This is a genomic window from Proteus cibi (assembly GCF_003144405.1).
Taxonomy (GTDB): Bacteria; Pseudomonadota; Gammaproteobacteria; order Enterobacterales; family Enterobacteriaceae; genus Proteus; species Proteus cibi.
In genome coordinates this window covers 173015-230685 of sequence record NZ_PENW01000015.1, presented here as the reverse complement: position 1 = coordinate 230685, position 57671 = coordinate 173015, and the positions used below count along the sequence as shown (strand labels likewise).

Genomic DNA, 57671 nt, shown 5'->3' with positions numbered 1-57671 from the left:
TTGCTTATGATTTAGTCAGTGGATTTGAACCTATTCCTGAATTAGACACTGTATTTTCATGCCCAGACTACTGCTTTTACTTAGCAGAACAATTAATCGTGATCGACCATCAGAATAAAGATAGTCAGTTAATTTCTATTGCTTTTACAGAGGATAAAGCAGAATCTCAGCGCCTCATTTCACGACAATCTGAGTTAATCTCACAGGCTAAACAACCGTTAAAACATCCTACTCGTCGCGCTCTAACAGCAACAGAGTCAACAATACAAGGCAATATGGATGATAAAGGTTATGGCGATATCGTTGAGGCAATGAAAACCTATATTCGTCGTGGTGATATTTTCCAAGTTGTTCCATCACGTCGCTTTCAAGTTGCTTGCCCTTCACCCCTTGCCGCTTATCAAGTATTGAAAGAGAAAAATCCAAGCCCTTATTTGTTCTATATGCAAGATGCTTTGTTCACGGTATTTGGTGCATCACCAGAAAGTGCATTGAAATATCAAACAAGCAACCGCCAAATTGAAATCTATCCAATCGCAGGAACTCGCCCAAGGGGACGTAACGCAGATGGTTCGATCAATGCCGATTTAGACAGTCGAATTGAACTTGAAATGCGCACTGATACGAAAGAACTTTCTGAACATTTAATGTTAGTTGATTTGGCACGTAATGATTTAGCACGTATTTGCCAAGCGGGTAGCCGTTATGTCGCGGAATTAACAAAAGTTGATCGGTATGCTTTTGTCATGCACTTAGTCTCAAGAGTTGTGGGTAAATTACGTGATGACTTAGATATTTTTCATGCTTATCAAGCGTGTATGAATATGGGAACGTTATCGGGAGCACCTAAAGTCAGTGCAATGCAATTGATAGCGCGTTATGAAAAAACAAAACGTGGCAGCTACGGGGGGGCTATCGGCTATTTTACTGGTGCAGGAGACTTTGATACTTGCATAGTTATTCGTTCTGCTTATGTTGAAAATAATATTGCCACTATTCAAGTTGGTGCCGGAATTGTACTTGATTCAGATCCTCAAATGGAAGCTGAAGAGACACGCAATAAATCACAAGCTGTAATCAACGCTATTTTACAAGCTCATACTGATACACAACTGCAGGAGGCTTGCTAATGGCGACTATCTTACTACTCGATAACATCGACTCATTTACTTATAACCTTGTCGATCAATTACGTAGCCTTGGTAATAACGTTGTAATTTATCGCAATCGCGTCACAGCCGATTTTATTGAGCAAAAATTACGTGAACTCGATAACCCAATTTTACTGTTATCTCCGGGACCTGGAGCCCCCTCACAAGCAGGTTGTATGCCTGAACTGTTAAAACGTGTATTAGGCACGTTGCCTGTGATTGGTATTTGTTTAGGTCATCAAGCCATTATTGAGGCTTACGGTGGCAAAGTTTCTTCATGTGGGGAGATTTTACACGGCAAAGCAACATTAGCTGAACACGATAACAGCGAAATGTTTATGAATTTACCTAACCCTTTACCTGTTGCTCGTTATCATTCGCTTTCAGGAGAACAAGTTCCAGAACAACTCATTATTAATGCTTGGTGCGATAACACTGTTATGGCGGTGCGTCACCGTCAACATAAAACCTGTGGTTTTCAGTTTCACCCAGAATCAATTTTAACCACAAAAGGCGCACAACTTTTAGAACAAACAATCGCATGGGCATTAACTCCTAAAGGAGACGCATAAAATGGAAACTATCTTCAACAAATTATTTAGCGCACAACAGTTAACATTAGAAGAAAGTCAAACACTGTTTAGCGCCATTATTCGCGGTGAGTTGACAGAATCACAATTAGCAGCTGTGTTGATCAGCATGAAAATGCGCGGTGAACATCCTCAAGAAATTGCGGGTGCGGTACGCGCACTCCTTGAAAATGCACAGCCCTTTCCTCGCCCTGATTACACTTTTTGTGACATTGTCGGTACAGGCGGAGATGGTGCCAACAGTATCAATATTTCAACAGCAAGCGCCTTTGTTGCGGCTGAAGTTGGTATCAAAGTTGCGAAACATGGTAATCGTAGCGTATCCAGCCGCTCTGGATCTTCCGACTTATTAGCCGCATTTGGTATCCCTCTAGACAGAAGTGCTGATGATGCGCGCCAATTACTGGATGAAGTGGGTTTATGCTTTTTATTTGCACCTCAGTATCACAGTGGTTTTCGTTTTGCAGCCCCCGTTCGCCAACAATTGAAAACACGCACGTTATTTAATGTATTAGGGCCATTGATCAACCCTGCGCGTCCGCCATTAGCACTAATTGGTGTGTATAGCCCAGAATTATTGATGCCTATCGCAGATACATTAAAAGTTTTAGGTTATGAGCGTGCTGCTGTTGTTCATAGTGGTGGAATGGATGAAGTTTCACTACATGCACCGACTCAAGTCGCTGAATTACGTAATGGTGAAATTACACGTTATCAACTGACACCAAGTGATTTTGGTCTTCGCCCTTGCGCCATGACTGATTTAGAAGGTGGTACGCCTGAAGTAAACCGTCAATTATTGGCAGATTTATTACAAGGCGAAGGAAAAAGAGCACATACCGAATCTGTTGCAGCTAATGTCGCTTTATTAATGCGTTTACATGGGCAAGAAGATTTAAAAATAAATACTGAAATTGCGATGCACGCCATTTATAGCGGTAAAGCAATAAATCGTGTAACTGCATTAGCCGCAAGAGGATAAAAGCATGACTGTATTAAACGCCATTGTAAAAGATAAAGCTGAATACCTGATTGCACGTAAAGCAAGTCAACCATTATCAGAATTTGTGCACCAAATAGCGCCATCAACACGCTCGTTTTATCAGGCATTAACGCAATCTAATACGGTTTTTATTTTAGAGTGTAAAAAAGCATCGCCTTCAAAAGGGTTGATCCGTGCTGGTTTTGATCCCGCAACAATTGCAAAAATTTATCAGCCTTATGCTGCTGCAATTTCGGTATTAACTGATGAAAAATATTTTCAAGGAAGCTTTGATTATTTACGCCTCGTTAGCCAAGCCGTGCATCAACCCGTTTTGTGCAAAGATTTTATTATTGATGAATACCAAATCTATTTAGCTCGCTTTTATCAAGCAGATGCCATTTTATTAATGCTTTCTGTCTTAGATGATGAGCAATATCGTGCACTATCAGCCGTTGCTCATCAATTAAATATGGGGGTATTAACTGAAGTCAGTACCGAAGAAGAGCGTCAACGTGCTATTAATCTCAATGCCAAAGTTATTGGTATTAACAATCGTGATTTACGTGATCTCTCTATCGATTTAGCGCGTACCCAGCAGTTAAGCCAAGGATTGCCTAAAGAGGCAATCGTGATCAGTGAATCGGGTATTCATACCCACCAGCAAGTTCAAGCGTTAAGCCAATATGCAAATGGTTTTCTGGTAGGTAGCGCCTTAATGTCACAAGAGAATATTGACCAAGCGGTGAGAGCGCTAGTTTTGGGAAAGCATAAAGTGTGCGGGTTAACCCGTACACAAGATATAAAAGCGGTTTATCAAGCCGGCGCTTACTATGCAGGGTTGATTTTCGCAGAGAAATCCCCGCGTAAAGTGACATTGTCACAAGCACAAGAATTGATAACACAAGCGCCCTTAGCGTTTGTGGGTGTTTTTCAAAACCAACCTATTGAACTTATTTGTGACTATGCAAAAAAACTGAATTTATCTGCCATTCAATTACACGGACAAGAAGATGCTCAGTTTATTGCGCAGCTTAGACAAAAAATTGAGCCTAGCTGTGAGATTTGGCAAGCAATAAATATGGCAATCCACACGGATATTCTTCCCGTTTCACATGTTAATAAATATGTACTTGATAACGGCACGGGTGGCACAGGAACACCATTTAATTGGCAAAAAATTCCTAACACATTACGTGAGAAAGCGTTACTTGCAGGTGGTCTTAACAGTGAAAACTGTTTAGATGCGGTTAAAACAGGCTGTATCGGGCTTGATTTTAACTCCGGAGTAGAATCGGCTCCGGGCATAAAAGATACACAACGCCTGAACCAAGTATTTGCACAATTACAGCTAAATTAAATTTCGCAAAGATAAAATTTTAAACAGGATGACATCACAATGAGAAAACTTAACCCCTACTTTGGCGAATTTGGTGGCCAATATGTACCTGAAATCTTAATTCCTGCATTGGATCAACTCGAACAAGCGTTTATTGATGCACAAAACGATCCCTCTTTTCAGCAAGAATTCCAAGATTTATTAAAAAATTATGCTGGCAGACCAACGGCACTAACTCTTTGTCGCAATTTAACAGAAGGCACGCGAACGCGTTTATATCTAAAACGTGAGGATTTACTGCATGGTGGCGCGCATAAAACTAACCAAGTATTAGGGCAAGCTTTATTAGCAAAACGTATGGGTAAAACTGAAATTATTGCAGAAACCGGCGCGGGTCAGCATGGTGTTGCAACTGCGTTAGCCTGTGCACTGCTTAATATGAAATGTCGTATCTATATGGGGGCTAAAGATGTCGAACGCCAATCGCCTAATGTATTTCGTATGCGCTTAATGGGGGCTGAAGTTATTCCCGTTCACAGTGGTTCATCTACCTTAAAAGATGCCTGTAATGAGGCATTACGCGACTGGTCTGGCTGTTATGATCGCGCGCATTACTTATTAGGTACAGCAGCCGGTCCTCATCCCTATCCAACCATTGTCCGTGAATTTCAGCGTATGATTGGTGATGAGGCAAAAGCACAAATCCTAGAGCGTGAAGGTCGTCTACCTGATGCCGTTATCGCTTGTATTGGTGGTGGTTCTAATGCTATCGGTTTATTCGCTTCCTTTATTCCAGAAACGTCTGTGCAACTCATTGGTGTTGAACCTGCGGGTAAAGGAATTGAAACGGGTGAACATGGCGCACCACTGAAACATGGAAAATTAGGGATCTATTTTGGTATGAAATCCCCAATTATGCAGACTGATGAAGGGCAAATTGAAGAGTCATATTCAATTTCAGCGGGGCTTGATTTCCCATCAGTTGGACCACAACACGCACATTTAAATAGCATTGGTCGTGCTGATTATGTTTCTGTTACCGATGACGAAGCCATAGAAGCATTTAAAGCACTTTCTCGTCGAGAAGGAATTATTCCAGCCTTAGAATCTTCTCATGCTTTGGCTTATGCACTGAAATTAATTGCACAAAATCCTGACAAAGAACAGCTATTAATTGTGAACTTATCAGGCCGTGGTGATAAAGATATTTTTACTGTAAACGATATTTTAGCTGCAAGAGGAGAAATCTAATGAGCCGTTATCAAGTATGCTTTGAAGCATTAGCACAAAAACAGCAAGGCGCATTCGTTCCTTTTGTCACACTCGGTGATCCTTCTCCTGAGCTGTCATTACAAATTATTGATGCCTTAATTGAAGGTGGCGCAGATGCATTAGAAATTGGTATTCCATTTTCCGATCCTCTTGCTGATGGCCCTACTATTCAAGGCGCTAATTTACGAGCATTGAATGTAGGGGTAACTCCCACTGATTGCTTTGCGCTTTTAGCCAGTGTACGCAAAAAACATCCTAATATTCCTATTGGTCTATTAGTTTATGCCAACCTAGTTTTTAGTAATGGCATCGATAATTTTTATAGTAAATGCGAGCAAGCAGGTGTGGATTCTGTCTTAATTGGTGATGTTCCTTTACGCGAATCAAAAGCGTTCCGTGAAGCGGCAGAACGTGCAAATATCAATCCTATATTTATTTGCCCGCCTAATGCCGACGAAGCACTTTTACAAGAGTTAGCAACATCAGGCAAAGGTTATACCTATTTATTATCAAGAGCAGGTGTAACGGGCACAGATAAACGTTCAGAACAATCACTAACACATCTTACTGATAAACTAAAAACCTATAATGCCCCTCCTGCATTACAAGGTTTTGGGATTTCAGAACCTAAACAAGTGAAAGAAGCGATTGCAAATGGCGCGGCGGGCGCAATTTCAGGCTCAGCGGTTGTTCAAATTATTGAGAAAAACCTGCATCAACCAGATGTAATGCTAAAGGCACTGACTCAATTTGTTAAAGAAATGAAAGCGGCGACTATTGCTTAATTTCCCTTTTTGATCCGCTTTAGAAGAATCGTTGCTATTTTTCTAAGCGGATTACTCTGAAATCCACACTGATTAACTCACGCTTTTTATTACTTATTTTGCTGCTTAACCCGCATCAAATGGCGCAATACTCCCTCTTTTCTTACTTCAAGAGACTTGAGTCGCACTGATAAAAATTTGGCAAAAATTTTTTTTTTGCACATACTTTATAAAGCGCTTTATATTTCCTTTTCATAAATACTCAATCAATAATGTGATTAAAAGGAGTTTGATGATGAAACTATGGGCAAAAATCTCCGCTGTTATGGCGGCATTACTTATGGCGTTTACCTTATCGGCATGTTCACCCACTGCAACATCAGAAGGTACTGGGGGATATTTTGATGACTCAGTGATCACCACCAAAGTAAAAACGGCATTAATAGGTGAAAAAAATCTTAACTCAACACAAATTAGCGTCGAGACATTTAAAGGTAAAGTTCAACTCAGTGGTTTTGTCTCTTCTCAAGCGGATGCTAATCGTGCCATTGAAACGACCCGTAAAGTGACTGGCGTAAAAGGTGTTATCAACTCAATGGTTATTCGCTGATCCTTTCTTTATTCTAGTCTTCCTTTAGCCTTACTTTTTAGACCACCCGTTCGGTGGTCTTTTTTTGCTAAGCACTTTATTCGCCACACTAGCTTTTATCATAATGCAGATCAATTTTTATAAAAAACGTCAATAGAGTAAAAAAAGGGTGTTTTTGCCCAGCTTTAAAATGCGTTGATAAAAAGAACAATTGAGAAGAATAATTAATCATTTAATGATTAAAACACAACCTTCTTATTTTTATGAAATTTCCTTATCTTAAACCTCTTTTATTCTTTTTTATTTTTTTCTATCTCCTGATGCACAAAGCACTTTGGCTAACATTAAACAAAAGATGCATTTTAAATACACCTATTTAATATCTTCTTTTGTTTATTAAAAAAATCATTTATTTTTAATAAATAAAATACTCTTTTTTATCTAATTAAGAAGATAAAGATAAAAGATATATATTAAATACATCTTTTTCTATTTATCTCTATATTTAATTACTCATAAATGATGTATTCAACAATAAAGTAGAGACGTTATACAATCAAAAAATGAAAAGTTTTGTTCAACTTTTAGAGATAAAAAAAGCGAAGATAAACTTCGCTTTTTATTATGAGATATTCTTTTAAAGAAAGAATAATTAGAAACGGTAGCCCACACCAAACATAAAGACAAATGGGTCTAAACGTGTTTTAACGTCAAAGTCTTTATCAGCAACTGTACTATTAAATCTTGCTTTTGTTTCAATATTCATCCACCAAACAGAAGCATTCAACATCCAGTTTTTATCCAGGTTATAATCTAAACCTGCTTGTGCTGCAAAGCCCCATGAATCCTTAAGATCAAGACCATTTAAGCCTAAACCACCCGCTCCAGTGCCTACTGCAGGGTTGTTATTAAATTTCTCATCAAAGAACGTGGTAAAGTTCAAACCTGCACCTAAATAAGGACGCAGTTTATCTTCACTATTACCGAAGTAATATTGAGCCATTAATGTTGGTGGTAAATGTTTAACTTTTGCAATTTCACCAACACCCGTTAATGATACTTTGTGTTCGAAAGGAGTAGCTGCTAATAACTCAACACCAATATTATCAGTAATCATATACCCAAAAGTTAAACCTAATTGAGTATTATTATTTACTTCAAAATGGTCGCCACCTAATATTGCATCAGAACCCGCATTAGGACGAACTGTTGCAGTACCTGCACGGAATAAGAAATCACCTGCTTGGTGAGCAAAAGAAATAGAAGGCGCAAGAGTTGCAGCCGCTAAAATAAGCGCAGAAAGTTTTTTCATTATTTAACCCATTCCTGTAATAAGTAAAATCTCCGCTAAAAATATAACCATTTATTGATAATTATGATCTAATACCGATCACAACTTTGGAATTATTTTTGCAGAAAGTGTTATTTCTCTTTTTATTATTTATCAATACGATTATTTATAATTGATCCATATCAAATTACCCATTAATACAATTTTTTCTTATAATTAAATTTATAGTTATTGCTATTTTTTGAATAAAAAACATCCTTAAAAGACACACTTAAAAATAAAGTTATCTTTATGTTAATCCAATGTTTAATTAAATTTAAATTACGCGGATATTTTGATTATTAACATCAAGAAAAAAACCAAATAAGAGAAGTAAGAGAAAATATCCCTTTTTGTTGTTGTTGAAGGTACAATAGCGCGCATTGACACAGTCTATTTTTATAGGAGCAGTTTCATGCCTACCACGGCACGCACAATCTACCGAGACAGTCTGAATTTTTATAAGAATGAACGAGGTAGCATTGTTACCCTTTCCGCTATCCTTGCTGTTATTTTAGCGATAGTGCATGTCTTCATTGGTCCTAATCCTCAAGAATACCAATTAATGATTGAGTTTGTGGCTAATTTTAAAAATACACAGCTTTCTTCTGCTTCGCCTGCTGAGTTAGAGGCAATGTCAAACAGTGTCGTGGGTATAGCCAAAAAAGTGTTATCACTGTATGCATTTGAAACATTACAGCAAAGCATCTTGGTACTAACCTTATTGATGTTCGCCATGGCAATCTCGGCGGGTCACAATGTGACTCTAGGACAAACATTTACCGCGTGTTTACCTCGCTTACCAAAAATGTTTTTATTAATTGTTCTGTGCTCTATTTTAATTAGCGCAGGTTTTATGGTGATGATTATTCCTGGCATCATTTTGCTCATTGGTTTTGCATTAGCGCCGGTTGTTTTAGTTCGCCAACAAAATATGGGAAGTGCAATTCGTTTAGGTTGGAAAATTGGGTTTAGTGAATCTGGCTCACTGATCCCTGCTTTAGGTATTTGGATCTTATTGCAGTTTGGTATTGGCTTTGTGAGTAATCTTACCATTCAACTACCTGATCTTATCCATAATTTCTTATTCTATTTTCTGAAAAATATGGCTTCGGCTTGGATAATTATTTATCTGTTCCGTTTGTTTATGTTGGTTGAGAACAAATACACAACACAACAAACGCGCTAATTTATTAAAAGCACATAGCGACTTACAAAATTTACCAATAAAAAATCCCGTGTATAAGCTAACCACTTATCACGGGATTTTACTTTTTATGTATCACACCATTCATAAAACTTAGCGGGAATGCTTAAGATGTCGATCTGTGGCTCTCTATCGGCACGTCTTGTATCGGGACTTCATTACGCCCTACTTTTTGGCTTTCAGCTTCTTGTTTTAATGCCTCTTTTCTTGCCTCTTTTTGCTTCTCTTTAATTTGCTGTCGACTTTGATACAGTCGGATCACAAAATAAAGATCTGGCGCAATAATCAAGTCATCTTCATTGAGCGAGATTCTGTTACGTTCAATCCAACGATTTAACTCTGTTCTGCGCCCCGCTAAAACCAATTTAACGCCCTTTATTCGTAACTCGCGTATTAGTTCATCAATCGCAGCAAATACGCTAACATCGTCATAGGTAAAGCTTACAGCCGCATCCACAGCTAACCATGCTGGACGTTGAGGTGCACTATCAACAAGTTGAAGTACCCGTTTTTTAAAGTAACCCACATTAAAATAAGTCAATGGTGAATTAAAACGGTACATCATTAAGCCTTCAATCGGCTCAATACCATTATCCTTATTCATTGAGTGAACCATACCTTGTTCATCAACACCCAATAATTGGTCGCTTGGACGAAAAACAATACGTAAAAACTGTAGCAAACCTAATAAAACCGCAAAGCCGATACCGTTAATTAGCCCAGCCAATAACACGGCTAATAATGTAAAAGATGCCAATGTAAATGCTTGTTTATTACGTTTACGATAAGACCAAATATGACGAATACTCAGCAATGACCATGAAGAAACAATCAATACTATGCCTAATGAAGATAATGGAATATAGGCGAGAAAATCGGTCATAAATAACAACACAAGCAAAATCACCAATGCCGCAATAATAGAAACTAACTGCGTTTTACCACCGACAGAATCATTGACTGCAGTACGACTGCTTGCTGCACTTACCGCAAATCCTTGTGAAAGTGCTGCTGCAATATTGGCAATACCTAATGCTTTTAATTCTTGGTCTGCATCGACATCATAACCATTTTTGCTGGCAAAACTGCGTGCCGTCATCATAAAACTCACAAAGCTAATGACAGCCAAGTTTATAGATGGAACCAATAATTCTCGTAATACGCCGGGATGAAATCCGCTCATCGAGACTACGGGTAGAAATAGGTCAACATTTCCTGCCTCTTTATTCACAATAGCAATGCCATAACTTGCTAAATCAAATTGCCAACTAAGATAAGTCATCACAACCATGGCAATTAAGGGTGCTGGCCATCGACTACGAAAATAGCGGATCCCCAATAACAAGGCGAGTGTTACTGCGGACATCAATACCGTAGGTAAATGTGCATCCATTAATCGAAACGGAACTTCAATAAGTTTTTCAATTAAGTGATCGGGCGAGGTATCAAAACCAAATATTTTGCTAATTTGCCCAACCATAATGGTGATCGCGACACCATTTAAAAGCCCTTGTAAAATAGGACGAGACAGAAAATCAGTAAAAGCCCCTAACCGAAAATGGCTGGCTAAAATACACCAAAATCCCGTCATTGCCGTCATGATAATGGCAAGTTGCCATCGTGTATTTTCATCACCGGCAGATAATGGAATAACAACAGCGGCAATAACAGCACACGTTGCGGCATCAGGTCCTGTAATTAACTGACGCGATGTGCCAAATAACGCATAAATAATCATCGGAAAAATACAGGCATATAACCCAACAATCGCGTTAATTCCTAATAATTCGGTATAAGCAATTGCGACTGGCAATGCAACGGCAGCAACAGAAAGCCCTGCTTTTAAGTCATAGCCAAAGTAATCACGCTTATAATTAAACAATAAGCCCAATCCTGGCATCCATTTTATTATTCTTTTTCCGTTCATTGATTTCCTCTTATCAGAAATACTTTTTTATTTATGCATTCATCAAAAAGTGGCAATAATGTTGATGAGTTACTGAATCATATACTAGAGTAATATTTAAATCCTCTTTCATAACTCATGCTTTAATTTTAATTCCGCCTAAATGCAATTATGTTGATTTTTCATTGCGTTATTTCAGATAAAATTCGCGTTTTTTGTATAAATTAACACTCTGTCATTAAAGATATGCAATTGTTTACCCATTTTCTGTCGCTTTGCATTAGAATAGCCAAGTTTATGAATTTAATTACCATAGGTTCCTATCTGTTATGAAAAATGGCTGGCTTAAGCAATTAATTGATTTTGCTCCACTATTAGTGTTTTTTATCTTCTATAAATGGCAAGATATCTTCTATGCTTCAGGTGCATTAATTATCGCGACGTGGATCTCTGTTGGCTTGACATGGCTTATTTTCCATAAAGTTGAGAAAGCGCCACTCATTACCGCTATCGTGGTCACTATTTTTGGCTCGTTAACCATCTTCTTCCGTTCTGCTGATTTTATTAAATGGAAAGTAACCGCTATTTATGCCATTTTTGCCATCGTTTTAATTGGTATGCAGTTATTTACGCCAAAAACCTTAATGGAAAGAATGTTAGGCAAAGAGCTTGCAATGCCACCCGCTAACTGGAAGAAACTCAATATTGCATGGGTGATTTTCTTTTTTGCTTGTGCTCTTGGTAATATTTATGTGGCATTTTCTTTAGCGGAAGAGACTTGGGTTAATTTTAAAGTCTTTGGCTTAACTATTTTAACCTTTATCTTTACTATCGCTAGTGTGGTTTATATCTGGAATAACCGTTTACCCGAAGAACAATCTGAAGATAAAACGACAGAAAATAGTGAACACGAATTATCAGATGCTATGACAAAACAAGCATCTAAACCAGCATCACACGATGCTCATTCAAAATCTGAATAATCATTTTTATTTTATTGGGAGATATGTGCTCTAAATAATTCAAGATGTAACCAATCACGCTACGGCTTGAAGTATGACGAGTAAATATCTCCTTGGTTTCAACATTCTATACAGATACATTATTCCTCATGACTGAACAACAATCTTTGCCTAATGGTGAGCTCGTTTTACGCACCCTTGCCATGCCTGCTGATACTAACGCCAATGGTGATATTTTCGGTGGCTGGTTAATGTCTCAAATGGACATCGGTGGTGCAATTTTAGCAAAAGAAATTGCGTTAGGTCGTGTCGTTACTGTAAGCGTAACAGGCATTACCTTTCTTAAACCTGTTGCTGTTGGCGATGTCGTTTGTTGCTATGCACGATGCTTAAAAACAGGTAACTCATCAATTACTGTTAATATTGAAGTTTGGGTTAAGAAAGTCGCCACAGAACCTGTCGGACAACGCTATCGTGCAACAGAAGCGGTGTTTACCTACGTTGCCGTTGATGAGAACAACTCAGCTCGTCGTTTACCTGAAGGTAAAGCTCACTTCACGCTAACAAGTACCATGGAATAAAACACCATTACGACAATGCGATTACGACGAATAACGTGAAAACATTAAAATTGAAAGACTAAAAAGGCACTAATTAAAGTGCCTTTTATTTATCTGGTATCAAATAGTGATATTGCTTTATTTAGCCATTGAACTTTATCGATGTTAGCTTGTTGATATTCCTGTCATTTTGAACTCAATAACAACCACTTTTCCTTTATAAGGAATTTTTTCATAACGCCACTGGCGCATGGCTCTTTTTACTTCACGTTCAAACACATTTTTGGGATCAGCAGAAATCACTTCTACATTGTCGACTCGCCCATCAGCATCAACATCAAAACGTACTTTTATAGACCCTTCAATTCCCACTGCTTTTGCTCGCGAAGGGTATTCAGGTAAACCTTGGCGCACTACATTAGGAACTTTGCCTTCACCACTGCTTGCCACCGCAACCGGTTTTTCATCGCCTTTATCACTGGGCTTTGCCGTTGGGTTAAGATTTTTGAGATCATGACCTTTATTAACCACTAAAGGTTGTGGTCGTTCAACAGGCGGTTTCGGTTTGTCCACAGGTTTTGGCTTCGGTTTCGGTTTTGGTTCTGGTTTTTTCTCTATTGGTTTTTCGATAATAGGTTTTACATCAGGAATAGGTTCTGGCTCAGGTTCAGGCTCAACCACAGGCTCGGGTTCTGGAGGCGTGACTTCTTCAACCACAGGCTCTGGTTCGCCTGCAGGCTCATCTGCTGCAAATGCCAACATCTGTATAGAGATAGGCTCAGGTGTAACTGGCTTATCTTCTACAACATATAACATCGCCGCCGCAACAAGTGAGGCATGTAGACAAAGTGATATGAGTACCCAAAGCTTCCAACGCATAACTGATCTTATTTCACCTAAAGAAAAAATATGCCCCTAGTTTAAATGCAAATAGCAATCATATTCAATAAGGTTTAGCAAAATGATTGATATTAACTGTTTAAAAGTGAAATTATGAGTTCCATTCTATGTGTTGTACAAATAAAAGTGCTCTATGTTTTCTAGAAGTATCAAGTTTACGCAATTTATAAATTCGGAAATTACGACGAGATTGCCCTTCTAACCATCGACGTCGTTTACGTATAGCTTGTCTCATCATCCGCCAACGAGCTACTTCAGTCCTACTGTGTCTCATGCTATCAGCACCTATTTTTTCGAATAAGTAGACTATTATAGGACGTTCATTTTGTGATCCAAGGGGTGATTTATGATTTGCTCGAATTTCATCCGTTATTTGAGCATTTCTCACAAAGAAAAAATAAATAAAGAGTTGTATCTTATTGCTTATTTGATGCTTATCTTTTAAGAAAGAGATTTGACAGAGATAATAATCCTGATTTAATAACACCATTCGGCAAATAACAAAAATAATGAACTATTTTTAGTAAATTGCCTTTAGCGAATCCATGCAATTCATTTTCAACGGAAAATAGCGCTACTATGACAACATTTTATACTGTATTAAGTTGGCTAACCTTTTTCTTCTATTGGCTATTAATTGCAGGGGTCACATTTCGTGTCCTAATGCATCGACGACCTGTTACATCAACAATGACATGGTTATTAATCATCTATATTCTGCCATTAGTCGGTGTTATTGCGTATTTTGCTTTTGGCGAATTACACCTAGGAAAACGACGCGTTGAACATGCTAAGCAGATGTGGCCTTCTGTTGTTGCGTGGCTTGAAGACTTGAGAAAATGTAAGCATATCTTTGCGACAAGTACGAGCGATATTGCAACACCACTTTTCCAACTAACCTCTAAACGCCAAGGTATTAAAGGTGTTAAAGGTAACAAAATTGAACTTTTAACCACCTGCGAAGATTCGCTAAATTCAATTACTCGCGATATTAATAACGCTCGTGATAACATTGAAATGGTCTTCTATATTTGGCAGTCAGGTGGATTAGTCGATGAAGTCACCGACGCTTTAATCAGAGCCGCTAAACGTGGTGTAAAATGCCGAGTTATGGTTGACTCCGCTGGTAGTTGGAATTTCTTCCGTACTCATGGTCCTGATGTAATGAGAGCCGCGGGTATTGAATTTGTTGAATCACTGCATGTTAATTTATTCCGTTTCTTCTTACGCCGCATGGATTTGCGTCAACATCGAAAAATCGTATTAATCGACAATTATATTTCCTACACAGGCAGTATGAATATGGTTGATCCCCGTTATTTCAAACAAGATTCCGGTGTAGGTCAATGGATTGATATTATGGTAAGAATGGAAGGTCCCGTTTCTACTACATTAGGTATGATTTATGCCTTTGACTGGGAGATGGAAACAGGTGAGCGTCATTTACCCCCTCCTCCTGATGATAATATTATGCCTTGTGAGCAAGAAAGCGGTCATACAACACAAGTCATCGCCTCTGGTCCCGGATTTCCTGATGAGCTAATTCAGCAATCACTTATTACAGCCATTTACTCTGCAAGAAAAGAATTGGTACTGACAACACCTTATTTTGTACCTAGCGATGATCTTGCTCATGCAATATCAACAGCTGCAATGCGAGGTGTTAATGTGAGTATTATTGTTCCTCGCAGTAATGACTCTTTCCTTGTACGTTGGGCAAGCCGTTCATTCTTCACAGAAATGCTCGAATCAGGTGTAAAAATATTCCAATTTGAAGATGGTTTATTGCATACCAAAAGCGTGATGGTTGATGGACAACTCAGTATGGTAGGTTCAGTTAACCTTGATATGCGTAGCTTATGGTTAAACTTTGAAATTACAGTTGTCATTGATGATGAAGGTTTTGGAAGTGATTTAAGTATTGTTCAATATGATTATATTGCCCGCTCGACAGAATTAACCATAGATGAATGGGAAAAACGACCATTCTTAAATCGTGTATTAGAACGTATCTGCTATTTCTTTAGCCCTCTGTTATAACAGAAATGTTATAATCAATAGGCTGCTAAGAACTAGCAACAGATAACTGTGCTACATTAGTCAAAATACGATAAAAATAGCGCGATAATTATTGGAACAATAGACAGGCATTACCATGAATGAACCAACCTTAATCAGTGAAGACGACGCTTTAGAACAAGCTTATGATCTATTTTTAGCCCAAGCAGCGGATAATTTAGATGTTGCAGACCAATTATTATTTAACCTGCAATTTGAAGAACGAGGCGCAGCTGAAGTGGTTCCATTAGGTAACGATTGGCAATTTATTGTTGGTATGCCTGTCACATCAGCCCGTTTTAGCGAAGTCATTATTGGTCTTGCTCCAGACGATGATTCCGATATTGATGATATTTTTGGTCGAGTCCTAATTAGTCGAGATCCATTACAGCCCATGTTCCATATTATTTGGAAATCATAATTACGTTTATCTTCACCTGCTTATATTTTAGCAGGTGATTTTTTACTCCAGAGAGCAATAAAATGGGTAAAAGCCACTTTATTATTGATACTATTTTTACCTTAGCTTTCTTTGGTGCATTTTATTGGTATATTTGCGTAGCGATTATTATCGTCATGCTCTATGCCACAATAAAAACACAAAAAACATTATTTCGTATCTTATTTATACTCATTGCCTTAATTTTTGCTTATTTACCCTTCATGCAATATCTCTGGTAAAAAATTACACAAACGAAATCAAAGCGCTTAATCAGCGCTTTTTTCTTAAGCATTATTTGGATCATATAATTTGCGTTAATAATATTCATTACTGACGCAAACTCACCGCAATACGATTAAAAGCATTCATTAATCCAATTGCCAATGTCAGGTCACTCATTTCTGTGTCTGTAAAATATGCTTTAACCTGCTGATAAATATTATCATCTGTGCTTTTCGCTGAAATGTTACTGACTGACTCCGCCCATAGTAATGCAGCTCGTTCTTTATCAGTAAAACGCTCACTCACTTGCCAACCATTTAGTGCATCTAACTTATTTTGAGCAATATCATGATTACGCAAGGAATTATTGTGCATTTCTAAACAAAAAGCACAGCCATTAATTTGAGAAACTCTTAAATAAACAAGCTCAATCAACGTGATATCCAGTGAACTCTCTTCTAGTGCAGTTTTACATTGAATTAAACCGGCATAAGCTTTAGAGCTGAGTTTTGGGTAAGATAAGCGAAGCTTTGACATAATTTCCTCTCCATTCACAATAAAGACAAACCCACAAAAACTGTATATAAAAACAGTATTAATATATTCAATTTATAGCGATGGGTTTATCAATTTTGTGGTATTTGGTTTTAGAGGTAATGAACTTCGGTATAATTCACTTAATTTACGACTTATTCGTTATTCGTTATTCGTTATTACGCATAACATTTGTTACTCAAAACATTTAGATGAATGAGCAATAGTTAAAAACATTGTGCCCTCTCTTGTGAGTGTACTGTCTTGTTTTATTGGTGGTGATTGGACCATTCTATCCATTTCAGTTGAAGAAAATTTATCACTTGCTTCATTATAAAAACACAAACATTGATCTTTGCTCACATGGCTATAGACATTTAATGTATCCATACAATATTCAATAACTTTATTTTCTTGTGATTCAGAGCAAGCAGGTAGTAAAAATAAAGATAAAACAACAAGTAATTTTTTTTTCATAACCATTCCATATTGTGTTAGATTTATTTAATTATGAAAAAATTATTTCATTAAAGCAGGGTAATTATCACGATATAAATCAAATTTGAGTGGATAATTATTATTTACATAAGAAAAATTGAGGTGATTTTTATTTTTCATCCTATTTTGTCTCTTTAGTTTTTCTTTATCGAGTATTTATACTTATTTTTATTTAATTTTAGATGTAACAATGGAAAAGGATTACCTTGTCCATCTAATTCTGAACGCCCTATTTGCTCAAATCCAATATAAAGATAAAAGCCAATTGCTTGAGGATTTTGCTCATTGACATCTAGCTCATCAATATGCAGTGTATTTATCGCAAAAATTGTAAGCAATTTACCGCAACCATGCCCTCTAGAATTCGCATCGACAAAAAGCATTTCTAACTTATTTTCTGCTGTACCTAAGATCCCGTGAATAACATTATTATTGTCTATCGCAATATAGGTATTAAGCATAGGAAAATAGTGTTCTACAATATCTTTTTTAAGCGATAAAATGATATCTTCAGATAAAAATGTATGTGTAGCTCTGACTGACGATTCCCAAACCGCAATCATTTCATCATAATGCGAAGGTTCTGCTTTCATTACAGTTAACATAATTTCTTCTCCATAAGATATGGCATCTTAAAGATCCTTTATTGACAGTCAAGTGACCCGAATAAAAAACACACATTAGTGTCTATTAAATGTATTTTGATAAGTTATATCTCAAATATAGCGATAAGTCTTTACATTTGTATTAACAAAAAGGCCACATTACGTGACCTTTTAAAAATATAATTTATTCGTTTAAATTTAGAAACGATAACCAACACCTAATACCCAAGTACCCAATTTTACATCATCTAATTTAGAATATTCATAAGATGCATCTATTGCTATATTTGGGATTGGATTAATTTGTAAGCCTAACCCATAACTTATAGATACTTTATTTTCATGTTGTTCTTCATTTGGCGTTTTACAACTCGCATTAAGCACACTTGTACCGATTAAACCATACGCATTAATATATTCATTAAAACGATAACTTGGTCCAGCTGAAAATAAATAATAATTTACATCACTATGTCCTACCTCTTTGCCATTCATATCACGAAAATTATATTTTTTATTATTATAAATAAACGAACCAATAATACCAAAACCATTATCTATCTTACGGTCATACTTAATATTAAATCCTTTAGGATCGCCATCTATCTTTTCACCATCGACTTTTATCTGACTTTGTGCATAGCCCATGGATAATGTATTTTTAAACGTAGCAGATACATTAAATGTCGTTATTGATAATATGATAGCTGTGATTGGAATGAATAATTTATTTTTCATTAAATGTCTCGATGTCATTTTCAATTAAAAATGTGAAATTAAGCAAAAAAATATAGTTCTAATTGCAATTAATTCAATATTATTGAACCTAAACTTCGTTTGAAATAATAAAACAAATTAAAAAACAGATGAACAATTTATTTTTAATGTAAAAACAATAAGGACATTATTTTAAATAAATGTTGATAACAAAAGAATTTGTACATATAAAGGAAAATAAAAAGCATCAAATTTCAGATAAAGTGATTAATTTTAATATTATTTATATTTCTATTTTATAAAAACTAAAAAGGCCACATTACGTGACCTTTTAAAAATATAATTTATTCGGTTATATTTAGAAACGATAACCAATGCCTAATACCCAAGTACCCAATTTTGCATCATCAAATTTTGAATACTCATAAGATGCATCAATTGCTACGTTTGGGATTGGGTTAATTTGTAAACCTAATCCATAAGCCATAGAGGTTTTACTGTATTCATAATTAGAATAGTAGTATTTATCATCTTGACTAACATGACCAAGACCAATTAAACCATATGCACTAAAATAGTCATTAAAACGATAGCTAGGTCCAGCCGTTAATGAGACATAATCAATTTCAGTTGAACCAATTTTCCCCCAACGACTATAATAATTATACGTTAATTTTGTGTACGTCAGTGATCCAATAAAACCCCAATCATTATCAAACTCATGGTTATATTTAAAGTTAATTCCTTTCGGATTTTCATCGATGTCATTATCATCCACTTTAATGGAGCTCTGAGCATAACCTACTGATAAAGTATTATCTAATGCTGCTTGTGCGTTAAAAGAAAGTGTAGAAATAGCTAACAGTGAAGTAGAAAGAAATAAATTACGGCTCATCTTTATTCTCTATATAAAAAGGATAGACAAATGGAACTAAATTAAAATTTAGCTCTCTTATTAAATTGAGTGTAACACTCAATAAATTTTATTTATTAATAATACGCCATTAATAATATTTAATAAAGAAAACCTTATGATTTAAATTATAATTAAAACACCATTCGCCCAAACAATAAACTCACCTTATTTTTCACTATTATTAAGGAAATATTAAGTTCATAACGTTATGAAAAACAAGTGATTTAATTTATCATTAGTTTTAGCCACCGTTTAAATATGATTGAAACTTCGATTGAAATTCTATTTTTACTCATCAGTAAAATAAAAAGCGCTCACTAAGTGAAATTAATTTTCCTTATCCCATATAATATTGATTTATATTTAAGTGAAATTTTTAATCTAGTCTTTAATATCAACCATCTTATTAATTTTAATAAGTATAAAAAAGCCACTGATTAAAGTGGCTTTTATTTTATGTATTATTAGCAAGTTGCATTTTTAACCAAAAATTTTGCTGGCATAAATTAAAAAATTCTTTTCTACAAGGAGAAACTGGCTTGTTATTTGACTCTACAATTTCCCACGTGATCCAACGTTCAGGACATTGAGCGTCATTATCATAGTGCTCTGTTTCTATCTCTTCTGTGCATTTCAAAATAACACCATCAGAAAATAACCAAGTATGAGTTACTCTGGTTATTTCTGTTAAGTTATCCAAAAAATTCTGGGTACTTAGCATTTGATAGTTATTTTCTTGGTTAACAATTTGAGATATATACTTCGCTAACATCATCTTCTCTCTTGTTTTACTTCTTATTATTTATATGCGCCTATTATAAATGAACCTCGTTTTATTACTCTTATTTTTCATCAAAAGCATCAGCCATAAGTAAAAATTTAGGTTCTGCTTTTTTATATGAATTAATCATCGGGACTAATCGCTGAAAATGTTCACTGCACAATGCACATCAAGGGCAGCATAATCAGACCATTGTTCAATAAAGACAAAATGCCTCGGATCTTTTTCAAGTACACTTTTTTAAACGCTATCAATAGAGTGTAATCCTTTGAAGTGCTAACAGAGTGCGGTTTCAAATAGAAAGCAGTAACCATCAAACATTTATCTTCTGTATAAGTGAAAATATGCGTTTAAATAATGCGGATTCTCTTTATATAATAGCAATTCATTAAGTAATACAGAGAAAGTAGGATTGGGGGTTAACGTGTGGCTTGAACAATTTGGTGTACTCAATATCTGGACATACCTTGCAGGCATGTTTTTTATTATCCTCGTTCCTGGCCCTAATACACTCTATGTGCTAAAAACAAGCGCATCAGGTGGTGTTCGCGACGGATATCGTGCCGCATTTGGTGTGTTTTTAGGTGACGCTATTTTGATTTTTCTCGCCTTTATCGGTGTCGCATCGGTTATAAAAGCTTCACCTGTACTCTTTACTATTGTTCGTTTTTTAGGTGCTTTTTATCTCCTTTATTTAGGAATAAAAATTATCCATGCCACTTTTTTCGCCAAAAAAGTACATTCAGAACAAACAACAACGGTACAGAAACACGTTTTTAGAAAAGCGCTTACATTAAGTATGACCAATCCTAAAGCGATTCTATTTTATATTTCATTTTTTGTTCAATTTATCGATTTTAATTATGCACATACTGGATTATCTTATTTAATCCTCGCCTCCATGCTTGAAGCGTTTAGTTTTATCTATCTTTCTTTTCTAATATTTGGTGGTGTAGCCCTTGCCCGTTTCTTTGGCTCACGTAAAAATATCGCTAAACTGGGTAATGGTGTTATCGGGCTTTTCTTTATGGGGTTCGCGACGAAATTAGCAACATTATCATCATGATTTTATAGTTTAATAGCCTTACTCAAGGTATAAGGCTATTACTTCTTACTTTTTACCGCCTTGAAATCGTTTAACTGTAGTTCTCTATATCGAAACTACCCTACCATCTGGTATCATTGGCGACTTATCCATTTTCTTGCCATAAATAACTTTGTTTTTCACACAATTTATTATTTGAGCCTATAAAATATTGTATTGATTTATCATATTGTTAAGGTATCAAAACAATGAAAAACAAAGCCTTGGTTAGCAAGTTACAGAATAATCAGCAACGATATAGAACCGTAAAAAATGAGCATCCCAAAAGAGCAGTATAATTTCAACAAACTACAAAAACGCTTACGCCGTGATGTTGGGCAAGCTATCGCTGACTTTAATATGATTGAAGACGGCGACAAAATCATGGTCTGCCTTTCTGGTGGTAAAGATAGCTACACGCTACTTTCTATCTTAATGAATCTGCAAAAAAGTGCGCCAATCAATTTCTCTCTTATTGCAGTCAATTTAGACCAAAAACAACCCGGATTCCCTGAGCATATTTTACCTGAGTATTTAAATGAACTTGGTGTGGAATATAAAATTGTTGAAGAGAATACCTATGGGATCGTTAAAGATATTATTCCTGAAGGTAAAACAACCTGCTCTTTATGCTCACGTTTACGCCGTGGTATTTTATATCGCACAGCAACAGAGCTTGGGGCAACTAAAATTGCTTTAGGTCACCATCGTGATGATATCTTAGAAACATTATTTTTAAATATGTTCTATGGTGGAAAGCTTAAAGGTATGCCACCTAAATTGATGAGTGACGATGGCAAACAAATCGTTATTCGCCCTCTTGCTTATGCGCGTGAAAAAGATATTGAGCGTTTTGCACAAGCGAAACAATTCCCAATTATTCCATGTAATCTTTGTGGCTCACAACCCAACCTTCAGCGTCAAGTTATTAAAGAGATGCTAAGAGATTGGGATAAACGTTATCCTGGTCGTATTGAAACCATGTTTAGAGCAACACAAAATATTGTCCCATCACACTTATGTGATACTCAATTATTTGATTTTGCGAATATCAAACATGGTGATGAAGTCATTAATGGTGGTGACTTAGCTTTTGATAAAGACGATATTCCAACCGTTCCAGTGATGTTCCAAGAAGAAGATGATGAACGTCCTGACTTTAGCCAAAACAAGCTCGATATTGTTGAAGTGAAATAATGCACTCTCTCCTAAGCCTTGCATTCAAGGCTTAGGATTTTTATGACTCAATAATCACAGATAATAAATTTAAGCAAAAAAAAACCGATGTTAATAAACATCGGTGTAATAATGGTCAATTATTCTGTATTAAGAACTCAATATGAGAAAAACTACAATTATGGAGCACAACGTTCATCGCTCAACGTTGTATTCACCTGCGAGAGTTATAATGCCAGATGTTCTATTTTAAAAAATTGATATATCTCAAACAGGGTTAGAGAATTCTTTTTTAAATCCATTTAGTTACGATTAATTTTCTGAAAATTTACAACCACCTACTACGTTTTAACCACCAGGTAACAATCACAATCAAAACAAAAAGAGATAAACAAAAAATGGTAAAACCATAAGGAAATTCATTTCCGGGTATTCCGCCTAGATTGACACCAAATAGCCCAGTTAGAAATGTTGTTGGTAAAAATAACATCGCCATTAGTGACATAGTATAAGTACGTCTATTCATTGCATCAGCCATCATTGATGTTATTTCATCTGCAATCACCGCGGTACGAGAAATACTACTGTCTAAATCCTCTAAACGTCGAGAAAGTCTTTCTGAGATTTCTAACATCGTAACTCTATCGCTATCACTCATCCATGGTAATTTCTCAATAGAAAGTCTTGAGAATACATCTCGCTGAGGCGCCATATAACGCCGTAAAACAATTAACTGCTTTCTTAATAATGCAAGTTCACCTCTTGCTGGTATTTGCTGATCGAGGATCATATCTTCCAATTCAATTAATTGGTCATGTAGCGTCTCAACAAATTCACCTATTTCATCAGTAACTGCATCAGCCATTGTAATTAACCAATCGCCACTATTTTCAGGTCCATCACCTAGTTCTAAAGTGTGAATAACAGAATCTACAGAATTGACTCGACGGTGACGACTTGAAACAATTGTTTGACTGTTAATATAAATCCTAAAAGCAACAAGCTCATCAGGTCGATCATTAGGATTATTATTAATTGTTTGCAGATTGATGACGATACCTTCACCAATGCGTTGTGCTTTTGGTCTAACGTTCTCTGCAAGTAATATATCTTTAGCAATAGGAGGAAGTAATTCTGTCTCTTGTATCCATTGAGCACTTCGTGGTTTGCGGTAATCTAGGTGCACCCAATATGGATTTTCGTTTGTTGCTACAGTCTCTGCTGTAATGTCTATTGCTCCTCCATGTCCATTAAGCTGTGCTGTATAAATAGCATCTGAATCTTGTATAACAGAGTCATTAATTGTTTTCACTTCGCTTTCTCCATAACTTTGCCTTAAAAGTAATACTTGAATTCAATGCTCAATTATCAAATAGGATCAATCGAACTTCATTTTATAACGCCATGTTTTGAAACGCCATTCTCTAATTGTTGGTTTGCTAACTAGCTATATATCAATACTATTTTTGTCTAATTTATCCAAAGCTTCTATTTATCTTCATTACTTTAGGATTATTACACTAAATTGAATACTAATAGTTACGCTAAGATAATAATACTTAAAAAAAACAACAGATAACTTATTTTATTTGTAGGAAAATAATTATTTTTAGTAATTTATAATAATTATCTGTCTAGTGTAGACTCAATATTCTTTAATACTTTTATTGCACTCGAAAAATAAGGTCATCAATATGAAAAAATTTATCGCTATTCCTTTATTTTTGCTTTTGGCTGGATGCAATGACGCAACCTCAACTGAAAGTGCAAATACCGCACCATCAACGGGGACAACAAAAACACTTCTCGTCGATTCACAACTGCATGACTGTGTCGGTGTCGCACCAATGAAATGTATGAAAGTGAAAGAGTTACCTTCTGGTGAATGGTCGCTGTTCTATCAAAACATTGATGGGTTTGAATATAAAGCAGGTACTGAATACACATTAAAGGTTAATGTTACAGATATTCCTAACCCTCCAGCAGATGCACCAAGTGTAAAATATACACTAATTGAAGTTGTGGATAAAAAATAGAACACCATAGAGACTCACAATAGGTATTAAAGCTTATTGTGAGTATTTTCACTTATTATGCTCAATATCTATTCCCTTCTCTTTAAATAATTGCTCATTATTACACCATTATTAAAATAATTAATAAATCGTATACTATTTAATAATTAGCTATTTATGATGATTTGATTTTTTATTGAATTTAAAAATAAGCATTCAAACTTTTTTTAAGAGTAATTTCAATCAATTAATATTGAAATCACCCTTTATTTTACTAAAAATGGTGTTCTACACATCAACATAGAAACTCTATAATGAATAAATTAGCCCTTGTTTTAATTAGCTTAGCTTTATCTTACTCCTCTACATTACATGCCGAAGATAAGACACATACTCTCTCTGGTGGCTATATTTATGGCAAAATAAAAGGTGACACAGCAAAAGGAGAAATAATCAGTTATCGTTATGAAGCGGAAAATGCTTGGGGAATATTAATTTCTCTGCTGCATTTAAATAGCGACCATAAAGAATATTTTATTGACCCTCGTTTTACCACACCTTCAGCAGTAAATTATCGAACTAAAACTATAGGTCTATTAATCGGTCCAACTTATAGAATAACACCTAAAATTTCTGTTTATGCTCAAATGGGGCCTAACAAGTTAAAACACCAAGAAGATAAATATCACCTTGAAATAAATACAACAGATTCCCACATTGTTAATACAACAAGTGTAATTGGTCAAATTGGCATCGATTATAATCCTATTAAGAATATCTCATTTAGCTTGGGGTATCTTTATTCTGATACCACAGCAAATAAGCGACATATAGAATTAAGTGCTTTACAATTATCTCTAGGATTTCATTTTTAACTGATTCTCTAATAATTATTGATAATCTGTAATTCCATTTAATAATAAAGAAAAACAAATAGATAATTCTGATTGTGGTTCCTTCAAACACCATAATCAATATATTAATTTTCATTATGACTACGTAGTTATATCTATAAATAAAATAAGATATAATATTTAACATCAAGCACATTGCACAATTGGTCAAAACAATACTATAAAAATGTATTAACATGTTACTTGCAATGTTTATTCCTTTTGAGTCTCCTTCTGTTTTTATGACAGAGGGATTTTTTTTGGTATAAATATTTTATTATTCATTGTAACAGTTAGATACAATAAAAATCGTGCAAATAAGGCATAAAAAATATAATTTATATCGAGACAATATGTCATCCTGCTTTATTTTGCTACGCCCCTTTTTTAAAGGGGTTCTTTTTTATTTATACTCTCTTTTATTTTCTTAGCTTACCTACTAACAATATAGATCAACTTATAAATTAAAAGATTTTCACTTTCACTATTAATAATAGAATAAAAAAATACCTCAAATTAGATTTTAACTTTGAGGTATAATTTATATACAATTATCTTTTTTATTAAATTAAGACGTTTATATTAGCTTAACGTTAATCTTCTAATTGAGTCTTTACATTAATGTTTAAGAATATAAAACGTATGGCTATAAGCAACATCTTCTGGGTTCTCAATGGGATACCCTTTTAACCATGGTTTTATCAAACGTCCATTTGTGTATTGATAAATAGGCGCAATTGGCGCATCTTCAGCTATTATTTGCTCCGCTCGGTTATACAGACTATTTCTTTCATTTGCATCAATAGTCATACCAGCCAATGTTAACACTTCATCATATTGCTTATTCTGATATTTAGGGATATTACCCGCGTGTTTCGAACCGAGTAAGCTTAAAAAAGTAGAAGGTTCGTTATAATCACCAACCCATGATGCTCTTATCACATCAAAATCACCCGAGTTTCGACTATCAATATAGGTTTTCCATTCTTGGTTACGTAATTGGACTTTTACCCCTAACTTTTTCTTCCACATAGAAGCAACTGCAATAGCAATTTTCTGATGATTCTCTGAATTATTGTATAGCAATGACAGTGTTAATGGATTATGAGGGCCGTATCCAGCAGCCGCTAACAAGATCTTAGCTTGACTATCTAGTTCATCTTGATTGTATTCATCATAAATTGTCGGTTCTGGGGTAAAGCCCGCCGTTACATCAGGTGTAAAACGGTTTGCTGATTTCTCCCCTGTGCCTAATACTTTATCAGTGATAATTTTTCTATCTATTGCCATCGCTAACGCTTTACGTACACGAATATCTTTTGTTGGCCCTGACTGAGTATTAAAAGCATAGTAATAAGTACCTAACTGATCGGGAATATAAACCTCATTAGGAATATCTTTCATTAATTTATGATATAAATTTTTGGGGAACGACTCAGTAATATCAATATCACCCGCTAAATAACGCTTAGTCGCATGGGATTCATGATTAATAGGCACAAAAGTGACTTTAGTTAATACTGTATTTTTATGATCCCAATAATAAGGATTTGGTGTTAATACGATCTTCTCATTAACGACTCTATCTTTTAAAACAAAAGCACCATTTCCGACTAAATTGCCAACCTTAATCCATTCACTACCATATTTTTCAATACTATGACGAGGTACAGGATATAACGAAAAGTTAGTCGTCAAACTTGGGAAGTAAGAAACGGGTCGTTCTAAAGTCACTTTTAGTGTCTTTTCATCAATTGCTTCTACACCTAATGATGTTGGTTTTAATTTTCCATCAATAATCTTTTGTGCATTTTCAATAGATGCAAGCGATGCATACCATGCGAAAGGTGAAAGATTCTTAGGGTCAACTAACCTTTGCCAGCTATAAACAAAATCGGTTGCTGTGACTTTTTCACCATTAGACCATTTTGCATTATCGCGTAAGGTGAAGATCCACACACGATTATCTTCTGTACGCCAACTTTGAGCGACACCAGGAATGGGACGTCCATGCTCATCTTCTATCGTCAATCCTTCAAATAAATCACGTTGCACTTGAGCTTCTGTTAATCCAACAGCATTAATAGGATCAAGTGATGCAGGCTCATCTTTTAAATGTCGAACTACTTCTTGCTTTTTATCGAGTATCGTTCCTGTGGGGACTACTGCCGCATTTACTTGCGACATGATTGATCCTTGAACGACAAGTGCACATGAGATGACGAATATTTTGCGCATGTCTGTTTCGTCCTGTAATCTGTATGAGAATGAACTGCACAATTATAAGAGCCTGATAAAAAGGCACAATCACTGATTACAAATATTTTATAAATTTTTGTGTTTTTAGTGGTGACTATGCCAATAATGGCAAATTTTTATAATGGTTAAGCATTAACGATAATTATCGTTAATAATGAGTATTAATAACAATTAGTCTGACAACTAATAAAGGAGAACAACAATGGCACATCAAGTTACTTTACAAGGAAATGCAGTGGCACTAGCGGGTAATTTCCCAGCAGTAGGTCAAAAAGCCGCAGATTTCTCTCTCGTTGGTAAAGATCTTAATGATGTTTCTTTAGCGAATTTTGCGGGTAAACGTAAAGTTTTAAACATTTTCCCAAGTGTAGATACCGGCGTTTGTGCGGCAAGTGTTCGCCAATTTAATAAAGTTGCAAATGAACTAAATAACACGGTGGTTTTATGTATTTCAGCTGATTTACCTTTTGCTCAAGCGCGTTTTTGTGGTGCGGAAGGCTTAGATAACGTTGTCACGTTATCTACAATGCGGGGTGCTGAATTCAAAGAAAACTACGGTGTTGCAATTGTATCAGGTCCATTAGCTGGCTTAACAAGCCGAGCCGTCGTTGTTTTAGATGAAAATAACACTGTTATCTACACCCAGTTGGTTGATGAAATTACCACTGAACCAAATTATGATGATGCGTTAAAAGCACTGAAATAATACGGATGAAAAAAACAGGCGAGCATTATGCTCGCCTGTTTTTTATCCTAATGATCTCGCGATAAAATTAGCTTTCAGGATTGTCGTTCTTTTTATTTGTTAGGTTATATTCTCTCAGCTTATTAGCAATCGCTGTATGAGAAATGCCTAAACGTTTTGCGAGTTTTCGGGTACTTGGATAGTCACGATATAAACGGGCTAAAATTGAAGCTTCAAAACGTTTTGTCATTTCATCTAATGAGCCCTCTAATAAGTCCTCATCAAATAAAACATCAGCAGTATGCTCCGGTAATGTAATATCTTGCTTACGTAAAGTATTACCCGTTAATTGAGCCATCGCTTGATAAATAGTATTTCTTAATTGACGAACATTACCAGGCCAACCATATTGGGTTAAATAAGCCGATAATTCAGGTGATATTATCGGTTTTGCTGCCTGTTGCTCTGTACAATATTGATTAATAAAATGCATTGCTAACGGCATAATATCCGATTTTCTTTCTCTCAATGGCGGTAATGTCAGTGTTAATACATTAAGTCGATAATAAAGATCTTCTCTAAATAATCCTTTTTGAACTAGCTCCCATAAATTCTTTTGTGTAGCACAAATAATACGGACATCAACATTAACTTCATGCTCTTCGCCCACTCGACGAAATGTACCATCATTTAAAAATCGTAGAAGTTTGATTTGCATTTGTGAAGACATTTCACCAATTTCATCAAGTAAAACAGTCCCCCTATTGGCTTGCTCAAAAAATCCTTTTTTTCCTTCAATAGCATTAGGATAAGCACCCGCAGCATAACCAAAGAGTTCACTTTCAACGACATCATCAGGCATTGAAGCACAATTAAGCCCTAAGAAAGGCGACCTTGCGCGAGAACTTAGCCAATGACAGGCTTTAGCGAATAAATCTTTTCCTGTTCCTGTATCACCTACCAATAATAATGGTGCATCCATTTTTGCCATTTTTTTTGCACGTTCAACCAACTGTTTCATTTGAGAACTAACAGCAATAATTTTCTCAAACTCATGGCTATCACTGACAATTAATTGGGAGTGATCATGAACAACACCGCTATACTTCAATAAAATAAGTGCGCCAACACAATGATTAAATTGATTATCATCTGCCAATTTTATTGGCACTATTTCCATATCAAAATTTCGTTTTTTTAAATTAATTGGAATTATTTCGGCATGAGGATCTTTTTGTTCTAACCAACGATGAATATTGAAATTAGGAATAAGCTGATTAAACGATTTTTCACTATTATCATCAGCGTCTATATCAAATAGTTGACGCGTTGCTGGATTTTGTAGCTTTATTTGACCTTTAGTATTAATAGAAAAAACAGGTACAGGTACAGATTCTAACAATGTCCACATCGCGCGATGTTCTTGCTCTGATGGCATAAATGCCACAGTGCGAACATCAATAACTCCGTCAATTCTTCTTATTTCAGCCATAAGGGGCTGAAATATATTAAAATCTATTTGTGAAAAATTCAGGTAAATAAGACCTATTGGGAATATTTCAATTCCACGTAAATCAATATTTTTTAATACTAGCAGATCTAATAATTCACGGGTTAACCCGATGCGATCTTCACAAGTGACCTCTAAACGCATTATAAACCTTCTTAATACTGAGTGACCCTGAACTTATTCTAGATATTATACATAAATATCAACTAAATAAAGAGGCTTGTCAGCAAAGGTTGACACCAATAGCATTTATTTTTACACAACTAAATTCATTTTCTGATCTCTAACTAAGATTATTTATGCTTTAAAAAAGCTAAATAACGAAAATGAAGAGGTTTTTATTATTTTTTTTAGTTCAAAATCGATAAGATATTCGACATCCTTTACCAAAGGACTTAATTCTTGACTGATCATTTTTTTGATGGTTTTACATCCATGATCAAAACAAAAAAGCAAAAATTCTAATGCATTTATTGCTCTTTCTTTCTTATCCGATTCAGTCAAATATTCAAAAAATTGAGATGCCTCCTGAATCTGAAATGAGTCCAAAGGTTTCTGATATTGTCTTTTTTTAATCTCACTAATCGTTTCGCTAAGAATGGGAATTAAAATACTTAATTGATTATCAATAATTTCACCATTTAATGTGGAGCCTAAATAGAGTTTACGTCTTTGTTTAGAGAGTTTCTTTATTACTGATATTTGTATTTCTTTCATTTTTTAACCTTGTTAAAAATATTATTTTTTCATTTTTGTAATTTTTTAAATAAAGATCATTATTGTTTTTGAATGGTAAATTATCCAAAAAGTAGATATATCAAAATATATTACTAAAATAATTATTTTAGGGTGATATTTAACGCTATTTATTACACTAAAATCAACACTATTTCCCATCAAAAAAGAAACATTATGGTTAATATTAAACATATTCCACTAAATAAACACACATTAACCTTGATATACAAATAGTTACAACCACCCTCAACGCTTGTGAAATTTACGCTTTTTTAAAGTTTACTATTACAATAGTTTCTTTTAAAAATAGTAACTAAACTAACGATAAAATATTAAAAGTGCTTTATAGCATTCAGCTTCTTTTAAAAAAGATTTTGTTATCTTCGCCATAAGGACTATTTTATATAAACAACACTTTGCCAATCCTTATATAAAAAAAGCCATAGAATGACGTCTATGGCTTTTATTTAAAATCATTAAAAGATGAAAACAAGAGTTTATTCTTTCTTCTTGCTACCAATAGTGTTTTTTAATTTTCCGATTAACTCTGTTCTAAAATCGCCTAGCTTAGGTTTATTATCATCAATCCATGGTAAAGGACGGCATAATTCCATTGCTTTTATTCCTAAGCGTGCCGTTAGTAAACCTGCACCTATACCTTGAGCGGCTCTTGTTGATAATCGTGCGGCAAGATCTTGTGAAAGCCAGTCCATTCCAACTTCTCTAACCAGTTCCGTCGCACCGGCAAATGCAATATTGACCAAAACAAGACGAAAGAGTTTTAAACGACTATAGTAGCCTAATTCAATACCGTAAATTTCTGCAATACGATTAATCAAACGAATATTACGCCAACCAATAAAAGCCATATCGACCATTGCCAGTGGGCTGACAGCAATCATCAAAGTTGATTCTGCAGCAGAACGACTGATTTCAGCTCTCGCTTGTTTATCCAAAATAGGTTGAACAAGTTGGCTATAAAGTTCTAATACTTCTTTGTCATTATGTGTATCGTGTAATGCACTTTGCCAACGAATGAATGCGGGATGTTGTGGACCAATACCCGCTTGTGTAGCGAGTTTTTCACAAAAGGGGCGACCATTCCCCATCGCATGACTATAAAGTAACTCTTTGGCTTTATCTCTTTCATCTGCGCGTTGGCGTAAACGATAAATACGGCGCCACTCTGTTATCACAGATCCAATACCAGCAACAACAATTAACCCACCCGCACTGGCTGCCCCCAACGCAATCCAGTCAGAATTTACCCATGAGCTATAAATCCATTGTCCAGTCTGGGCAATAACACTAACCCCTAAAATGGTACTCGCAATCGTTAATAACCGTTTCCAGACACTTTTTTTCGGTTTTAAAATTGACTGAACATCGCCTTCTAATTGCCCTTCATTCTCTTCATCCAATAGTGGATCAATCGGCAAAAATGGCTCATTTTCATTAAAGCCAACACCTTTTTTTAAGGTGACTTCTTCTTGAAGTATGGGCTCTTTAAAATCAATTCGCGATTTTAATGGCTCATTCATTTTAATTTATCCCCTAACAAGAACTCCATTGCACTATCCATACGAATATGAGGAACCGCACTATCTCTTGATATTTGTTGCGGTCTAAAAGATTCGAAACTAAATCCTTGTTTTTCCCAAAATGCTTTTTCAGGCAATCGTTTAGGAACCTCACCGGGAAAATACACCAATGGTGTATTATCGCTTAAACGAAAACCTTTCAAGGCTGGTATTTTTTCGCCATGATGATCAACAATTCCACTTTCAGTTGCCGCAATAGAAGCAAGTCCCATGCAATCAATACTGATCCCTTCAAAAATAGCATTTTGTTTAGCATCTTGAATAAGTTGTTGAAGCAACGACACTAAATTTTCATGTTGGTCAACCGTGATATGGTCGGCTTTTGTGGCTGCAAATAGAAGCTTATCGATACAAGGTGAAAATAAGCGTCTAAGTAAGGTTCTTTTTCCATAATGAAAACTGCGCATTAATTGTGTTAATGCTTGGCGCATATCATTAAAAACATCTGCACCTTGATTTAAAGGTTGTAGGCAATCAACCAAAACAATTTGTCTATCAAACCCTTGAAAATGATCGCGATAAAAACCTTTTACAACATGCTGTCCATAATATTCATAGCGTTGTTTTAGCATGCCAATATTAGTACGTTTATCTGCGCTCTTTAATTTAGCAATATCGTATTTTTGTAAATCACCCCATGGGAAAAATTGCAAAACGGGTGCTCCAGCTAATTCACCTGGTAATACAAAACGCCCCGGTTGGATAAAATGAAGTCCTTCATCTTTACATGCTAATAAATAGTCAGTGTAAGCGGAGGCAATATCAGCTAATAACGTTTCATCAGCCGGCGCAAAAGGATCACATTTTTTAAGGAGTAATTGCCAATGTTGTTCTGGTGACGTTCTTTGACGATTGACCTTATCCATTTGCTCTGACCATTCAAAATAGTCTTGCTCAAGCATAGGTAAATCTAATAGCCATTCACCGGGGTAATCAACAATTTCTAAATAAAGAGAAGATGTTTCTTTTATAAAACGGGTTAAAGATTCATTCGATCGATAACGTAGTTGTAAACGTATTTCACTGACCCCTTTTGTAGGAACCGGCCAACTTGGGGGAGTATGGTAAAGCGCGTCCATCCCTTCATCATAGGTAAAACGAGGAATATTTAAATTGTGTTGAGGAATACGTTTTACACCTAGTAATTGCTTATTTCGTGCAGCCGAAAATAGCGGTAAACGCGCGCCGGTATGCACATTAATAAGTTGATTAACTAAAGAGGTAATAAATGCGGTTTTACCACTTCGGCTTAATCCAGTTACGGCCAAACGAAGATGTCTATCAACACCACGATTAATAAAAGCGGTCAGTTCATTTTGTAGGCGTTTCATGTTTCTCCCAAGACACTTGACGCGATAGCTTATTAAAGCCTGCTTTGATAATAGGTTCAGCTATCAATAGAACCAGCCAACGCAACGGTTTGCTACTTACTCGTTTTAATATACCGCCTGTAATTGCTGCTGGCCCAAATAAAGTGAATAACATTAACCCAAATGTTACCCCTTTTTTGGCTAATTGGGCGAGTTTATTTGTTTTTAAAGAAACGAATACTTGATTGGAATTCATAACACGCTCCTCAATCAGAAAATTTGCGCTCTTACACTATAAGTGTTGAAAAAGATCAGCGGCAGAAAGAAAGACGCTCCTAAAATGGAGCGTCTTATCCGATTAAATAGCAAGAATATTACAAATCTCGAAAGCGTTTATTTAACTGATAACTGGAAGAGGTAATATAACGTTCCATTTGTTGTAAACGTTTTTCACCTTGCATCAATTGATTATCTACTCCACTTAAGATTTCTTTTAAGCTTTCTTGCTGATCTTCACCTTGCTGGTAATTAGTCGGAGCGGGCTCCATAAAAAAACTTAAGACAAGGTAAGCAATAATAGTTAAACCGAAAAAGCCAGCAAACAGCGCAATCACCGCAATAACCCTGACAAGTAAAACAGGAATATTAAAATAATGGGCAAGCCCAGCACATACACCACGGATCATGCCTTCTTGTGGCAAGCGATACAATTGTTTGCTTTGCATCGTCATTGTGATTGCCTCCAGTTAGGATGTTCTGCATCAAGTATTTGTTCTAACGTCTTAATGCGCTCCTGCATTTGCTGAGCTTTATCCACCAGCGCGCTCAGTCGCTGCATTTCTTGATGGGTTAACTGAACATTACCTCCACCTTTCTGACTGTTATAGTGCAACCACAACCAAATAGGGAGAATAAATAAAACGAAAATTGTCAGTGGTATTCCCAGAAATATATAGCCCATTACATATCCTTTATAAGATGGTTATTACGCTTGCTGTTACTCTTTGTTGATATTGATTTTAGCTTTTAATGCCGCTAATTGCGCGCTAATTTCATCATCAGCTTTTAATTCAGCAAACTGTTGGTCTAATGATTTCTCTTTACCTAGCCCATAACTTTGAGCTTCACCTTCCATATGATCTATACGGCGTTCAAACTGCTCAAAACGTGCCATTGCTGCGTCCATTTTACCACTGTCTAATTGACGACGAACTTGGCGAGATGAGCTTGCAGCTTGATGACGCACAACTAAAGACTGCTGTTTTGCGCGTGTTTCAGTTAACTTGTTTTCTAACTCGCTAATTTCGCCTTTTAAACGCGTTAGCGTTTCATCAATAATAATCAATTCGTGTTTCAATGTGTCATTGACTGATGCTACACGTTGTTTTTCGATTAATGCGGCACGAGCTAAATCTTCTTTTTCCTTGATAAGAGCCAACTCTGCTTTATCCTGCCAATCTTTCATCTGTTTTTCAGCTTGTTCGATACGGCGCTCTAATCCTTTTTTTTCAGCTAAAGTACGTGCAGAAGTTGTGCGGATCTCAACTAACATATCTTCCATTTCTTGGATCATTAGGCGGATCATTTTTTCAGGATCTTCCGCTTTATCTAATAAAGAAGCGATATTGGCATTAATAATGTCAGCAAAACGTGAAAATATACCCATGATGTTATCCTTAATAGCTATGCTAATGAGTGATGTTAAATTGTTTCAATAATGGCGACGATCATAACGCCAGCATACTTTAGTTAATACAATTTGCGTGCCAACTTTTAAAATTCACTTAACCTATTAATAATAGGCGATTTATATTATTCGCCTATTTTTTAAACATTTGCTAAACTGGCAAAAAATACCTCAATATGGTGAATTTAACCAATGAATGAGAATTTGGAGACAATAATTGGCGTTGATAGTCAATTTATTGATGTATTAGAACAAACCTCAGCGCTTGCTCAATTAAAAAAGCCTGTATTAATTATTGGTGAACGAGGTACAGGTAAAGAGTTGATCGCTCATCGATTACATTATCTTGCTCCTTGGTGGCAAGGGCCTTTTATTTCAATCAACTGCTCTGCGCTCAATGATAATTTACTTGATTCTGAACTTTTTGGTCATGAAGCGGGGGCTTTTACTGGCGCTAAAAATCGTCATCAAGGGCGCTTTGAACGTGCGGATGGAGGTTCTCTTTTTCTTGATGAACTAGCGACTGCGCCCATGCTTGTGCAAGAAAAGCTTCTGCGCGTCATTGAGTATGGTCATTTAGAGCGCGTTGGAGGCAGTCAATCTCTGCATGTTGATGTTAGACTCATTTGTGCAACAAATGCAGATTTACCCGCAATGGCGGAAGAAGGTAAGTTTCGTGCCGATTTACTAGATAGATTAGCGTTTGATGTTATTAGGCTCCCGCCATTAAGAGAACGACGCGCAGATATTATGTTGCTTGCTGAAAATTTTGCCATCTCAATGTGCCAAGAGTTGGGCTTACCTTTTTTTCCTGGTTTTAGTCATAGTGCACGCCAAGTTCTTTTAGATTATTCATGGCCAGGTAATATTCGTGAGCTCAAAAACGTTGTTGAACGCTCCGTTTATCGTCATGGAACCAGTGATCACATACTCAACAATATTATTATTGATCCCTTCGCTGGTTTTCAATCGTCAAAAAGACCTGCATTAAAGACATCGCCTAAAGAAAATTGTCCACTACCTACATTACCGCTGGATTTACGCCAATGGCAAAATGATGTAGAAAAAAAATTAGTGAATAATGCATTAAAAGAGAGTTTATATAACCAAAAAGAGGCGGCTGAAAAATTATCATTAAGCTACGATCAATTTAGAGGACTAATTAAAAAACATCAAATAATAACTTAATAGATTGATAAATTTAGCTTTTTAAACATTGAGGAGAGGAATATAGACAAGAGGCAAAAAAAAAAGCCAGCACCCGAGCTGGCTAGTAAAAAAATACTGGAAGCAATGTGAGCAATGTCGTGTCCTCTGCGGAAAACCTCTTACCGCCAAGGACAATACGGATGATAATCTTTATCATTAGCATTTGTAAAGCATTTTATTGAGAATTTTTCTCACTTTGTTTTTTTGACTATTTGGGGATAGAAAGTTTTTTAAGTTACAATGGCAAAATCGTTTCTCTAAAAGATATTATTTATGCGCCCTATTTTATTTATTGGTACTTTGCTACTCACCTTTACAAGCGCAGCTTGTATCGCAGATGTAGCACCCAAAACACAAGCACCATCTATAACGCTTGAGCCAACGCCAATTAATCAAAATGGCTTTGTTTACTGTGTTGATGGTAGTGTGAATACCTTTAACCCTCAGTTATCAAGTAGTGGATTAATTATTGATCCTCTGGCTGCACAGCTCTATGACCGTCTTTTAGATGTTGACCCTTACACCTATCGCCTGATCCCTGAAATTGCAGCTCGATGGGAAACATTAGATAACGGCGCGACATACCGCTTTTATTTACGTAAAAATGTCTCTTTTCAACAAACATCTTGGTTTACACCAACACGTAAACTTACCGCTGATGATGTTATTTTTAGTTTTGAAAGGATGATTAATCCACAAAATCCCTTCAATCAAGTCAATGGCGGTAAATATCCCTATTTTGACAGCTTAAGTTTTGCCAATAATATCCAATCGATAAAGAAACTGGGTCAATACACGGTAGAATTTAGCTTAAAAGAGCCTGACGCCTCTTTTTTATGGCATTTAGCAACACATTACGCCCCTATTCTTTCTGCTGAATACGCGCAAAATTTAGAAAAATCAGGCGATCAAACACAGCTTGATTGGAAACCAGTGGGAACAGGTCCTTTTTTTCTAGATGAATATCAACCAGGACAATTTGTTCGTTTATTTAGAAATAAAGATTACTGGAAAGGTCAACCTAAGATGCAACAGGTTGTTATTGATATGGGTGCAGGAGGTACAGGTCGTATATCTAAATTACTCACTGGCGAATGTGATGTTTTAGCCTATCCTGCCGCAAGCCAATTAAAAGTCTTACGTGACGATCCGCGACTCAGATTAACATTACGTTCTGGTATGAATATCGCTTATTTAGCCTTTAACACCAGTAAACCGCCACTCAATGATCTTAAAGTTCGTCAAGCGATTGCTTATGCCATTAACAATGAACGTTTAATGGAGTCTATTTATTATGGTACCGCTGAAACGGCAGCATCAGTACTTCCTCGTGCATCTTGGGCTTATGATAACCGAGCAAAAATTACAGAATACAATCCTGAAAAATCGAAACAAATTCTTAAAGAGCTAGGTCTTGATGGGCTGAAATTAAATCTTTGGGTGCCTAGCGCCTCACAATCTTATAACCCAAGCCCATTAAAAATGGCGGAACTTATTCAAGCTGACTTAGCTCAGGTGGGGATTCAAATGAATATTCGCCCTATTGAAGGACGATATCAAGAAACGAGTATGATGGATCGCACCCATGATATGACCTTATCGGGTTGGTCAACTGACAGTAACGATCCTGATAGCTTTTTCCGCCCTCTCTTTAGCTGTGCAGCAATTGGCTCACAAACTAACTTAAGTCATTGGTGTTTACCTAACTTTGATGATATTTTGAAAAAAGCGCTTTATAGTCAGCAACTTGCTTCAAGAATGGATTATTATCATGAAGCTCAAGATATACTTGCTCAAGAGTTACCAGTGTTGCCTTTAGCAAACTCTTTACGTATGCAAGCATATCGTTATGATATTAAAGGACTAGTATTAAGCACTTTTGGTAATGCGTCTTTTGCTGGTGTTTATCGAGAGGCAGAAGTAGACGAACAAAATCACAAGAAAGAGGCTGTAAAATAATCCATGATTATTTATTCAATACGTCGATTGCTTTTATTACTTGTGACACTGTTCTTTTTGTCGCTAGTGAGCTTTAGCCTAAGTTATTACACGCCTAATGCCCCATTAAGTGGAGCCTCGCTTACCGATGCCTACTTTTTTTATGCCCATAATATGATCCATTTTGATTTTGGTATTTCCTCTATCAATGGTGAACCTATCAAAGCGCAATTGGTAGAAGCATTGCCAGCGACCATGGAGCTTTGTACATTAGCCTTTCTTTTTGCCCTTATTGTAGGTATTCCTGCTGGTATTATTGCGGGGGTTTGGCGTAACAAATCCGCCGATATTATTATCAGTAACTTCGCACTCTTAGGTTTCTCTGTGCCTGTGTTTGGGCTTGCATTGCTGTTAACGCTTTTCTTCTCACTAAAATTGGGTTGGCTCCCTGTTTCAGGTCGTATTGATTTGCTTTATAACTTGCAACCTATTACAGGCATTGCATTAGTGGATGCGTGGCTTTCTGATTCTCCTTATCGCCAGCAAATGATCATTAACGTATTACAGCATTTGATTTTACCCATAATAACTTTAGCTATTGCACCAACAACCGAAGTTATTCGATTAATGCGAAATAGTACGGAAGAAATTATGTCAGAGAACTACGTGAAAGCAGCCGCAACTCGAGGTCTCTCACGTTTTACAATTATTCGTCGCCATATTCTTCATAATGCTTTACCCCCTATCATCCCTAAATTAGGCTTACAGTTTTCCACCATGCTTACACTCACTATGGTGACAGAAATTGTATTTAACTGGCCGGGGCTGGGTCGTTGGTTAGTTACAGCAATCCGCCAACAAGATTACTCTGCTATTTCAGCGGGTGTCATGTTAGTGGGTTCAATGGTCATTATTGTCAATGTCTTATCAGATATTGTGGGTGCAATGAGTAACCCAATGAAACACAAGGTGGGATATGCCTTTAGATAGCCAATTTTATAAAGAGAAAAAAACACCTACACCCGCAGCGGTGATTTGGCAATGTTTTTCTAAAGACGTTATCTCAATGGTGGGTTTTTATGGCGTTCTTTTTCTCTTAGTACTCAGTATTATAGGCCCTTATATTGCGCCTTATGCACTTGACCAACAATTTTTTGGTCATCAACTCACGCCACCATCTTGGTATCAAAACGGCAATGTCTCTTATTTCTTTGGTACAGATGATTTAGGTCGTGATGTCTTTAGCCGGATTTTAATTGGTACAAGTATGACCTTCGGTGGTGCATTTATTGTCACTTTTGCAGCGACACTGATGGGGTTAATTATCGGTTGTTTTGCAGGTATGACCCATGGCTTAAAATCCGCAATACTCAATCATATATTAGACACACTGTTATCAATTCCATCCTTACTGCTTGCTATTATTGTTGTGGCTTTTGTAGGAACAAGTCTTGGACACGCGATGATAGCGATTTGGCTTGCGCTGTTACCGCGTTTAGTCAGAATGATTTACTCTGCGGTTAATGATGAATTAAACAAAGAGTATGTTATTGCTTCTCGACTTGATGGTGCGTCAAACATTTCCATTTTATGGTACACCGTGCTACCTAATATTACGCCGGTATTGGTTTCTGAATTAACACGCGCCTTCTCAATTGCTATTCTCGATATTACCGCATTAGGTTTTCTTAATTTAGGCGCCCAACTTCCTTCACCAGAATGGGGAGCTATGTTAGGTGATTCATTAGAGTTAATTTATGTTGCGCCTTGGACAGTCTTAATTCCGGGCGCCACAATTATGATAAGCGTTTTACTGGTGAACCTTTTAGGTGATGGTTTACAGCGTGCAATAAATGAGGGAGTTGAATAATGCCTTTATTAGATATACGCAATTTAACCATTGAATTTATGACACCCGATGGCCCAGTAAAAGCGGTAGATCGCGTTTCTATCACCTTAAATGAAGGTGAAGTGAGAGGTCTTGTTGGTGAATCAGGATCGGGTAAAAGCTTAATTGCAAAAGCGATTTGTGGCGTTACGAAAGATAATATCAATGTGACAGCCGATCGCTTCCGTTTTGATGATATCGACTTACTTAAGTTATCACCAAGAGCGCGACGTCGTGTTATTGGTCATAATATCTCAATGATTTTTCAAGAGCCACAATCTTGTCTTGATCCTGCTACAAAAATTGAGCAGCAGCTTATACAGGCAATTCCCGGCTGGACTTTTAAAGGCCATTGGTGGCAACGCTTTCATTGGCGGAAACGTCGCGCAATTGAACTATTACACCGTGTAGGTATTAAAGATCACAAAGACATTATGCGCAGTTACCCTTATGAATTAACTGAGGGTGAGTGCCAAAAGGTAATGATTGCCATTGCTATTGCAAATCAACCTCGCTTGCTGATTGCGGATGAACCCACTAACGCGATGGAGCCAGCAACACAAACCCAAATCTTTCGTTTACTGACTCGGCTCAATCAAAATAACAATATGACCATTTTGTTGATTAGCCATGATTTGCAATGGATGAGTAAATTGGCGAACAAAATTACGGTTATGTATTGTGGTCAAACCGTCGAAACAGCCTCCCCAGACGAGTTATTAGTGACACCTTATCATCCTTATACTCAAGCGTTGATCCGCTCGATCCCCGATTTTACCAACTCATTAGCACATAAAAGCCGTTTAAATACATTGCCTGGCGCAATCCCCTCTCTTGAACATTTACCCGTGGGTTGCCGTTTAGGGCCTCGTTGCCCTTATGCACAGCGACAATGTATTGAAGCACCTCGGTTACGTTTATTTAAAAACCATGCCGTGGCTTGTCATTTTCCGTTAAATGTGGAGCCAACTGATGTTCGATAAATTGCTTGAGGTGAAAAATCTATCAAAAACATTTCGCTATCGTACTGGATTATTTCGGCGTCAGCAGTTAGAAGCGGTAAAACCCGTGAGTTTTACGCTAGAACCCAAGCAAACTTTAGCTATTATTGGCGCAAATGGTTCCGGAAAATCGACATTAGCAAGAATGTTATCAGGTGTGACAGAACCTACGGGTGGCGATATTTTTATTAATGGGCATCAACTGACTTTTGGTGATTACCCTTATCGTAGTCAGCGCATTAGGATGATATTTCAAGATCCCACTAACTCATTAAACCCGCGCCAGCGTATCGGTCAAACATTAGAGATCCCTTTACGCCTGAATACGGACTTAAGTGCCATTGAACGTGAGAAACGAATTTATCAAACCTTACGTCAAGTGGGACTTTTACCTGAACATGCAAACTATTATCCTCATATGTTTGCATCAGGTCAGCGTCAACGAATTGCACTTGCACGCGCATTAATATTACAACCTCAAGTTATTATTGCCGATGAGGCAATCGCTTCGCTAGATATGTCTTTACGCTCACAAATTATAAACTTGATGTTAGAACTGCAAGAAACTCATGATATTGCCTATATTTATGTGACACAAAACTTAGGCATGACAAAACATATTAGCGATAAAATCATTGTAATGGATAACGGTGAGGTCGTTGAACGTGGTAATACAGCAGAAGTCCTTGCGTCACCATTACATGAAGTCACTCGAAGATTGGTTGCAAGTCACTTTGGTGAAGCCTTAACAGCAGAAGCTTGGCGTCAGGATTTGACTTAAGTGTAAACAATATAAGCATAATGTTGATTGCACATTATTTCGCCCTTTTTCCTTAACTCCTCGGAGGTGCTAGGGAAATTAAACAAATTTACAAATGTCGTGGTAGAATCAGCCACGTTTATTAACAATAAGCGTGATAACCTAACAGGTAAATAAAACTGTGAATGATGTTATTATCGCGATTTACGAAAAAACAAGGATACAGCTATGGGCTTTATGACCGGCAAACGCATTCTTATTACTGGTGTTGCTAGTAAATTATCAATTGCTTATGGTATTGCCAAAGCTATGCGTGACCAAGGTGCAGAACTTGCATTTACTTACCAAAATGAAAAACTGAAACCACGCGTTGAAGAATTTGCAGCATCATTAGACTCAAATATCGTATTAGAGTGTGATGTGTCAAAAGACGAAAGCATCGAGACTATGTATGCAGAACTTGCAAAAGTTTGGCCAAAATACGATGGGTTTGTTCATTCTATCGGTTTTGCTCCTGCTGACCAATTAGATGGCGACTACGTTAATGCAGTCACTCGTGAAGGCTTTAAAATTGCTCACGACATCAGTGCATACAGCTTCGTTGCTATGGCAAAAGCAAGCCGTGAAATGTTAAATCCAAATTCAGCGTTATTAACTCTGACTTATTTAGGTGCTGAACGTGCAATCCCTAACTATAACGTTATGGGTCTGGCGAAAGCCTCTTTAGAAGCTAACGTTCGTTATATGGCAAATGCTATGGGTCCTGAAGGTATTCGTGTTAACGGTATCTCTGCTGGTCCAATCCGTACATTAGCGGCATCTGGTATCAAAGATTTCCGTAAAATGTTAAACCATTGCGAATCAGTAACTCCTCTGCGTCGTACTGTAACAACTGAAGATGTTGGTAATACAGCGGCATTCCTATGCTCTGACCTATCTGGCGGTATCACAGGCGAAATCGTTCACGTAGATGGTGGTTTCAGCATCGCTGCAATGAATGAATTAGAACTAAAATAATTCTGTTCTATAAATAATAGAAACCAGCCTCACTATTAAGGCTGGTTTTTTTATATCGTTTCTACTATTTTTACTCTTAACGCGATTAACTCTCGAGTTCCTATCCCATCCCTCTCTTTTTTTCTTTCATTTTTAATATTATGACTCGCTAGATAAATGTCACTTTTTTAGCTTATTCCTATAATCTTTTTTTATATTAGCGATAAAATAATTACATATTAATAAAAGGATTTAATGTATGAAGAAATTTAGATTTTTGTTTTATATTTTTGCTCTTATTGGTGCAATTATTTTTGTTGTGGCTTTATTTGTTATTAAATCTGAATTAAAGGTAGTAAGAAATGGAATAGAAACAACAGGCGTTGTTATTGACCAAAGTGTGAGTAAATCTTCTAGTGGCAACGACTTTTATCACCCTGTTATTCGATTTAATACTAAAGATAATAGAGAAATAACGTTTCGCTCACCAGAAGGTAGCCACCAATCTCGCTTTTACCTTGGAGAAAAAATTAATGTTATTTATCTTCCAAGTGATCCACAAAGAGCAACGATAAACAATTTTTTAGGTCTCTATGGCGCAGGGGCTATATTAAGTATTTTAGGATTGGTATTTGCCTCAACAGGGCTTATCCCTTTGTATTTTATCAGAAGAAGAGCCACTAGAGATCAACGATTAAAACGTGATGGAATGCCGATCAATGTAAAAATATCTGAAATTATTGTTAATAGCCATATTCGTTTTAATCACCGTTCTCCCTATCAAATTATTGCTGATTATCATGATACATTAAACAATCGATTAATTCGTTATAAAAGTGGTTATATCTTTTTTGACCCTACCCCCTATATTAATAGAGAGCTTGTTACAGTCTATGTTGATAAAAAGAACCCCAAAATTTATTACCTTGATATTTCATTTTTACCTTCATTTGAAGAGTCATAAATAAATGCGCCTTATATTTATATAATATAAGGCGCATTTATTTTCGTGTATTTTCATCAATTAACTGTCTTGTTCACAAATTTACAAAAGCCTCTTTTATTCGCACCATTTGAGTTTGCTAATTTCTTAGAACCTCTTATCATCTTATATTAGTGAAGATATTCTGATATCTGTAAGTGAATTCACCATCTCATTGATAGGGAGCTATTTACTATGAAATTGTACTACACGCCAGGTAGTTGCTCGCTTTCCCCCCATATCGTTTTACGTGAAACAGGTTTGGATTTCTCAATCGAGCGTATTGATTTACGTGCGAAGAAAACAGAATCGGGGAAAGATTTTCTAACCATCAATCCTAAAGGCCAAGTTCCTGTTCTTCAATTAGATAATGGTGATATTTTGACTGAAGGTGTTGCAATTGTTCAATACCTTGCCGACTTAAAACCTGATAGAAATTTAATTGCACCACCCAAATCGCTAGAACGTTATCATCAAATTGAGTGGTTAAACTTTCTGGCAAGTGAAGTTCATAAAGGCTATGGTCCACTATTCTCATCAGATACACCTGAAAGCTATCTACCTGTTGTTAAAACTAAATTAAAAAGCAAATTCGCTTATATTAATGATGTCTTGAGCAAACAAAAATGTGCATGTGGTGAGCATTTTACCGTTATTGATGCCTATTTATTTACATTAAGCCAATGGGCACCCCATGTCGGTTTAGATTTAAGTGATTTAACACACTTACAAAACTACCTAAAACGCATTGCACAACGACCTAATGTACACAGCGCACTGGTCACTGAAGGGTTAATTAAAGAGTAAATTAACACAATAAAAAAGCGGATATCACATTAGTATCCGCTTTTTTCTTCTCTTAAAAATCGAGTGATTTAATCTATCTGGGTTGCGCAGAATCGGTGTGTTGGGTGCACCATTTGATCTTGAGCAGCAACAAGTTGTAATTCGTACTCATTCATTTCTTTCGTTTTTAGCATCACTTCATAAACTGCCGCAGCAACGTGTTCTAATGCGGTTTGTAATTCAACGCCTTTAAGTAAATCCACCAGCATTAAACCACTTGTTAAATCACCAACACCCACAGGTTGACGCTCACCAAAATCAACTAATGGACGACTCACATGCCAACTATGTTCTGCGGTTACTAACAGCATTTCAAAGCGATCATGACGATATCCTGCACGTGATAAGTGTTTTACTAATACAACCTTTGGACCTTGTTTACACAATTCACGGGCAGCATTTACACATTCATCAACATTATGCAGGGTTTTGCCACCACTTAATGTTTCAAGCTCTAATAAATTGGGTGCAATGATATCACTAATAGGTAATGCATCTTCACACAGCACACCTGAAACTGCAGGAGGAACAATACACCCTTTTTCAGGGTGCCCCATGACAGGATCACAAAAATACCATGCGTTAGGATTCGCTTGTTTTACTTTTTTAACGATATCAACAATGCGCAAACCCTGTTCAGCAGATCCCAAATAGCCACTTAGTACTGCATCACATTGTGATAGTTTACCGATTGCGGCAATACCATCAACAATCTCAGTAATATGTTCTGCTGACATGACACAGCCAGTCCATTTTTCTGGATATTGTGTGTGATTTGAAAATTGCACTGTATTTAGAGGCCAAACATTCACCCCCATACGACGCATTGGAAACTCAGAGGCGCTGTTACCCGCATGACCGAAAACAACATGTGACTGAATAGAGAGTATATTTTTCATGACATAAACCGATTATTGTGAATACACACAACACCCAAGCTTTATTATCATAGGCGAGGTATATACGTTTATTTATTGTTATTAAGAAAAAGGGCAACTTACTGGTTGCCCTTTACTGTCAATTATTTCCAGATAACGAGGCAGTAATGTTTTTTACCGCGACGTAAAATAGAATAATGACCAAATAAGAAATCTTTTTCTTCAAAGACGTATTCAGGATTGTCTTGTTTTTCGCCATTAATTGAAACTGCGTTAGAGCCAATCATTGTACGAGCCTGACCGCGAGAAGGAACTAATTCTGCATTAACCAGCGCTTGTTGCAAATCACTGCCTTTTTCTAACTCAATTGTTGGCATACCATCTTGTGCTAATTGTTCAAGGTCAGCTTGTGTTAAGTCTGCAATTGCACCAGAGAATAAGCTTTCTGTAATACGTTTAGCGGCGATTAAACCTTCTTCACCGTGAACTAAACCAGTCACGAGTTCGGCTAATACACGTTGAGCACGAGGCGCTTGACCACTATTTTTGTCTTCTTCTTCAAGTGCATTAATTTCTTCAATGCTCATAAATGTGAAGAATTTTAAGAAGCGATAAACGTCAGCATCTGCTGTATTGATCCAGAACTGATAGAATTTGTATGGGCTTGTTTTCTTAGGATCTAACCAAACCGCACCGCCTTCTGTCTTACCGAATTTAGTTCCATCAGATTTAGTAATTAATGGTACAGTCATACCAAATACTTGTTTCTGATTGAAACGACGGGTTAAATCGATACCTGAAGTGATATTACCCCACTGATCAGAGCCACCGATTTGTAATTCAACACCTAAATGCGTATTTAATGACGCAAAGTCATAAGCTTGCAAGAGGTTATAGGCGAATTCAGTAAAAGAGATACCCACATCGTCACGGTTTAAACGTTGTTTAACCGCTTCTTTGTTGATCATTTGGTTCACAGAGAAGTGTTTACCGATATCACGCAGGAATGTTAGCACATCCATTTGACCGAACCAGTCATAGTTGTTTGCTAATTCCGCACTGTTTTCACCACTGTTGAAATCTAAGAAAGGTGACACTTGTTTACGAATTTTTTCTACCCATTCGTGAACAGTATCTTGGGTATTCAGTTTGCGCTCGGTGGCTTTAAAACTAGGATCACCAATTAGACCCGTTGCACCACCCACCAACGCCACAGGCTTATGCCCGGCTAGTTGGAATCGTTTTAAACACAGCAAAGGAACCAAATGCCCCAAGTGCAGGCTATCAGCGGTAGGATCGAAGCCACAATAGAGAGCGATAGGACCTTGCTCCAAACGCTCTACTAAAGCTGCCTCATCCGTGACCTGAGCAATTAGCCCACGCTCCTGCAATTGTGTGATTAGGTTCTTGCTAGACATCAATGACTCCATCGGTTTATTGTTTTTTGTCTATTTAAAATATAAGTGAAACACAAGTGGTATAGCATAAAGCGCCACTACATTAAGTACCAGTAGAAAAAGACTTTTTGAAGCAAATTTATTAACACTCTATTAAGGTGCTAATCGCTCAATGTCCCATCCTTGTGGTGATTTTTGGTAGATAAAACGATCATGTAGACGATTTTCTCGTCCTTGCCAAAATTCAACAGAATCAAATGTTACACGATATCCACCCCAGAAACTCGGTAATGGCACTTCTCCATTTTGGAATTTCTGTTTTAATTCTAGAAACTTACTTTCTAACACGCCTCTTGCGGAAATGCGAGAAGACTGTTGGGAAGCCCATGCTGCAATTTGGCTATCTTTAGGGCGACTATGGAAATATTTAATGACTTCAATAGGAGAAAGTTTTTCAGCTTTCCCTAAAAAACAAACTTGCCTTTCTAAGGGATACCACGGGAATAATAAGCTAACACGCTGATTGTGTTCTAAATGACTCGCCTTGCGACTGCCCAAGTTGGTGTAAAAGACTAAGCCATGTTCATCGAAATGTTTTAATAATACGATGCGTTGATAAGGCTGCCCATTTTCATCAACAGTTGCAACACACATGGCAGTAGGATCACTCAAACGCGCTTCACAAGCCTGTTTTAACCACTTTTCAAACAAAACTAATGGCTGTTCAGTTAATTCATGACGTCGTAGTCCACCCTTCATATATTCGCGGCGTAAATCTGCAACATCAATAAAATCAAGTTCTGTCATTTTTCACTCTCTCTTTTGAGAAACTTCGCTCAGCATATCACGCTTAACGAGGATTTGTAGGGTAAATCGCCCCTAAGACGGTTTCTCTTGATGCCCCTGTTACAGAAGGTAAATTCCCTGATTCATTTGCAATCGTGCGCGCGGCTAACCAAGCAAATGCCAATGCCTCCATGTCATCACCACTTAAACCATATTTATCCGTTGTTGCGACTTCTGTACCAGGTAATAGTGACGCTAAACGATGCATAATTTGCCCATTTCTCGCCCCTCCACCACAAACGAGTAAACGTTCACATCCCCCGTTTAATTGGATCTGCTGCACAATACTTATCGCCGTTAATTCCACAAGAGTTGCTTGTACATCTTCAGGAAAAACATTAGGTACTCTTGCTAAATGGTAATTTAACCATTGTGTATTGAAATATTCTCGCCCTGTACTTTTAGGTGCTGAACGTGAAAAGTAAGGATCTGAAAGCATATCTTTCAACAAAGCTGAGTTAACAGTGCCCGTCGCAGCCCATTTGCCATTATCATCATAGGGTGTTTGGTTATGGATCCAATTCCAGTTATCTAATAGCATATTTCCTGGCCCCGTATCGTAGCCTTTGACGGCAATACCGGGTAATAACAATGAGATATTGGCGATACCACCAATATTTAAAATAATACGTTTTTCAACAGGGTGTCCTAATACGGCAAGATGAAAAGCAGGTACTAAAGGCGCGCCCTGTCCACCGTAAGCAATATCTCTGCGACGAAAATCACCCACTGTCGTAATGCCTGTTAGTGCAGCAACACGGTTGCTGTCGCCAATTTGCATAGTAAATGGCATATCACTTTCTGGCTCATGCCAAACAGTTTGTCCATGACACCCTATCGCCGTAATATCACTCGCGCTAAGTTTTGCTTTTGCGAGTAATTCCATAATTGCTTGCGCATAAAGTTCACCCAATTGGGCATCTAATAAACCGATCTCATGCAAGGTAGTAGGTTGCGCTTGGCAAACAGCTAAAATTCGTTGGCGTAAATTTTGTGGGTAAGGCAGAAAGTGATTTTCTTGTTGTGCAACAAACTTATTATTAATTGCAGCTAATACAACATCAACACCATCTAAGCTTGTGCCAGACATCACGCCAATGTACCGCCCTGCTATCATGTTCTTTTCCTTATAATCAAGATGATGCAAATTTTTAACATATAATGTTATATTCTCTTTTTTCAGAAATCTCTTCTGTTTTTACTATCGGCCTTTACTATATAGTAAGCTATATATTATTAAAATCAGTGTCGACATACGCAAAAAACGAGCTATAACTGATATTAGATAACATTGATATAATCTGAGCGATGTGCCTCAGATTTTCTTTAGGAGTGACTATGTTTAAGCATTTACTAATTGGTCTTTTTACAATGACTGTACTTACCGGTTGTGTGAATACAAATTCACTATCCGGTGACACTTATACCGCAAGCCAAGCAAAACAAGCCCAAAATATTACTTATGGTACTGTGGTTTCTGTACGTGCAGTGAATATTCAAGCGGGTAGTGATGAAAATATTCTAGGTGCTATTGGTGGTGCCGTTCTTGGCGGTATGTTGGGTAACACGGTGGGTGGTGGTACTGGTCGTAACCTTGCAACAGCGGCGGGTGCAATTGCCGGTGGTATGGCAGGACAACAAGCACAAGGTGCTTTAAATACGACTAAAGGTGTTCAAATTGAAGTTCGTTTAGATAGTGGTAAAACTGTCGCTATCGTTCAAAAAGCAGATAATACTGTTTATAGTCAAGGTCAACGTGTTGCAGTTATTGGTAATGGAAATAACTTAACTGTTTCTCCTCGCTAATTAGCAACAAAAAAACAGGCAACATTAAAGTTGCCTGTTTTATTTTATGACTCAATAATAAGTAACCTAAAGAGAAAGCGAATATATAATCTAGTTATTAAATTTAGGACTATATAATATAGAACCATATAATGATATTTTTACATACTCGTTATATTTAAAATTTCAGCATTAGTAACATCGTTTACTCTCACCAGTGATATATTTCTATCTCCCTACTGAATTATTCAATTATTATCTAACTGAAAAATAAATTATTTAAAGTATAGTTATCATCAGTAATTAATATTAATTAAATAGAATATATATTAAATTTGAAATTATTAGTCATTTAACCTATTTATGTTTTTTTCTAATTTTTGGATTGTACCTATTAGCCTTTCAAGTTCGTCTTGTTGAATACCACCTAATATTTCTCGTCTCGTTTTTTCTATAACTGCATAAACCTCATTAATAAAAGGCTCAGATTCTTTGGTTAATTTTATACGTTTTGCTCTACGATCATTTGCACATGTATGCCGACATATCAGTTTTTTTTCTTCCAGTTGATCTAAGGTTCTCACTAAAGACGGTTGCTCGATTCCTATTGCTTTAGCCAATTGGATTTGTGACTGCTCTGGAGGTAATTGGCTGATATTGTACAGAGTAACCCAATGGGTTTGAGTTAATTTTAATGGTTTGAGACGATGATCAATTAAAGCACGCCATAATCGAACTAAACGCGCTAAATCAGCTCCTAATGTTGATTCCACTTATCTCTCCTTAATTAGCATTTTCAGTCAACTTATTACAAAGTTTAGATATTCATTTTTAATACAATATTTACCTATTCTTTTTAATTAAAATATTACCTTTAATAACTAATATAGTTATAATCCTATTTATTAGATAAGTAATTATTTTCCAGATATAATTAAACCCTTTCTTTCTAACAACGAAAGTTCATAAAGAATAACCTTGTTATAAAAACTAATCTATATTTTTTTACATAATAATTATTATTATTTTAAAACCAATACAATAAAAAAGAAAAAACACTATTACAATCAAGAAATTAAAAAAAGAATAGCACAGTAACATCACAAAGCTACAACGTCACATTAATAAATAAAAAATAATAAATCACATGACTACAATAAATAACAATAATGAATTTAAAAGATAGTTAATTATTATTTTAATATTAAAAAATAAGTAGAACATTTAAAATAAATTGAGTTGATCATTCTCTTTTTCAATTGAAGAACCCAATTTTTTTAATGTCCTTAAATAACGTTGCCGACAAAGTCGTAATATATTTCTTTTCTCTTGTTGATTCATTGTTGACCAATTAAAGCGCTCTTGACGGCTACGATAGCATCCGACGCAATATCCTTGCGCATTCATTTCACAACGCCCAATACAAGGACTAGGAATATCAAAAAATTCTAATTGTTCTTGCATTTGATTTTCCCTCCCTCTTTTTTGTTACAATAGAGTATAGTTAATAGAGATATTATCTGCACAACATGATTTATTGAACTGTTAAAGGCGTAGTAAAATTGAACTTTAGGGCTTTAACGCGTTATAGTACCCCGCCATCAGTTTATCTGTAGGGTTTGATCATTAAAAAAACACAAGAGGTTTATATGCGAGTACTTCATACCATGATCCGAGTGGGCGATTTACAACGTTCTATCGACTTTTATACCAAGGTTTTGGGTATGCAACTTCTACGCACTAGCGAGAATGAGGAATATAAATACTCGTTAGCTTTTGTTGGTTATGGTGATGAAAGCACCGGTGCGGTTATAGAATTAACCTATAACTGGGGTGTGAACAGCTACGAAATGGGAACCGCTTTTGGGCATGTAGCATTAGGTGTTGATGATGTTGCTGCAACCTGTGAAGCCATTCGCCAAGCAGGCGGTAATGTTACCCGTGATGCAGGTCCAGTAAAAGGTGGCTCAACAATTATTGCTTTTGTTGAAGATCCTGATGGATATAAAATCGAGCTCATCGAAAACAAAAGTGCAAGTCACGCTCTAGGTCACTAATTTTTATTAAAACCAGAAAGATAACATGTGTATCTTTCTGGCCTTACTGATTATCAATTTCCGATATTCTATTTTTATCGGATAAGTACAACTTAATGCCTGATATAAATAATCCCAATAAGCTTTGTAACCGTTTTCGGGGTTACTACCCTGTTGTCATTGATGTGGAAACAGGTGGATTTAATGCGAAAACAGATGGTTTACTTGAAATCGCCGCCATTACATTAAAAATGGATGAACAAGGTTGGCTAAAACCTGATAACACATTACATTTTCATGTTGAACCCTTTGAAGGGGCAAATCTCGAACCCGCAGCCTTAGAATTTACAGGTATTGACCCAACTAATCCTTTACGTAGCGCAGTCAGTGAATATGAAGCCCTTCATGCCATTTTTAAAATGGTACGTAAAGGAATGAAGGATGCAGATTGTAATCGCGCCATTATTGTCGCTCATAATGCAAATTTTGATCACAGCTTTGTCATGGCTGCAGCTGAACGTGCTGGATTAAAACGTAATCCTTTTCATCCTTTTGCAACCTTTGATACAGCAGCTTTAAGTGGATTGGTATTAGGACAAACAATTTTGGCGAAAGCCTGCATCACGGCGGGCATTCCCTTTGATAGCAAATTAGCACATGGTGCATTATACGACACTAATCGTACATCATTACTCTTTTGTGAATTAGTTAACCGTTGGAAAAAACTTGGTGGATGGCCGTTACCGACACCTTGAAGTGATGATTTTTCTAATCTGTTTATGAATAACAGAAAAAAGCCAGTTCATCATCGAGCTGGCTTTTTTTATTGAAAATCTGATTATTTTTATGCGTTTCAATACCGAAAAGATAAAAATGAATTACTGTGCTTCTTCTTCACCACGATATTTATCAGCCGTCTCTTTTAATAACTTCTGTAACTCACCGCGCTGATACATTTCTAAAATAATGTCACATCCACCGACTAATTCACCATCTACCCATAATTGTGGGAAGGTTGGCCAGTGTGCATATTTTGGTAATTCTGCACGAATATCTGGGTTTTGCAGGATATCAACATACGCAAAACGCTCACCACAAGCAGAGATAGCTTGAACTGCCTGAGCAGAAAAACCGCAACTTGGTAATTTTGGTGAACCTTTCATGTATAAAATAATTGGGTTTTCGTTGATCTGGCGTTCAATTTTTTCAATAGTCGTCATTTGTCAGTCCTTACAGCCTTTTATATTCGATATGCTTTATATAGGGAAAACATGAAAGAAGAATACCACTTTATATTAGAAAGCTCTACGTAAAGTTTATTTCCAATAAAAATCAAATGATTAAAATAAATACATCTTATAATTGATGAGAAAATACGCGACAAAATATGACAATACCAGACAAACAAAACAAGCGATTACACGTTTTATATTGTTATTTATTTAATTTATAAATACAGTCATCAAACATAACTCCGCCAATAGTGTAGTTATCTTTAATAACGTCCGTAAGGATGAACCCATTTTTTTCCAAAACTCGGACTGATGCATTGTTTCCGTTAGTAATAACCGCTTGGTACTGTGAAATAGCTGATAATTCAGGCAACGCCAATAAAGTGGCTAATGAATTCGTAGCCAAAGACATTCCTGAAAAATCATTCGCGATAATGTAACCCACCTCAGCGACCCGTTTATTATTTTCTCGAACCATCCTTAAACCGGTTAATCCCATAGGAACGCCGTCAGTTTCCCGTCGGATCACAAAACACAACCAATGAGAAGACTCTACATCCCACTTAGGCAGCCGACTATCAAAAGCATCTTTCATTTGCTGATCACTTAGTGGATCAGAAATAAACTTCATTATTTCAGTGTCCGTATATAATTTTTTAAAAAAATCCCAATCACTTTTCTCTATTTTGGTTAAAGTAAACACCGTATTTCTCCTGTAAGGTTTTTATAATAGTTATGTCGTTCTGTTTATTAATATCTGAGTGAATAAATTAGTTGTATAACACAATCAACAAATCAATGCGCTACCGTCTGGGATAGTCTATTTTTTTATCTCATTGCCCATCTTGCTTTCTTCTCACAAAATCAACAATCACTATAGTTTTAACTTTAGCCAACATCGTCGGCGGTAGAGCTATTTAGCATAGTTGATATCAAATAAGTGATTAAATTGATAACAATGACAAAAGCGGATTTCTCTATTATTGTATTTTGAGCAAAAGTTAATTATCTTTTTTGCTATATATCCAAAAAATACAGTCTTGTACTCTCTGCTCATCAAATTTTCTCTCATTAAATATTTTAAAGAGGTAAACATGAGCGTCCCTGTAATTGGTGTTGGAACTTTTCGTTTAAAAGATGATGTGGTCATCGCATCTGTTAAAAATGCATTGGAAGTTGGCTATAGAGCTATAGATACAGCACAAATATATGAAAATGAATCAGCTGTTGGTCAAGCTATCTCGGAAAGTGGTATTGCTCGTGATGAGCTATATGTTACTACCAAAATTTGGATAGCTAATCTCGCTAAAGACAAACTTATTCCTAGCCTCAAGAAAAGTCTCCGTGACTTACAAATGGATTATGTTGATCTAACATTAATCCACTGGCCCTCTCCAAATGATGAAGTGTCTGTTGATGAATTTATGCAAGCATTATTAGCAGCTAAAAAAGAGGGATTAACCCGTGAGATCGGCATTTCTAACTTTACCATTCCCCTCATGGAGCAAGCTATAAAAGCCGTTGGTGTAGAAAACATAGCGACCAATCAAATAGAATTATCACCTTATTTACAGAATCGTAAAGTGACTGAGTGGGCAAAACAGCAGGGTATTCATATTACTTCCTATATGACTTTGGCTTATGGCAATGCGTTAAAAGATGAGGTGATACAAGACATAGCCAAAAAACACGGTGCAACCGCAGCACAAGTGATATTGGCATGGGCGATACATGAAGGATACTCTGTTATCCCATCATCAACAAAACGCGAAAATTTACTGAGCAACTTACATTCGACAACATTGCAACTTGATAAGAATGATATAGAAGCCATCAGAAAATTAGATAAAAATGAACGACAGGTAAGCCCAGATGGTTTAGCGCCACACTGGGATTAATCGTTTAAGTAGAAATCATTGTTCAATGATGATTTCTACTTTATTTTTCAATAAGCATTAAATTCGCTAATACGTTAAAGGAGTACAAGAAACGATAAGACAATAATGAGAGATTAATTTAATTCGCCTGATTTTTTAGGCTAAAAATAGCGCCCCAAAAGCGATATAATCTTGATACATATATTTGTTATAAATTATTATGAGTATCAATTATGGACATGATTTTACTGTTTCTTTTCGTGGGATGTGTTACTGGTTTTTTCGCTGGTCTACTTGGAATTGGAGGCGGTGCAATCATTGTTCCTGTCGTCATGTATGTCGTGAGTCAACAAGCCATTCCAACCGATATGGTTATGAAAATCGCCTTATCAACCTCATTTTCTGTCATTATATTTTCTACCGCTTCTTCAGCCTATTCTCATAACAAGCATAGCGCTATTTTATGGGATCAATTTCCTTTCTTAGCCACAGGAACACTTATCGGTATGTTTGTTGGCACATTTTTTGTACAAAAAATGTCAAATACAATATTACAAATTGTGTTCTGTATTTTCATGATCTACACCATCTATGGATTATTAACCAAAAAGAAAGAAACTGAACGCATCGAAAATGTAAAAGATCCTCTTATCTCTAAACCAGCATTAATAAGTGGTGGATCGTTAATCGGTTTCATCTCCAGCTTTATTGGTATTGCAGGTGGCACTATCACCATCCCTCTTTTAAGCCATTGGGGTTTTAATACACGTAAATGCATTGCGACATCATCAATGATCGGCGTTATTATTGCCTCTATCGGGACGATAATGGGGATTATTTATGGGTGGGATCAAACAACCATTAATGACTATTATTTAGGCTTTATCTATTTACCTGCTTTTATCGGGATAAGTATCACCAGCATACTCTTCGCACCTGTTGGTGTAAAAGTTGCTTATCGACTTCCTATTCCAAGAGTTCGCCAAATATTCGCATTATTTCTTTTTTTAGTCGTAATAAAAATGATGTATACGCTTATTATGGAATAACAACGGGTTAATGAAATAAGCTTTTTGGGGATAATTTCTAGGAATGACACACAAAACCAATGCGGATTAAAATAAAGTTAATTCCTAGTTAACACCACTCTCCTCAAAGGGGAAGTCATCATTCCAACATAATAACAGCCAAATAGAACGACAAATGTTTAATTTTTATTTTGCTTACACTCTTTAGCTTCAAAAACCATGTCCTGTTACTTCTCTCATGATAAATGCAATTTTGCTACTTTACGTGTAGGTAAGAGGGATATACTCTTATGAGTATAATTAATCTATATGGCTTATAACTATAGATAAAAGATATTTAGCTGTTATTTCAGCGGATTTTTGTTAAAATAATTAGCAAAATAGTAACAACTTAGTGATTCATTTGCCTCATTCTATCAATTCAAATAATTTTGATGGAATGATTTCAGGCACAAAACCCGAAATAGATAGTTTAAAGGAGTACGCAATGTCTTTCGAATTACCAAAATTACCTTATGCGTTAGATGCTCTTGAGCCACACATCTCTAAAGAAACTTTAGAATATCACTACGGCAAACACCACCAAACCTATGTAACCAACTTAAACAATCTGGTTAAAGGTACTGATTTAGAAAACAAATCTTTAGAGGAAATCATCAAATCTACTGATGGTGGTATTTTTAATAATGCAGCTCAAGTATGGAACCACACTTTCTACTGGAACTGCTTAGCACCAAATGCAGGTGGCGCACCAACAGGTAAAATTGCTGATGCTATCAACAAAGCATTTGGCTCTTTTGAAGAGTTCAAAAAACAATTTAATGACGCGGCAGCGAAAAACTTCGGTTCAGGTTGGACTTGGTTAGTTAAAAAAGCTGACGGTTCGGTTGCAATTGTTAATACCTCTAATGCTGCAACTCCAGTTTCAGGCGCAGACAAACCACTGTTAACAGTAGACGTATGGGAACATGCTTACTATATCGACTACCGTAATGCGCGCGTTAAATATTTAGAAGAGTTCTGGGCATTAGTTAACTGGTCTTTTGTCGAAGCTAATCTTGCTTAATTGAACTTAATAATCAAAGGTGAGTGACTGAGATTCATTTTTGGTGACAAAATAACAAAGGGCCTTGAGCCCTTTGTTATATTCAGATATTCGATAATCTATGATTTAAATTGATCGGATATTCTATAAAGCAGTGATTAGAACATCATAGTCGAAAATAAAACGATCATAACAAGCGCTGCAACGGCTGTACTCAAACCAAATTTCAGATCCGTATCCATCTATTTCTCCCTCAAAATGATTATAATACACACTTTTAACCATAACCTTGTCATGGTTAATTATTATCACATATCAAAATTTGCTAAAATAGCGACCAGTGCACAATTTATAACATTGATTAATACTTTCACTTTTGAGCTAGATCATACAAAATTCACAGCTAATCGCTAAATTATTGCCAGTGTTTGCCCTATGTATGACTATACTGGCAGTTAAACCACAAAATTAGATAAAAGAGACCAATGAAGGTCAGGAGTTTTCCACACCATGGCAACAATAAAAGACGTGGCAAAACGCGCAGGCGTATCAACCACGACTGTTTCTCATGTGATCAACAAAACACGTTTTGTTGCTGAGAACACACGGGCAGCAGTTTGGGCCGCTATAAAAGAATTAAATTA

General features: G+C 36.3%; 60 protein-coding genes and 3 pseudogenes (2 of these 63 running past the window's edge). 33 read left to right on the top strand and 30 right to left on the bottom strand.

Annotation, left to right across the window (positions count from 1 at the left end; all coding sequences use genetic code 11):
• The 6 genes and pseudogenes from DK865_RS08760 to DK865_RS08730 form a co-directional block, all read left to right on the top strand.
• Nucleotides 1-1130, top strand: the 3' portion of a protein-coding gene (locus DK865_RS08760; RefSeq protein ID WP_109391679.1) for an anthranilate synthase component 1. The gene continues 448 nt to the left of window position 1, outside the view; only the last 1130 of its 1578 coding nucleotides appear in the window; the start codon falls outside the window, past its left edge; its stop codon occupies nucleotides 1128-1130.
• Nucleotides 1130-2723 (top strand): annotated as a pseudogene (trpD, locus tag DK865_RS18825) (bifunctional anthranilate synthase glutamate amidotransferase component TrpG/anthranilate phosphoribosyltransferase TrpD). The gene DK865_RS08760 and the pseudogene trpD overlap by 1 nt, the downstream one beginning before the upstream one ends.
• Nucleotides 2724-2727: 4 nt before the next feature.
• Entirely contained in the window at nucleotides 2728-4083 is a 1356-nt protein-coding gene (gene trpCF, locus DK865_RS08745; protein WP_109391677.1) for a bifunctional indole-3-glycerol-phosphate synthase TrpC/phosphoribosylanthranilate isomerase TrpF, read from the top strand.
• Nucleotides 4084-4122: 39 nt separating this feature from the next.
• Nucleotides 4123-5313: a tryptophan synthase subunit beta gene (gene trpB / locus DK865_RS08740; protein ID WP_069369250.1), complete on the top strand. Its 1191-nt coding sequence runs from the start codon at nucleotides 4123-4125 to the stop codon at nucleotides 5311-5313.
• Nucleotides 5313-6119, top strand: coding sequence for a tryptophan synthase subunit alpha (gene trpA / locus DK865_RS08735; protein WP_023582291.1), 807 nt, complete (start codon nucleotides 5313-5315; stop codon nucleotides 6117-6119). The genes trpB and trpA overlap by 1 nt, the downstream gene beginning before the upstream one ends.
• 274 nt (nucleotides 6120-6393) lie before the next feature.
• Nucleotides 6394-6708 carry a BON domain-containing protein gene (locus DK865_RS08730; protein WP_006536978.1) on the top strand — a complete coding sequence of 105 codons (315 nt, stop codon included), beginning with the start codon at nucleotides 6394-6396 and terminating at the stop codon, nucleotides 6706-6708.
• A 631-nt stretch (nucleotides 6709-7339) separates the two neighbouring features.
• On the opposite strand, the gene ompW is transcribed toward DK865_RS08730, so the two are convergent.
• Nucleotides 7340-7999 carry an outer membrane protein OmpW gene (gene ompW, locus DK865_RS08725; protein ID WP_109391676.1) on the bottom strand — a complete coding sequence of 220 codons (660 nt, stop codon included), beginning with the start codon at nucleotides 7997-7999 and terminating at the stop codon, nucleotides 7340-7342.
• Nucleotides 8000-8432: 433 nt separating this feature from the next.
• On the opposite strand from ompW, the gene DK865_RS08720 reads away from it, so the two are divergent.
• Nucleotides 8433-9206, top strand: coding sequence for a YciC family protein (locus DK865_RS08720; protein ID WP_023582294.1), 774 nt, complete (start codon nucleotides 8433-8435; stop codon nucleotides 9204-9206).
• A gap of 124 nt (nucleotides 9207-9330) precedes the next feature.
• Here DK865_RS08720 and DK865_RS08715 read toward each other — a convergent pair whose 3' ends face one another.
• Nucleotides 9331-11151, bottom strand: coding sequence for a SulP family inorganic anion transporter (locus tag DK865_RS08715; RefSeq protein ID WP_228407741.1), 1821 nt, complete (start codon nucleotides 11149-11151; stop codon nucleotides 9331-9333).
• 308 nt (nucleotides 11152-11459) lie between these two features.
• Between DK865_RS08715 and DK865_RS08710 the strand changes: the two are divergent.
• Nucleotides 11460-12014, top strand: a pseudogene (locus DK865_RS08710) (septation protein A); the annotation flags it as partial.
• Between the two features lie 227 nt (nucleotides 12015-12241).
• Entirely contained in the window at nucleotides 12242-12673 is a 432-nt protein-coding gene (gene yciA / locus DK865_RS08705; RefSeq protein ID WP_006536988.1) for an acyl-CoA thioester hydrolase YciA, read from the top strand.
• 144 nt (nucleotides 12674-12817) lie between these two features.
• Here the strand turns inward: yciA and tonB are convergent, their stop codons facing one another.
• Together tonB and DK865_RS08695 are read right to left on the bottom strand one after the other, a co-directional pair.
• Nucleotides 12818-13531: a TonB system transport protein TonB gene (gene tonB, locus DK865_RS08700; protein WP_109391674.1), complete on the bottom strand. Its 714-nt coding sequence runs from the start codon at nucleotides 13529-13531 to the stop codon at nucleotides 12818-12820.
• Nucleotides 13532-13643: 112 nt separating this feature from the next.
• Nucleotides 13644-13826 (bottom strand): YciY family protein, encoded by a 183-nt coding sequence (locus tag DK865_RS08695; protein ID WP_036913581.1) that lies wholly within the window; start codon nucleotides 13824-13826, stop codon nucleotides 13644-13646.
• A gap of 305 nt (nucleotides 13827-14131) precedes the next feature.
• Here DK865_RS08695 and cls point away from each other — a divergent pair, with 305 nt between their 5' ends.
• The 3 genes from cls (at nucleotide 14132) to DK865_RS08680 (ending at nucleotide 16291) form a co-directional block, all read left to right on the top strand.
• A complete protein-coding gene (cls, locus tag DK865_RS08690; RefSeq protein WP_109391673.1) occupies nucleotides 14132-15592 on the top strand; it encodes a cardiolipin synthase in 1461 nt (486 codons plus the stop codon).
• A 109-nt stretch (nucleotides 15593-15701) separates the two neighbouring features.
• Nucleotides 15702-16031 carry an HI1450 family dsDNA-mimic protein gene (locus tag DK865_RS08685; RefSeq protein WP_407681496.1) on the top strand — a complete coding sequence of 110 codons (330 nt, stop codon included), beginning with the start codon at nucleotides 15702-15704 and terminating at the stop codon, nucleotides 16029-16031.
• A gap of 62 nt (nucleotides 16032-16093) precedes the next feature.
• Nucleotides 16094-16291, top strand: coding sequence for a hypothetical protein (locus tag DK865_RS08680; RefSeq protein WP_109391672.1), 198 nt, complete (start codon nucleotides 16094-16096; stop codon nucleotides 16289-16291).
• Between the two features lie 88 nt (nucleotides 16292-16379).
• On the opposite strand, the gene DK865_RS08675 is transcribed toward DK865_RS08680, so the two are convergent.
• From DK865_RS08675 to DK865_RS18820, 7 genes and pseudogenes are all read right to left on the bottom strand, one after another.
• The gene (locus DK865_RS08675) at nucleotides 16380-16811 is read right to left on the bottom strand and encodes a carboxymuconolactone decarboxylase family protein (protein ID WP_109391671.1); all 432 of its coding nucleotides are present in this window, start codon (nucleotides 16809-16811) and stop codon (nucleotides 16380-16382) included.
• 192 nt (nucleotides 16812-17003) lie between these two features.
• On the bottom strand, nucleotides 17004-17285 hold the full coding sequence (locus DK865_RS08670) for a hypothetical protein (protein ID WP_036913174.1): 282 nt from the start codon (nucleotides 17283-17285) through the stop codon (nucleotides 17004-17006).
• 155 nt (nucleotides 17286-17440) lie between these two features.
• Nucleotides 17441-17911, bottom strand: coding sequence for a GNAT family N-acetyltransferase (locus DK865_RS08665; protein WP_023582303.1), 471 nt, complete (start codon nucleotides 17909-17911; stop codon nucleotides 17441-17443).
• A gap of 198 nt (nucleotides 17912-18109) precedes the next feature.
• On the bottom strand, nucleotides 18110-18649 hold the full coding sequence (locus tag DK865_RS08660) for an Ail/Lom family outer membrane beta-barrel protein (RefSeq protein WP_036913177.1): 540 nt from the start codon (nucleotides 18647-18649) through the stop codon (nucleotides 18110-18112).
• Between the two features lie 337 nt (nucleotides 18650-18986).
• Nucleotides 18987-19523, bottom strand: a complete 537-nt coding sequence (locus DK865_RS08655) for an Ail/Lom family outer membrane beta-barrel protein (RefSeq protein ID WP_023582306.1) — start codon at nucleotides 19521-19523, stop codon at nucleotides 18987-18989.
• Between the two features lie 475 nt (nucleotides 19524-19998).
• Nucleotides 19999-20319, bottom strand: a complete 321-nt coding sequence (locus DK865_RS08650) for a hypothetical protein (RefSeq protein ID WP_228407740.1) — start codon at nucleotides 20317-20319, stop codon at nucleotides 19999-20001.
• A 67-nt stretch (nucleotides 20320-20386) separates the two neighbouring features.
• A pseudogene (locus tag DK865_RS18820) lies at nucleotides 20387-20553 on the bottom strand (putative quinol monooxygenase); the annotation flags it as partial.
• 196 nt (nucleotides 20554-20749) lie between these two features.
• On the opposite strand from DK865_RS18820, the gene leuE reads away from it, so the two are divergent.
• On the top strand, nucleotides 20750-21391 hold the full coding sequence (leuE, locus tag DK865_RS08645; protein ID WP_194295191.1) for a leucine efflux protein LeuE: 642 nt from the start codon (nucleotides 20750-20752) through the stop codon (nucleotides 21389-21391).
• A gap of 291 nt (nucleotides 21392-21682) precedes the next feature.
• On the top strand, nucleotides 21683-22606 hold the full coding sequence (ttcA, locus tag DK865_RS08640; protein WP_023582308.1) for a tRNA 2-thiocytidine(32) synthetase TtcA: 924 nt from the start codon (nucleotides 21683-21685) through the stop codon (nucleotides 22604-22606).
• Between the two features lie 307 nt (nucleotides 22607-22913).
• Here ttcA and zntB read toward each other — a convergent pair whose 3' ends face one another.
• Complete coding sequence (zntB, locus tag DK865_RS08635) at nucleotides 22914-23897, bottom strand: zinc transporter ZntB (RefSeq protein ID WP_036913183.1); 984 nt, start codon at nucleotides 23895-23897, stop codon at nucleotides 22914-22916.
• A 382-nt stretch (nucleotides 23898-24279) separates the two neighbouring features.
• Here zntB and DK865_RS08630 point away from each other — a divergent pair, with 382 nt between their 5' ends.
• Both DK865_RS08630 and DK865_RS08625 read left to right on the top strand, forming a co-directional pair.
• The gene (locus tag DK865_RS08630) at nucleotides 24280-24621 is read left to right on the top strand and encodes a DUF4377 domain-containing protein (protein WP_023582309.1); all 342 of its coding nucleotides are present in this window, start codon (nucleotides 24280-24282) and stop codon (nucleotides 24619-24621) included.
• Nucleotides 24622-24914: 293 nt separating this feature from the next.
• A complete protein-coding gene (locus tag DK865_RS08625) occupies nucleotides 24915-25475 on the top strand; it encodes an Ail/Lom family outer membrane beta-barrel protein (RefSeq protein ID WP_109391669.1) in 561 nt (186 codons plus the stop codon).
• 636 nt (nucleotides 25476-26111) lie between these two features.
• Here DK865_RS08625 and DK865_RS08620 read toward each other — a convergent pair.
• Nucleotides 26112-27731: a peptide ABC transporter substrate-binding protein gene (locus tag DK865_RS08620; protein ID WP_109391668.1), complete on the bottom strand. Its 1620-nt coding sequence runs from the start codon at nucleotides 27729-27731 to the stop codon at nucleotides 26112-26114.
• 223 nt (nucleotides 27732-27954) lie between these two features.
• Between DK865_RS08620 and tpx the strand changes: the two genes are divergently transcribed.
• Nucleotides 27955-28458, top strand: coding sequence for a thiol peroxidase (tpx, locus tag DK865_RS08615; protein WP_023582312.1), 504 nt, complete (start codon nucleotides 27955-27957; stop codon nucleotides 28456-28458).
• Between the two features lie 67 nt (nucleotides 28459-28525).
• On the opposite strand, the gene tyrR is transcribed toward tpx, so the two are convergent.
• The 8 genes from tyrR to pspA form a co-directional block, all read right to left on the bottom strand.
• Entirely contained in the window at nucleotides 28526-30091 is a 1566-nt protein-coding gene (tyrR, locus tag DK865_RS08610) for a transcriptional regulator TyrR (RefSeq protein WP_023582313.1), read from the bottom strand.
• Nucleotides 30092-30244: 153 nt separating this feature from the next.
• Nucleotides 30245-30664, bottom strand: coding sequence for a hypothetical protein (locus DK865_RS08605; protein ID WP_228407739.1), 420 nt, complete (start codon nucleotides 30662-30664; stop codon nucleotides 30245-30247).
• A 518-nt stretch (nucleotides 30665-31182) separates the two neighbouring features.
• A complete protein-coding gene (locus DK865_RS08600) occupies nucleotides 31183-32226 on the bottom strand; it encodes a YcjF family protein (RefSeq protein ID WP_109391667.1) in 1044 nt (347 codons plus the stop codon).
• Nucleotides 32223-33617, bottom strand: coding sequence for a YcjX family GTP-binding protein (locus DK865_RS08595; protein WP_023582316.1), 1395 nt, complete (start codon nucleotides 33615-33617; stop codon nucleotides 32223-32225). The genes DK865_RS08600 and DK865_RS08595 overlap by 4 nt, the downstream gene beginning before the upstream one ends.
• A complete protein-coding gene (locus DK865_RS08590) occupies nucleotides 33598-33852 on the bottom strand; it encodes a peripheral inner membrane phage-shock protein (RefSeq protein WP_023582317.1) in 255 nt (84 codons plus the stop codon). The genes DK865_RS08595 and DK865_RS08590 overlap by 20 nt, the downstream gene beginning before the upstream one ends.
• 118 nt (nucleotides 33853-33970) lie before the next feature.
• A complete protein-coding gene (gene pspC, locus DK865_RS08585) occupies nucleotides 33971-34327 on the bottom strand; it encodes an envelope stress response membrane protein PspC (protein WP_023582318.1) in 357 nt (118 codons plus the stop codon).
• Nucleotides 34324-34557 (bottom strand): envelope stress response membrane protein PspB, encoded by a 234-nt coding sequence (gene pspB / locus DK865_RS08580; RefSeq protein ID WP_023582319.1) that lies wholly within the window; start codon nucleotides 34555-34557, stop codon nucleotides 34324-34326. Before pspB ends, pspC begins: the two co-directional genes overlap by 4 nt.
• 36 nt (nucleotides 34558-34593) lie before the next feature.
• Nucleotides 34594-35262 carry a phage shock protein PspA gene (gene pspA / locus DK865_RS08575; protein ID WP_023582320.1) on the bottom strand — a complete coding sequence of 223 codons (669 nt, stop codon included), beginning with the start codon at nucleotides 35260-35262 and terminating at the stop codon, nucleotides 34594-34596.
• A 213-nt stretch (nucleotides 35263-35475) separates the two neighbouring features.
• Here pspA and pspF point away from each other — a divergent pair, with 213 nt between their 5' ends.
• From pspF to gstA, 9 genes are all read left to right on the top strand, one after another.
• Nucleotides 35476-36471: a phage shock protein operon transcriptional activator gene (gene pspF, locus DK865_RS08570; RefSeq protein WP_023582321.1), complete on the top strand. Its 996-nt coding sequence runs from the start codon at nucleotides 35476-35478 to the stop codon at nucleotides 36469-36471.
• A gap of 294 nt (nucleotides 36472-36765) precedes the next feature.
• On the top strand, nucleotides 36766-38451 hold the full coding sequence (gene sapA, locus DK865_RS08565; RefSeq protein WP_109391666.1) for an ABC transporter substrate-binding protein SapA: 1686 nt from the start codon (nucleotides 36766-36768) through the stop codon (nucleotides 38449-38451).
• Nucleotides 38452-38454: 3 nt separating this feature from the next.
• Nucleotides 38455-39420 (top strand): putrescine export ABC transporter permease SapB, encoded by a 966-nt coding sequence (sapB, locus tag DK865_RS08560; RefSeq protein ID WP_036913188.1) that lies wholly within the window; start codon nucleotides 38455-38457, stop codon nucleotides 39418-39420.
• A complete protein-coding gene (gene sapC, locus DK865_RS08555) occupies nucleotides 39407-40300 on the top strand; it encodes a putrescine export ABC transporter permease SapC (protein WP_023582324.1) in 894 nt (297 codons plus the stop codon). The genes sapB and sapC overlap by 14 nt, the downstream gene beginning before the upstream one ends.
• The gene (gene sapD / locus DK865_RS08550; protein ID WP_023582325.1) at nucleotides 40300-41301 is read left to right on the top strand and encodes a putrescine export ABC transporter ATP-binding protein SapD; all 1002 of its coding nucleotides are present in this window, start codon (nucleotides 40300-40302) and stop codon (nucleotides 41299-41301) included. Before sapC ends, sapD begins: the two co-directional genes overlap by 1 nt.
• Nucleotides 41291-42100: a putrescine export ABC transporter ATP-binding protein SapF gene (sapF, locus tag DK865_RS08545; RefSeq protein WP_023582326.1), complete on the top strand. Its 810-nt coding sequence runs from the start codon at nucleotides 41291-41293 to the stop codon at nucleotides 42098-42100. Before sapD ends, sapF begins: the two co-directional genes overlap by 11 nt.
• Nucleotides 42101-42307: 207 nt before the next feature.
• A complete protein-coding gene (gene fabI / locus DK865_RS08540) occupies nucleotides 42308-43096 on the top strand; it encodes an enoyl-ACP reductase FabI (RefSeq protein ID WP_109391665.1) in 789 nt (262 codons plus the stop codon).
• Between the two features lie 238 nt (nucleotides 43097-43334).
• Nucleotides 43335-44039 (top strand): DUF3592 domain-containing protein, encoded by a 705-nt coding sequence (locus DK865_RS08535; protein WP_109391664.1) that lies wholly within the window; start codon nucleotides 43335-43337, stop codon nucleotides 44037-44039.
• Nucleotides 44040-44252: 213 nt separating this feature from the next.
• On the top strand, nucleotides 44253-44864 hold the full coding sequence (gstA, locus tag DK865_RS08530; protein ID WP_023582329.1) for a glutathione transferase GstA: 612 nt from the start codon (nucleotides 44253-44255) through the stop codon (nucleotides 44862-44864).
• Between the two features lie 68 nt (nucleotides 44865-44932).
• Here the strand turns inward: gstA and pdxY are convergent, their stop codons facing one another.
• The 4 genes from pdxY to anmK form a co-directional block, all read right to left on the bottom strand.
• A complete protein-coding gene (gene pdxY / locus DK865_RS08525) occupies nucleotides 44933-45802 on the bottom strand; it encodes a pyridoxal kinase PdxY (protein ID WP_023582330.1) in 870 nt (289 codons plus the stop codon).
• 122 nt (nucleotides 45803-45924) lie between these two features.
• Nucleotides 45925-47199 carry a tyrosine--tRNA ligase gene (tyrS, locus tag DK865_RS08520; protein WP_036913193.1) on the bottom strand — a complete coding sequence of 425 codons (1275 nt, stop codon included), beginning with the start codon at nucleotides 47197-47199 and terminating at the stop codon, nucleotides 45925-45927.
• Between the two features lie 132 nt (nucleotides 47200-47331).
• Nucleotides 47332-47985, bottom strand: coding sequence for a pyridoxamine 5'-phosphate oxidase (gene pdxH / locus DK865_RS08515; RefSeq protein WP_023582332.1), 654 nt, complete (start codon nucleotides 47983-47985; stop codon nucleotides 47332-47334).
• Between the two features lie 43 nt (nucleotides 47986-48028).
• Nucleotides 48029-49141 carry an anhydro-N-acetylmuramic acid kinase gene (gene anmK, locus DK865_RS08510; protein ID WP_109391663.1) on the bottom strand — a complete coding sequence of 371 codons (1113 nt, stop codon included), beginning with the start codon at nucleotides 49139-49141 and terminating at the stop codon, nucleotides 48029-48031.
• 221 nt (nucleotides 49142-49362) lie between these two features.
• Here anmK and DK865_RS08505 point away from each other — a divergent pair, with 221 nt between their 5' ends.
• A complete protein-coding gene (locus DK865_RS08505; RefSeq protein ID WP_023582334.1) occupies nucleotides 49363-49830 on the top strand; it encodes an outer membrane lipoprotein in 468 nt (155 codons plus the stop codon).
• A gap of 323 nt (nucleotides 49831-50153) precedes the next feature.
• Here DK865_RS08505 and slyA read toward each other — a convergent pair whose 3' ends face one another.
• Nucleotides 50154-50582 (bottom strand): transcriptional regulator SlyA, encoded by a 429-nt coding sequence (gene slyA, locus DK865_RS08500; RefSeq protein ID WP_036913196.1) that lies wholly within the window; start codon nucleotides 50580-50582, stop codon nucleotides 50154-50156.
• 451 nt (nucleotides 50583-51033) lie between these two features.
• Nucleotides 51034-51273 (bottom strand): DUF1289 domain-containing protein, encoded by a 240-nt coding sequence (locus tag DK865_RS08495; RefSeq protein WP_036913199.1) that lies wholly within the window; start codon nucleotides 51271-51273, stop codon nucleotides 51034-51036.
• A 185-nt stretch (nucleotides 51274-51458) separates the two neighbouring features.
• Here DK865_RS08495 and gloA point away from each other — a divergent pair, with 185 nt between their 5' ends.
• Together gloA and rnt are read left to right on the top strand one after the other, a co-directional pair.
• Nucleotides 51459-51866 carry a lactoylglutathione lyase gene (gene gloA / locus DK865_RS08490; RefSeq protein WP_036913202.1) on the top strand — a complete coding sequence of 136 codons (408 nt, stop codon included), beginning with the start codon at nucleotides 51459-51461 and terminating at the stop codon, nucleotides 51864-51866.
• Nucleotides 51867-51961: 95 nt separating this feature from the next.
• Complete coding sequence (gene rnt / locus DK865_RS08485; RefSeq protein ID WP_109391662.1) at nucleotides 51962-52600, top strand: ribonuclease T; 639 nt, start codon at nucleotides 51962-51964, stop codon at nucleotides 52598-52600.
• 123 nt (nucleotides 52601-52723) lie between these two features.
• On the opposite strand, the gene DK865_RS08480 is transcribed toward rnt, so the two are convergent.
• Together DK865_RS08480 and DK865_RS08475 are read right to left on the bottom strand one after the other, a co-directional pair.
• Nucleotides 52724-53065, bottom strand: coding sequence for a Grx4 family monothiol glutaredoxin (locus DK865_RS08480; protein ID WP_006537039.1), 342 nt, complete (start codon nucleotides 53063-53065; stop codon nucleotides 52724-52726).
• A gap of 214 nt (nucleotides 53066-53279) precedes the next feature.
• Nucleotides 53280-53780: a GNAT family N-acetyltransferase gene (locus DK865_RS08475; RefSeq protein ID WP_109391661.1), complete on the bottom strand. Its 501-nt coding sequence runs from the start codon at nucleotides 53778-53780 to the stop codon at nucleotides 53280-53282.
• Nucleotides 53781-54171: 391 nt separating this feature from the next.
• Between DK865_RS08475 and dkgB the strand changes: the two genes are divergently transcribed.
• The 3 genes from dkgB (at nucleotide 54172) to sodB (ending at nucleotide 57048) form a co-directional block, all read left to right on the top strand.
• A complete protein-coding gene (dkgB, locus tag DK865_RS08470) occupies nucleotides 54172-54975 on the top strand; it encodes a 2,5-didehydrogluconate reductase DkgB (protein ID WP_109391660.1) in 804 nt (267 codons plus the stop codon).
• A gap of 212 nt (nucleotides 54976-55187) precedes the next feature.
• On the top strand, nucleotides 55188-56003 hold the full coding sequence (locus DK865_RS08465; protein ID WP_023582338.1) for a sulfite exporter TauE/SafE family protein: 816 nt from the start codon (nucleotides 55188-55190) through the stop codon (nucleotides 56001-56003).
• A gap of 466 nt (nucleotides 56004-56469) precedes the next feature.
• Nucleotides 56470-57048 carry a superoxide dismutase [Fe] gene (sodB, locus tag DK865_RS08460; protein ID WP_036913209.1) on the top strand — a complete coding sequence of 193 codons (579 nt, stop codon included), beginning with the start codon at nucleotides 56470-56472 and terminating at the stop codon, nucleotides 57046-57048.
• Between the two features lie 137 nt (nucleotides 57049-57185).
• On the opposite strand, the gene cydH is transcribed toward sodB, so the two are convergent.
• Nucleotides 57186-57269, bottom strand: coding sequence for a cytochrome bd-I oxidase subunit CydH (gene cydH / locus DK865_RS19055; protein WP_102949514.1), 84 nt, complete (start codon nucleotides 57267-57269; stop codon nucleotides 57186-57188).
• Between the two features lie 268 nt (nucleotides 57270-57537).
• On the opposite strand from cydH, the gene purR reads away from it, so the two are divergent.
• A protein-coding gene (gene purR, locus DK865_RS08450; RefSeq protein ID WP_023582340.1) for an HTH-type transcriptional repressor PurR crosses the window boundary here: on the top strand, nucleotides 57538-57671 show its start. Its footprint extends 892 nt past the window's final position; only the first 134 of its 1026 coding nucleotides appear in the window; it begins with the start codon at nucleotides 57538-57540; the stop codon falls past the right edge of the window.

Bases quoted from the DNA above. Each gene is read 5' to 3' on its own strand.
- DK865_RS08465 (WP_023582338.1), top strand. From the start codon at position 55,188: ATGGACATGATTTTACTGTTTCTTTTCGTGGGATGTGTTACTGGTTTT.
- DK865_RS08720 (WP_023582294.1), top strand. From the start codon at position 8,433: ATGCCTACCACGGCACGCACAATCTACCGAGACAGTCTGAATTTTTAT.
- sapB (WP_036913188.1), top strand. From the start codon at position 38,455: ATGATTATTTATTCAATACGTCGATTGCTTTTATTACTTGTGACACTG.
- DK865_RS08715 (WP_228407741.1), bottom strand. From the start codon at position 11,151: ATGAACGGAAAAAGAATAATAAAATGGATGCCAGGATTGGGCTTATTG.
- DK865_RS08495 (WP_036913199.1), bottom strand. From the start codon at position 51,273: ATGCAAGAACAATTAGAATTTTTTGATATTCCTAGTCCTTGTATTGGG.
- DK865_RS08650 (WP_228407740.1), bottom strand. From the start codon at position 20,319: ATGATGTTAGCGAAGTATATATCTCAAATTGTTAACCAAGAAAATAAC.
- DK865_RS08665 (WP_023582303.1), bottom strand. From the start codon at position 17,911: ATGTTAACTGTAATGAAAGCAGAACCTTCGCATTATGATGAAATGATT.
- DK865_RS08625 (WP_109391669.1), top strand. From the start codon at position 24,915: ATGAATAAATTAGCCCTTGTTTTAATTAGCTTAGCTTTATCTTACTCC.
- fabI (WP_109391665.1), top strand. From the start codon at position 42,308: ATGGGCTTTATGACCGGCAAACGCATTCTTATTACTGGTGTTGCTAGT.
- DK865_RS08730 (WP_006536978.1), top strand. From the start codon at position 6,394: ATGAAACTATGGGCAAAAATCTCCGCTGTTATGGCGGCATTACTTATG.
- trpA (WP_023582291.1), top strand. From the start codon at position 5,313: ATGAGCCGTTATCAAGTATGCTTTGAAGCATTAGCACAAAAACAGCAA.
- sapF (WP_023582326.1), top strand. From the start codon at position 41,291: ATGTTCGATAAATTGCTTGAGGTGAAAAATCTATCAAAAACATTTCGC.
- sodB (WP_036913209.1), top strand. From the start codon at position 56,470: ATGTCTTTCGAATTACCAAAATTACCTTATGCGTTAGATGCTCTTGAG.
- DK865_RS08605 (WP_228407739.1), bottom strand. From the start codon at position 30,664: ATGAAAGAAATACAAATATCAGTAATAAAGAAACTCTCTAAACAAAGA.
- pspF (WP_023582321.1), top strand. From the start codon at position 35,476: ATGAATGAGAATTTGGAGACAATAATTGGCGTTGATAGTCAATTTATT.
- pspC (WP_023582318.1), bottom strand. From the start codon at position 34,327: ATGACGATGCAAAGCAAACAATTGTATCGCTTGCCACAAGAAGGCATG.
- DK865_RS08670 (WP_036913174.1), bottom strand. From the start codon at position 17,285: ATGAAAAAAAAATTACTTGTTGTTTTATCTTTATTTTTACTACCTGCT.
- tyrS (WP_036913193.1), bottom strand. From the start codon at position 47,199: ATGTCTAGCAAGAACCTAATCACACAATTGCAGGAGCGTGGGCTAATT.
- DK865_RS08600 (WP_109391667.1), bottom strand. From the start codon at position 32,226: ATGAATGAGCCATTAAAATCGCGAATTGATTTTAAAGAGCCCATACTT.
- DK865_RS08505 (WP_023582334.1), top strand. From the start codon at position 49,363: ATGTTTAAGCATTTACTAATTGGTCTTTTTACAATGACTGTACTTACC.
- pdxH (WP_023582332.1), bottom strand. From the start codon at position 47,985: ATGACAGAACTTGATTTTATTGATGTTGCAGATTTACGCCGCGAATAT.
- pspA (WP_023582320.1), bottom strand. From the start codon at position 35,262: ATGGGTATATTTTCACGTTTTGCTGACATTATTAATGCCAATATCGCT.
- DK865_RS08620 (WP_109391668.1), bottom strand. From the start codon at position 27,731: ATGCGCAAAATATTCGTCATCTCATGTGCACTTGTCGTTCAAGGATCA.
- DK865_RS08630 (WP_023582309.1), top strand. From the start codon at position 24,280: ATGAAAAAATTTATCGCTATTCCTTTATTTTTGCTTTTGGCTGGATGC.
- gloA (WP_036913202.1), top strand. From the start codon at position 51,459: ATGCGAGTACTTCATACCATGATCCGAGTGGGCGATTTACAACGTTCT.
- tyrR (WP_023582313.1), bottom strand. From the start codon at position 30,091: ATGCGTTTAGAGGTCACTTGTGAAGATCGCATCGGGTTAACCCGTGAA.
- DK865_RS08480 (WP_006537039.1), bottom strand. From the start codon at position 53,065: ATGACGACTATTGAAAAAATTGAACGCCAGATCAACGAAAACCCAATT.
- trpCF (WP_109391677.1), top strand. From the start codon at position 2,728: ATGACTGTATTAAACGCCATTGTAAAAGATAAAGCTGAATACCTGATT.
- cls (WP_109391673.1), top strand. From the start codon at position 14,132: ATGACAACATTTTATACTGTATTAAGTTGGCTAACCTTTTTCTTCTAT.
- DK865_RS08595 (WP_023582316.1), bottom strand. From the start codon at position 33,617: ATGAAACGCCTACAAAATGAACTGACCGCTTTTATTAATCGTGGTGTT.
- tonB (WP_109391674.1), bottom strand. From the start codon at position 13,531: ATGCGTTGGAAGCTTTGGGTACTCATATCACTTTGTCTACATGCCTCA.
- DK865_RS08660 (WP_036913177.1), bottom strand. From the start codon at position 18,649: ATGAAAAATAAATTATTCATTCCAATCACAGCTATCATATTATCAATA.
- dkgB (WP_109391660.1), top strand. From the start codon at position 54,172: ATGAGCGTCCCTGTAATTGGTGTTGGAACTTTTCGTTTAAAAGATGAT.
- tpx (WP_023582312.1), top strand. From the start codon at position 27,955: ATGGCACATCAAGTTACTTTACAAGGAAATGCAGTGGCACTAGCGGGT.
- pdxY (WP_023582330.1), bottom strand. From the start codon at position 45,802: ATGAAAAATATACTCTCTATTCAGTCACATGTTGTTTTCGGTCATGCG.
- ttcA (WP_023582308.1), top strand. From the start codon at position 21,683: ATGAGCATCCCAAAAGAGCAGTATAATTTCAACAAACTACAAAAACGC.
- sapC (WP_023582324.1), top strand. From the start codon at position 39,407: ATGCCTTTAGATAGCCAATTTTATAAAGAGAAAAAAACACCTACACCC.
- cydH (WP_102949514.1), bottom strand. From the start codon at position 57,269: ATGGATACGGATCTGAAATTTGGTTTGAGTACAGCCGTTGCAGCGCTT.
- sapA (WP_109391666.1), top strand. From the start codon at position 36,766: ATGCGCCCTATTTTATTTATTGGTACTTTGCTACTCACCTTTACAAGC.
- DK865_RS08675 (WP_109391671.1), bottom strand. From the start codon at position 16,811: ATGTCAAAGCTTCGCTTATCTTACCCAAAACTCAGCTCTAAAGCTTAT.
- DK865_RS08590 (WP_023582317.1), bottom strand. From the start codon at position 33,852: ATGAATTCCAATCAAGTATTCGTTTCTTTAAAAACAAATAAACTCGCC.
- DK865_RS08695 (WP_036913581.1), bottom strand. From the start codon at position 13,826: ATGAGACACAGTAGGACTGAAGTAGCTCGTTGGCGGATGATGAGACAA.
- yciA (WP_006536988.1), top strand. From the start codon at position 12,242: ATGACTGAACAACAATCTTTGCCTAATGGTGAGCTCGTTTTACGCACC.
- DK865_RS08655 (WP_023582306.1), bottom strand. From the start codon at position 19,523: ATGAGCCGTAATTTATTTCTTTCTACTTCACTGTTAGCTATTTCTACA.
- gstA (WP_023582329.1), top strand. From the start codon at position 44,253: ATGAAATTGTACTACACGCCAGGTAGTTGCTCGCTTTCCCCCCATATC.
- DK865_RS08680 (WP_109391672.1), top strand. From the start codon at position 16,094: ATGGGTAAAAGCCACTTTATTATTGATACTATTTTTACCTTAGCTTTC.
- DK865_RS08535 (WP_109391664.1), top strand. From the start codon at position 43,335: ATGAAGAAATTTAGATTTTTGTTTTATATTTTTGCTCTTATTGGTGCA.
- rnt (WP_109391662.1), top strand. From the start codon at position 51,962: ATGCCTGATATAAATAATCCCAATAAGCTTTGTAACCGTTTTCGGGGT.
- sapD (WP_023582325.1), top strand. From the start codon at position 40,300: ATGCCTTTATTAGATATACGCAATTTAACCATTGAATTTATGACACCC.
- anmK (WP_109391663.1), bottom strand. From the start codon at position 49,141: ATGATAGCAGGGCGGTACATTGGCGTGATGTCTGGCACAAGCTTAGAT.
- ompW (WP_109391676.1), bottom strand. From the start codon at position 7,999: ATGAAAAAACTTTCTGCGCTTATTTTAGCGGCTGCAACTCTTGCGCCT.
- pspB (WP_023582319.1), bottom strand. From the start codon at position 34,557: ATGGGCTATATATTTCTGGGAATACCACTGACAATTTTCGTTTTATTT.
- trpB (WP_069369250.1), top strand. From the start codon at position 4,123: ATGAGAAAACTTAACCCCTACTTTGGCGAATTTGGTGGCCAATATGTA.